This window comes from Amorphus sp. 3PC139-8, assembly GCF_040750475.1.
In the GTDB taxonomy this organism is placed as follows: Bacteria; Pseudomonadota; Alphaproteobacteria; order Rhizobiales; family Amorphaceae; genus Amorphus.
Genome location: NZ_JABJVY010000010.1, coordinates 57,672 through 113,848, shown reverse-complemented (window position 1 = coordinate 113,848; position 56,177 = coordinate 57,672). Strand labels below are relative to the sequence as shown.

At 63.2% G+C, this 56,177-nt stretch carries 55 protein-coding genes and 2 tRNA genes (2 of these 57 cut by a window edge); 26 read left to right on the top strand and 31 right to left on the bottom strand.

Going from position 1 to position 56,177, the window contains the following annotated elements; translation table 11 throughout:
• Both glnA and HNS03_RS11610 read right to left on the bottom strand, forming a co-directional pair.
• Positions 1-782, bottom strand: the 5' portion of a protein-coding gene (gene glnA / locus HNS03_RS11615; protein ID WP_367195456.1) for a type I glutamate--ammonia ligase. 628 nt of this gene lie to the left of the window's left edge; the window shows 782 of its 1,410 coding nt (coding positions 1-782); its start codon is at positions 780-782; its stop codon lies off the left edge, out of view.
• 73 nt (positions 783-855) lie between these two features.
• Positions 856-1,194 (bottom strand): P-II family nitrogen regulator, encoded by a 339-nt coding sequence (locus HNS03_RS11610; RefSeq protein ID WP_367195455.1) that lies wholly within the window; start codon positions 1,192-1,194, stop codon positions 856-858.
• A 485-nt stretch (positions 1,195-1,679) separates the two neighbouring features.
• Here HNS03_RS11610 and HNS03_RS11605 point away from each other — a divergent pair, with 485 nt between their 5' ends.
• The gene (locus HNS03_RS11605; protein WP_367195454.1) at positions 1,680-3,224 is read left to right on the top strand and encodes an NAD(P)H-hydrate dehydratase; all 1,545 of its coding nucleotides are present in this window, start codon (positions 1,680-1,682) and stop codon (positions 3,222-3,224) included.
• A 19-nt stretch (positions 3,225-3,243) separates the two neighbouring features.
• Here HNS03_RS11605 and HNS03_RS11600 read toward each other — a convergent pair whose 3' ends face one another.
• On the bottom strand, positions 3,244-4,845 hold the full coding sequence (locus HNS03_RS11600; RefSeq protein WP_367195453.1) for a hypothetical protein: 1,602 nt from the start codon (positions 4,843-4,845) through the stop codon (positions 3,244-3,246).
• 247 nt (positions 4,846-5,092) lie between these two features.
• Here HNS03_RS11600 and HNS03_RS11595 point away from each other — a divergent pair.
• The 6 genes from HNS03_RS11595 to HNS03_RS11570 all read left to right on the top strand — a co-directional run bounded on the left by HNS03_RS11595 (position 5,093) and on the right by HNS03_RS11570 (position 12,436).
• Positions 5,093-5,177, top strand: a tRNA-Leu gene (locus HNS03_RS11595).
• A gap of 131 nt (positions 5,178-5,308) precedes the next feature.
• Positions 5,309-6,694 (top strand): trigger factor, encoded by a 1,386-nt coding sequence (tig, locus tag HNS03_RS11590; RefSeq protein WP_367195451.1) that lies wholly within the window; start codon positions 5,309-5,311, stop codon positions 6,692-6,694.
• A 148-nt stretch (positions 6,695-6,842) separates the two neighbouring features.
• Positions 6,843-7,466, top strand: coding sequence for an ATP-dependent Clp protease proteolytic subunit (locus tag HNS03_RS11585; RefSeq protein ID WP_367195449.1), 624 nt, complete (start codon positions 6,843-6,845; stop codon positions 7,464-7,466).
• Between the two features lie 264 nt (positions 7,467-7,730).
• Complete coding sequence (gene clpX, locus HNS03_RS11580; protein ID WP_367195448.1) at positions 7,731-8,999, top strand: ATP-dependent Clp protease ATP-binding subunit ClpX; 1,269 nt, start codon at positions 7,731-7,733, stop codon at positions 8,997-8,999.
• Positions 9,000-9,440: 441 nt separating this feature from the next.
• Positions 9,441-11,876, top strand: coding sequence for an endopeptidase La (gene lon, locus HNS03_RS11575; RefSeq protein ID WP_367195446.1), 2,436 nt, complete (start codon positions 9,441-9,443; stop codon positions 11,874-11,876).
• Positions 11,877-12,160: 284 nt separating this feature from the next.
• Positions 12,161-12,436, top strand: coding sequence for an HU family DNA-binding protein (locus HNS03_RS11570; protein WP_367195445.1), 276 nt, complete (start codon positions 12,161-12,163; stop codon positions 12,434-12,436).
• Between the two features lie 277 nt (positions 12,437-12,713).
• On the opposite strand, the gene HNS03_RS11565 is transcribed toward HNS03_RS11570, so the two are convergent.
• Positions 12,714-14,714 (bottom strand): diguanylate cyclase, encoded by a 2,001-nt coding sequence (locus HNS03_RS11565; protein ID WP_367195443.1) that lies wholly within the window; start codon positions 14,712-14,714, stop codon positions 12,714-12,716.
• A 184-nt stretch (positions 14,715-14,898) separates the two neighbouring features.
• Here HNS03_RS11565 and HNS03_RS11560 point away from each other — a divergent pair, with 184 nt between their 5' ends.
• On the top strand, positions 14,899-16,155 hold the full coding sequence (locus HNS03_RS11560) for a cytochrome P450 (protein WP_367195441.1): 1,257 nt from the start codon (positions 14,899-14,901) through the stop codon (positions 16,153-16,155).
• Positions 16,156-16,225: 70 nt separating this feature from the next.
• Here HNS03_RS11560 and HNS03_RS11555 read toward each other — a convergent pair whose 3' ends face one another.
• The 11 genes from HNS03_RS11555 to HNS03_RS11505 are packed head-to-tail and all read right to left on the bottom strand — an operon-like array spanning position 16,226 to position 27,160.
• Positions 16,226-16,516: a Caa(3)-type oxidase subunit IV gene (locus HNS03_RS11555; RefSeq protein ID WP_367195440.1), complete on the bottom strand. Its 291-nt coding sequence runs from the start codon at positions 16,514-16,516 to the stop codon at positions 16,226-16,228.
• On the bottom strand, positions 16,513-17,154 hold the full coding sequence (locus HNS03_RS11550) for a cytochrome c oxidase subunit 3 (RefSeq protein ID WP_367195438.1): 642 nt from the start codon (positions 17,152-17,154) through the stop codon (positions 16,513-16,515). Before HNS03_RS11550 ends, HNS03_RS11555 begins: the two co-directional genes overlap by 4 nt.
• Positions 17,147-18,799, bottom strand: a complete 1,653-nt coding sequence (locus HNS03_RS11545) for a cbb3-type cytochrome c oxidase subunit I (protein WP_367195437.1) — start codon at positions 18,797-18,799, stop codon at positions 17,147-17,149. Before HNS03_RS11545 ends, HNS03_RS11550 begins: the two co-directional genes overlap by 8 nt.
• Positions 18,796-19,737, bottom strand: coding sequence for a cytochrome c oxidase subunit II (gene coxB / locus HNS03_RS11540; RefSeq protein WP_367195435.1), 942 nt, complete (start codon positions 19,735-19,737; stop codon positions 18,796-18,798). The genes HNS03_RS11545 and coxB overlap by 4 nt, the downstream gene beginning before the upstream one ends.
• Positions 19,734-20,114 carry a hypothetical protein gene (locus HNS03_RS11535; RefSeq protein WP_367195434.1) on the bottom strand — a complete coding sequence of 127 codons (381 nt, stop codon included), beginning with the start codon at positions 20,112-20,114 and terminating at the stop codon, positions 19,734-19,736. Before HNS03_RS11535 ends, coxB begins: the two co-directional genes overlap by 4 nt.
• A complete protein-coding gene (locus HNS03_RS11530) occupies positions 20,107-21,165 on the bottom strand; it encodes a hypothetical protein (RefSeq protein ID WP_367195433.1) in 1,059 nt (352 codons plus the stop codon). Before HNS03_RS11530 ends, HNS03_RS11535 begins: the two co-directional genes overlap by 8 nt.
• Complete coding sequence (locus tag HNS03_RS11525; RefSeq protein WP_367195431.1) at positions 21,162-21,701, bottom strand: cytochrome c; 540 nt, start codon at positions 21,699-21,701, stop codon at positions 21,162-21,164. The genes HNS03_RS11530 and HNS03_RS11525 overlap by 4 nt, the downstream gene beginning before the upstream one ends.
• The gene (locus HNS03_RS11520; RefSeq protein ID WP_367195430.1) at positions 21,698-22,225 is read right to left on the bottom strand and encodes a DUF3341 domain-containing protein; all 528 of its coding nucleotides are present in this window, start codon (positions 22,223-22,225) and stop codon (positions 21,698-21,700) included. Before HNS03_RS11520 ends, HNS03_RS11525 begins: the two co-directional genes overlap by 4 nt.
• Positions 22,222-23,586 carry an NrfD/PsrC family molybdoenzyme membrane anchor subunit gene (gene nrfD / locus HNS03_RS11515; protein WP_367195429.1) on the bottom strand — a complete coding sequence of 455 codons (1,365 nt, stop codon included), beginning with the start codon at positions 23,584-23,586 and terminating at the stop codon, positions 22,222-22,224. Before nrfD ends, HNS03_RS11520 begins: the two co-directional genes overlap by 4 nt.
• Positions 23,583-26,507 carry a 4Fe-4S dicluster domain-containing protein gene (locus tag HNS03_RS11510; RefSeq protein ID WP_367195427.1) on the bottom strand — a complete coding sequence of 975 codons (2,925 nt, stop codon included), beginning with the start codon at positions 26,505-26,507 and terminating at the stop codon, positions 23,583-23,585. The genes nrfD and HNS03_RS11510 overlap by 4 nt, the downstream gene beginning before the upstream one ends.
• Entirely contained in the window at positions 26,504-27,160 is a 657-nt protein-coding gene (locus HNS03_RS11505) for a cytochrome c3 family protein (RefSeq protein ID WP_367195426.1), read from the bottom strand. Before HNS03_RS11505 ends, HNS03_RS11510 begins: the two co-directional genes overlap by 4 nt.
• Before the next feature lie 428 nt (positions 27,161-27,588).
• Between HNS03_RS11505 and HNS03_RS11500 the strand changes: the two genes are divergently transcribed.
• From HNS03_RS11500 to HNS03_RS11485, 4 genes are all read left to right on the top strand, one after another.
• Positions 27,589-27,888, top strand: a complete 300-nt coding sequence (locus tag HNS03_RS11500; protein WP_367195424.1) for a DUF2934 domain-containing protein — start codon at positions 27,589-27,591, stop codon at positions 27,886-27,888.
• 26 nt (positions 27,889-27,914) lie between these two features.
• Entirely contained in the window at positions 27,915-28,841 is a 927-nt protein-coding gene (locus tag HNS03_RS11495) for a complex I NDUFA9 subunit family protein (RefSeq protein ID WP_367195423.1), read from the top strand.
• Positions 28,842-29,057: 216 nt separating this feature from the next.
• Positions 29,058-29,291, top strand: a complete 234-nt coding sequence (locus HNS03_RS11490) for a hypothetical protein (RefSeq protein ID WP_367195421.1) — start codon at positions 29,058-29,060, stop codon at positions 29,289-29,291.
• A gap of 32 nt (positions 29,292-29,323) precedes the next feature.
• Complete coding sequence (locus HNS03_RS11485; RefSeq protein WP_367195420.1) at positions 29,324-30,040, top strand: Crp/Fnr family transcriptional regulator; 717 nt, start codon at positions 29,324-29,326, stop codon at positions 30,038-30,040.
• Between the two features lie 152 nt (positions 30,041-30,192).
• Here HNS03_RS11485 and HNS03_RS11480 read toward each other — a convergent pair whose 3' ends face one another.
• The 5 genes from HNS03_RS11480 to HNS03_RS11460 form a co-directional block, all read right to left on the bottom strand.
• Positions 30,193-30,360 (bottom strand): hypothetical protein, encoded by a 168-nt coding sequence (locus tag HNS03_RS11480; RefSeq protein WP_367195418.1) that lies wholly within the window; start codon positions 30,358-30,360, stop codon positions 30,193-30,195.
• A gap of 183 nt (positions 30,361-30,543) precedes the next feature.
• On the bottom strand, positions 30,544-31,392 hold the full coding sequence (locus HNS03_RS11475; RefSeq protein ID WP_367195416.1) for an SDR family oxidoreductase: 849 nt from the start codon (positions 31,390-31,392) through the stop codon (positions 30,544-30,546).
• 75 nt (positions 31,393-31,467) lie between these two features.
• The gene (locus HNS03_RS11470; RefSeq protein ID WP_367195415.1) at positions 31,468-31,656 is read right to left on the bottom strand and encodes a DUF3008 family protein; all 189 of its coding nucleotides are present in this window, start codon (positions 31,654-31,656) and stop codon (positions 31,468-31,470) included.
• A 98-nt stretch (positions 31,657-31,754) separates the two neighbouring features.
• A complete protein-coding gene (locus HNS03_RS11465; protein WP_367195413.1) occupies positions 31,755-32,090 on the bottom strand; it encodes a hypothetical protein in 336 nt (111 codons plus the stop codon).
• Positions 32,091-32,254: 164 nt separating this feature from the next.
• Positions 32,255-33,859, bottom strand: a complete 1,605-nt coding sequence (locus tag HNS03_RS11460) for a sodium:solute symporter (RefSeq protein ID WP_367195412.1) — start codon at positions 33,857-33,859, stop codon at positions 32,255-32,257.
• Between the two features lie 239 nt (positions 33,860-34,098).
• Here HNS03_RS11460 and HNS03_RS11455 point away from each other — a divergent pair, with 239 nt between their 5' ends.
• Positions 34,099-34,704 carry a flavodoxin family protein gene (locus tag HNS03_RS11455; protein WP_367195411.1) on the top strand — a complete coding sequence of 202 codons (606 nt, stop codon included), beginning with the start codon at positions 34,099-34,101 and terminating at the stop codon, positions 34,702-34,704.
• Between the two features lie 77 nt (positions 34,705-34,781).
• On the opposite strand, the gene HNS03_RS11450 is transcribed toward HNS03_RS11455, so the two are convergent.
• The 10 genes from HNS03_RS11450 to HNS03_RS11405 form a co-directional block, all read right to left on the bottom strand.
• Positions 34,782-35,210 carry a CBS domain-containing protein gene (locus HNS03_RS11450; protein ID WP_367195410.1) on the bottom strand — a complete coding sequence of 143 codons (429 nt, stop codon included), beginning with the start codon at positions 35,208-35,210 and terminating at the stop codon, positions 34,782-34,784.
• A gap of 105 nt (positions 35,211-35,315) precedes the next feature.
• The gene (locus HNS03_RS11445) at positions 35,316-36,647 is read right to left on the bottom strand and encodes an erythromycin esterase family protein (protein ID WP_367195408.1); all 1,332 of its coding nucleotides are present in this window, start codon (positions 36,645-36,647) and stop codon (positions 35,316-35,318) included.
• Between the two features lie 109 nt (positions 36,648-36,756).
• On the bottom strand, positions 36,757-37,530 hold the full coding sequence (locus HNS03_RS11440; RefSeq protein WP_367195407.1) for an SDR family NAD(P)-dependent oxidoreductase: 774 nt from the start codon (positions 37,528-37,530) through the stop codon (positions 36,757-36,759).
• Positions 37,527-38,714: a zinc-dependent alcohol dehydrogenase gene (locus HNS03_RS11435; protein ID WP_367195405.1), complete on the bottom strand. Its 1,188-nt coding sequence runs from the start codon at positions 38,712-38,714 to the stop codon at positions 37,527-37,529. Before HNS03_RS11435 ends, HNS03_RS11440 begins: the two co-directional genes overlap by 4 nt.
• 12 nt (positions 38,715-38,726) lie before the next feature.
• The gene (locus tag HNS03_RS11430) at positions 38,727-39,404 is read right to left on the bottom strand and encodes an SRPBCC family protein (RefSeq protein WP_367195403.1); all 678 of its coding nucleotides are present in this window, start codon (positions 39,402-39,404) and stop codon (positions 38,727-38,729) included.
• A gap of 319 nt (positions 39,405-39,723) precedes the next feature.
• Positions 39,724-40,155 carry a hypothetical protein gene (locus HNS03_RS11425; RefSeq protein ID WP_367195401.1) on the bottom strand — a complete coding sequence of 144 codons (432 nt, stop codon included), beginning with the start codon at positions 40,153-40,155 and terminating at the stop codon, positions 39,724-39,726.
• A 52-nt stretch (positions 40,156-40,207) separates the two neighbouring features.
• On the bottom strand, positions 40,208-41,824 hold the full coding sequence (locus tag HNS03_RS11420; RefSeq protein WP_367195400.1) for a PQQ-dependent sugar dehydrogenase: 1,617 nt from the start codon (positions 41,822-41,824) through the stop codon (positions 40,208-40,210).
• 103 nt (positions 41,825-41,927) lie between these two features.
• Positions 41,928-42,383, bottom strand: a complete 456-nt coding sequence (locus HNS03_RS11415) for a DUF2231 domain-containing protein (protein ID WP_367195398.1) — start codon at positions 42,381-42,383, stop codon at positions 41,928-41,930.
• A 445-nt stretch (positions 42,384-42,828) separates the two neighbouring features.
• Entirely contained in the window at positions 42,829-43,389 is a 561-nt protein-coding gene (locus HNS03_RS11410; RefSeq protein WP_367195397.1) for a sigma-70 family RNA polymerase sigma factor, read from the bottom strand.
• Positions 43,390-43,934: 545 nt separating this feature from the next.
• Positions 43,935-44,024, bottom strand: a tRNA-Ser gene (locus HNS03_RS11405).
• A 223-nt stretch (positions 44,025-44,247) separates the two neighbouring features.
• Here HNS03_RS11405 and HNS03_RS11400 point away from each other — a divergent pair.
• The 13 genes from HNS03_RS11400 (at position 44,248) to HNS03_RS11340 (ending at position 55,925) form a co-directional block, all read left to right on the top strand.
• Positions 44,248-44,646 (top strand): hypothetical protein, encoded by a 399-nt coding sequence (locus HNS03_RS11400; RefSeq protein ID WP_367195396.1) that lies wholly within the window; start codon positions 44,248-44,250, stop codon positions 44,644-44,646.
• Between the two features lie 312 nt (positions 44,647-44,958).
• Positions 44,959-46,236, top strand: coding sequence for a septal ring lytic transglycosylase RlpA family protein (locus HNS03_RS11395; protein ID WP_367195395.1), 1,278 nt, complete (start codon positions 44,959-44,961; stop codon positions 46,234-46,236).
• Positions 46,237-46,253: 17 nt separating this feature from the next.
• A complete protein-coding gene (tmk, locus tag HNS03_RS11390; RefSeq protein ID WP_367195394.1) occupies positions 46,254-46,994 on the top strand; it encodes a dTMP kinase in 741 nt (246 codons plus the stop codon).
• A 6-nt stretch (positions 46,995-47,000) separates the two neighbouring features.
• Complete coding sequence (locus tag HNS03_RS11385; protein WP_367195392.1) at positions 47,001-48,101, top strand: DNA polymerase III subunit delta'; 1,101 nt, start codon at positions 47,001-47,003, stop codon at positions 48,099-48,101.
• A 33-nt stretch (positions 48,102-48,134) separates the two neighbouring features.
• On the top strand, positions 48,135-49,703 hold the full coding sequence (gene metG / locus HNS03_RS11380) for a methionine--tRNA ligase (RefSeq protein ID WP_367195391.1): 1,569 nt from the start codon (positions 48,135-48,137) through the stop codon (positions 49,701-49,703).
• Between the two features lie 73 nt (positions 49,704-49,776).
• Positions 49,777-50,568 carry a TatD family hydrolase gene (locus HNS03_RS11375; protein WP_367195390.1) on the top strand — a complete coding sequence of 264 codons (792 nt, stop codon included), beginning with the start codon at positions 49,777-49,779 and terminating at the stop codon, positions 50,566-50,568.
• The gene (locus tag HNS03_RS11370; RefSeq protein WP_367195389.1) at positions 50,565-51,374 is read left to right on the top strand and encodes an MBL fold metallo-hydrolase; all 810 of its coding nucleotides are present in this window, start codon (positions 50,565-50,567) and stop codon (positions 51,372-51,374) included. The genes HNS03_RS11375 and HNS03_RS11370 overlap by 4 nt, the downstream gene beginning before the upstream one ends.
• A gap of 519 nt (positions 51,375-51,893) precedes the next feature.
• Positions 51,894-52,277 carry a GFA family protein gene (locus HNS03_RS11365; RefSeq protein ID WP_367195388.1) on the top strand — a complete coding sequence of 128 codons (384 nt, stop codon included), beginning with the start codon at positions 51,894-51,896 and terminating at the stop codon, positions 52,275-52,277.
• A 120-nt stretch (positions 52,278-52,397) separates the two neighbouring features.
• A complete protein-coding gene (locus tag HNS03_RS11360) occupies positions 52,398-52,832 on the top strand; it encodes a PACE efflux transporter (RefSeq protein ID WP_367195386.1) in 435 nt (144 codons plus the stop codon).
• Positions 52,833-52,911: 79 nt separating this feature from the next.
• The gene (locus HNS03_RS11355; RefSeq protein ID WP_367195385.1) at positions 52,912-53,715 is read left to right on the top strand and encodes a cyclase family protein; all 804 of its coding nucleotides are present in this window, start codon (positions 52,912-52,914) and stop codon (positions 53,713-53,715) included.
• Complete coding sequence (locus HNS03_RS11350) at positions 53,715-54,026, top strand: SelT/SelW/SelH family protein (RefSeq protein ID WP_367195384.1); 312 nt, start codon at positions 53,715-53,717, stop codon at positions 54,024-54,026. Before HNS03_RS11355 ends, HNS03_RS11350 begins: the two co-directional genes overlap by 1 nt.
• Positions 54,023-54,859, top strand: a complete 837-nt coding sequence (gene mazG, locus HNS03_RS11345; RefSeq protein WP_367195383.1) for a nucleoside triphosphate pyrophosphohydrolase — start codon at positions 54,023-54,025, stop codon at positions 54,857-54,859. Before HNS03_RS11350 ends, mazG begins: the two co-directional genes overlap by 4 nt.
• A gap of 37 nt (positions 54,860-54,896) precedes the next feature.
• A complete protein-coding gene (locus tag HNS03_RS11340; protein WP_367195382.1) occupies positions 54,897-55,925 on the top strand; it encodes an asparaginase in 1,029 nt (342 codons plus the stop codon).
• A gap of 89 nt (positions 55,926-56,014) precedes the next feature.
• On the opposite strand, the gene HNS03_RS11335 is transcribed toward HNS03_RS11340, so the two are convergent.
• A protein-coding gene (locus HNS03_RS11335; RefSeq protein WP_367195381.1) for a cell wall hydrolase crosses the window boundary here: on the bottom strand, positions 56,015-56,177 show its final stretch. The gene runs 1,022 nt beyond the window's last position; the window shows 163 of its 1,185 coding nt (coding positions 1,023-1,185); the start codon falls outside the window, past its right edge; the stop codon is at positions 56,015-56,017.

Below are 56,177 nucleotides of genomic sequence, written 5' to 3'. Positions count from 1 at the left end.
ACCGGCTTCGGCATGAAGGTCGCGGTCTTGCCGTAGGCGTTGGCGACCTGATGCACCACGTACTTGTAGATCTGCATGTGGTCGGCGACGAGCGTCATCGGCGCGAACTTCAGGCCGAGCTCGTGCTGGGCGGCGGCCACCTCGTGGTGGTGCTTTTCGACGGAGACGCCCATTTCGGCCATCACCGACAGCATCTCGGAGCGCATGTCCTGGGCGCTATCGATCGGCGGAACCGGGAAGTAGCCGCCCTTGGTGCGCGGACGGTGACCGAGGTTGCCGGTCTCGTACTCGGTGCCCATGTTGGACGGCAGCTCGATGGAATCGATCTGGAAGCCTGTGTCGTAGGGCTCGGTGACGAAGCGGACGTCGTCGAACACGAAGAACTCGGCTTCCGGGCCGAAGAACACGCTGTCGCCAACGCCGGTGGTCTTCACGTAGGCTTCGGCTTTCTTCGCGGTCGTGCGCGGATCGCGGTTGTAGGCCTCGCCGGTGACGGGATCGAGGATGTCGCAGAAGATCGACATGGTCGTCTGCGCGAAGAACGGGTCGATATGCGCGGTCTCCGGGTCGGGCATCAGCGTCATGTCGGACTCGTTGATCGCCTTCCAGCCAGCGATCGACGAACCGTCGAACATCACGCCGTCGGCGAACATGTCTTCGTCGACCACGGCGATGTCCATCGTGACGTGCTGCAGCTTGCCGCGCGGGTCGGAGAAGCGCAAGTCAAGGAACTTAACGTCTTTGTCCTTGATCGTCTGCAAGACGTCTTGGGCTGTGCTCATGAAATCATCCTCAGATTTTTTGGATTGTTACCTGGGTGGTGGAACACGGAGGAGGAGGCGGACTCGAGGGGGCTCAGATCGCGTCGAGGCCGGTCTCGCCGGTGCGGATGCGGATCGCATCCTCGACGTTGGATACGAAAATCTTGCCGTCGCCGATGCGTCCCGTTTGGGCCGCATTGCGGATCGAATCCACAGCCTTCTCGACTAGTTCGTCGGCAAGCACGATCTCTACTTTGACCTTCGGCAGGAAGTCGACCACGTACTCCGCCCCGCGATAGAGCTCGGTATGGCCTTTCTGGCGTCCGAAGCCCTTGGCTTCGGTGACGGTGATTCCCTGCAGGCCAACCTCTTGGAGCGCCTCTTTTACCTCATCGAGCTTGAACGGCTTGATGATCGCTTCGATCTTCTTCATCGCCTCTCTTTCCGCGGCTCCAACTGAAATCGGCCGTTGCCGATCCCCAGACGCTATAGCATGGGCCGTGCCACCTTGGCGCAACCCTGACGATACTCGACAATTCGCCGCAAACGCTTCGAAACACGCCGCGAGCGCGCCAGATCATGGCACATCCGCGTGACAATCGCGCGCTTCTCCTTCGGGCGTCCGGCCACCGTCGCACAGCCGGCGATGGCCCGATATTCCGAGGCAAACCGAGCGATGCAGCGATTTGTCCATTTATTATGCATTCTGATTAAAAGTTGGTCGATTGCAGTGCAAAGCCTTTGTGCGACCGCGATCGCTTCCCGAGCGGATCTCTCCATCCGAGCCTGGGAAGACCTTCCGATTCGGTCATGAGGGGGCTCGCGGCCGTGTTTCGCATCGGGGTCGATGCGAGTGGCCGAAATCGGCATAGAATGGAGATGAGAACCGCCTGAAAGCATGAGGCGGGACAGAATTGGATGTGGGCCGTGATGCTGGAGCTGTTAACCCCGGAGGAGATGGGCCGGGCGGACCGTTATGCGATCGAGGCAGGGACGCCGGGCCAAGCCCTGATGGAGCGGGCTGGACGGGGCGTCGCCGACGCCGTCATCCGCCGTCATCCTCCAGGGGCCCGCGTGGCGGTGATGGCGGGGCCGGGCAACAATGGGGGCGATGGCTTCGTCGCGGCGCGCCTTCTGGCCGCGCACGGCTACCTCGTCCGGCTGGGCCTGTTGGGCGATCCGGAGAAGCTCTCCGGCGATGCCGCCTGGGCTGCGAGCACGTGGGAGGGCGAAATCGAGCCGGCGGGGACGGGGATCGTCGCTGGTGCCGACGTTGTGGTGGATGCTTTGTTCGGCGCGGGTCTGGCGCGTGCGATCGAGGGGCGTGCGGCAGACTTGGTTCGGGCGATCAATGCGTGCGGCGCGGATGTGGTGGCGGTGGATCTGCCGAGCGGGGTTTCGGGTCGCTCCGGACGGGTGCTCGGCTGGGCCGTTAGGGCCGGTGCGACGGTCACCTTTTTTCGCAAGAAGCCCGGACATCTCCTGTTTCCCGGGCGCGGCCTGTGCGGATCCGTGGAGCTGGTCGATATCGGCATTCCGGATGCCGCTCTTGGTAAAATCGCGCCGACGGCATTTTACAATGCCCCGGAGCTATGGCGTGCGGCTTGGCACGCCCCGCGCGTGGACGGACACAAATACGCTCGCGGCCATGCGGTCGTCGTGTCCGGTCCGATGGCTCAGACGGGAGCCGCGCGCCTTGCGGCGGGCGCGGCCCTCAGAGCCGGATCGGGCCTAGTTACGGTCGCCTCGCCGCCCAATGCGCTTATGGTCAATGCGGCGCACCTGACCGCCGTGATGGTCCGCGCTATCGATGGGGCGGAGGGGCTCGCGGCACTGCTGTCCGATCGGCGACTGAATGCGGTTCTGATTGGGCCCGGCGCCGGAGTGGGCGAGGGGACGGCCGCGTCCGTCGAGGTGATTCTCGGAGGTGAAGATCGTTCGCCCGGCGCGCACAGGGCCGTCTGCCTCGATGCCGACGCGCTGACAAGCTTCGCCGATCGGCCCGAGCGGCTGTTTCAGGCGGTGCAGGAGTGGCCGGATCGCCCAGTTGTTCTGACGCCCCATGAGGGGGAGTTCGCCCGGATCTTTCCCGACCTGGCTGCGAACGACGAGGCCGTGGACGATGCCGCGCCCTCAAAGCTCGACCGTGCCCGCATGGCCGCCGCGCGCAGCGGGGCGGTAATCCTGCTCAAAGGCGCCGATACCGTGGTTGTGGCACCCGATGGACGCGCCGCAATCGCAGACAATGCGCCGGCATGGCTTGCGACCGCAGGCTCCGGCGACGTGCTCGCCGGCATCGTGACGGGCTTGCTTGCCCAATCGCTTCCGGCGTTCGAAGCTGCCTCAATGGCGGTCTGGTTGCACGGCGAGGCCGGTCGGCACGCAGGCGCCGCCCTGATTGCGGAAGACCTGGCGCCCGCTCTGAAGTCGGTCATTGCCGGACTGGTCGGGCAAGACGCGTAGCGCGCAGCGCTGCCGTCGATCAGCAGCCCGGCACGGCGATCCCCGGCTCCAGGCGAAAAATCGGCCGATCTTCGCGGGCGTGCAAGGTACCCGCGGCGGAGAGGCGACCGTCCCCGACGATCCGGTCGACGAGCCGTTGCATGGCGTCGCTGTCGACGACGAAGAATTGCGGTCGGCCGGCTTCCGAGACGGCATTGATCAGGGTCGACTGCTCGCATTCGCCGGTGAAAATGACCTTGGCTGCGTATTTCTGGCGATAGTAGCGCAGAGTGCCGCTGGTCATATCCGCCCAGACGATCGCCTCCGGGGCGAGCACCTCTGCCGGAGCTTCGACCCGATAGCTGTGGCGTGGCAGCATCAAGACCTGGCCGGCGGCGAGCACCGCGACAACGGTGACCACGGCCCCCGCAGCCCGCAGACGCAGGCCTTCCACCCCGGTGGTCTCCGCAACCACGAAGACGCACAGTCCCACGCAGAAGGCAGAGGTCGGGATCAGGTAGGGCGTGGCGGCGATTTCGTGGGTGCCGAAAAAGACGATCGAAATGCCGTAGGCCGCCGCGCCACCTAGGAATGCCGCCCAGCATCGACGGCGACTTTGTGGCGAGGGGGCGAAAACAGCCGCCACGAGCACCAGGAGAAGCGCGGCAAGGGCGCCCCAAGTCACCGGCGTCGCAGGGGTGTCGAAGAAATAGAACCGCAAATTGCGGAGGAACAGCGCAGTTTCGAACCGGGCAGGCGCGGAATCCGCCACCCCGTAGGTCGATTCAAAAATGCCGCCCGCGTTGATTTTGTTTGCCGTCAGCAAGGGAAGCAGGCCGATCGCGAACACGACCACGCCGGACAGGAGAAAAGGGAGTTGGCGCGCGAGCCGCTTTGGCGACAGGCTTCCGATCGCGATCACGATAAAGACGGCCATCCCGATCACGACGAAGGCATTGGCGATTCGCAGATTCATCAAGAAAGCGGCGAGCAGGCCGAGCAGGGCGCCCGTCCACCAGCTTGGGCGGTCGGGGCGATGCGTTCCGTAGAGAAGAAGAGCAGTCGCCAGGGTGATGAAGCCCAAGGTCGGCGCAAATGATGCGCTCACCATCAAGGTACTGTTCGCCAACGGCATGGCAACGACCACGAGACCGCCGATGACAGCGGCGGTCGACACGAATGCCGGCAGGCTCCGGACCGCAAAGATCCCGAAAACCGCCAGGACCACCGCCAACGAGAGCAGGGCGAGCGCTTCGACCTCGCGATCTTCGGGCAGCAGCGACAGCAGGAAGCCGGTTCCCGGCGGATACTGAAGGATGACGCTATCCGAGCCCTCCTCATAATGATGGCAGTGTGGCGCAATCATTTCCCCGAACTGATCCGGCGTCAGCCCGGCGGCACGCGCTGTCTTGATGAGAAACAGCACCTCCTCGTCCTGAGCTCGGGTATCAAGACCATTGACGAAGCCCTTGTCGCGAAAGAGCTCTTGCTGCCGGGCGTATCCGTAAGGGTCGCAGCCGAACGGATAGTCCGGGATCGAGGGCTTTGCGAGCAGGACGTAGATAATGCCAACCGAGACAAGAATGGTCGCGATGGCAACCGTGGACGCAAGTCGGCTGAACGGTCGGCTCGGTGTCACCATTGCGCGCTTTCTCTCGGGGCTTGACCACGCTCTTGAAGCCCACGTTCGGCTACCAAGGCAAGCCTCGATGTGCGCACGAAGATGTGGACGGCTGCGGATCGCAGCCCTGCGCAGACCGCAGGTCGATTCTCCCCGACAGCGCGCCCGCAATTCCGAAAAGAAAAGATCACAAACCCTGTCGCCATGGCGCTGAATTTGTGCAAAAAGCGGTGCCCAACCGGCGTGAGTTGGCCGAAATTGGCGCCGCGCGGGCGTGGTGGAATTGGTAGACACGCTGGATTTAGGTTCCAGTGGCGCAAGCCGTGGGGGTTCAAATCCCTCCGCCCGCACCAGGCAGCGTTTCGACGGCAGCCCTTGCAAACGCGATCGGGCATCTCTTATCTCACCGGCACCGTTTGCAGCCGCAGACGTGGCGGACGCCGTTCAACCCGAATTTTCACGACTGGTAGCGAAGAAGAACAGTATGCAGGTCACCGAGACGCTTTCCGACGGTCTGAAGCGCGAGCTCGAGGTCGTCGTTCCGGCCACCACGCTCGACGAGCGCCTCGATCGTTACTTGTCGGAGATGAAGGACTCCGTGAAGTTGAACGGTTTCCGCCCGGGCAAGGTACCGCTGACCCATCTGAAAAAGATGTACGGCAAGCGGGCGATGGGCGATATCATCGGCGAGGTCCTGAACGAGTCGGTGCAGCAGGCAATCAACGATCGCGATGAGCGCCCGGCGACCCAGCCGGACGTGGACTTGCTCGAGGGCGTCACGATGGATGGCGTCGTGGAAGGCAACGCCGATCTCGCCTTTAAGGTCTCCTATGAGATCCTGCCGGCGATCGAGCTCAGCGGCTTCGACAAGATTGAGATCGAGAAGCCGGTGGCCGAGGTCGCCGACGAGAAGATCGACGAAGAGCTGGCGCATCTGGCCGAACACAATCGCCTCTACGACACCAAGGACGGCCCGGCGGAAGAGGGCGACAAGGTCAAGCTTTCGTTCGTCGGGAAGATCGACGGCGAGGCATTCGAAGGCGGCGCGGCGGAAGATGTCGAAGTCGTGATCGGCGACGGCCGCTTCATTCCGGGCTTCGAGGAGCAGCTCACCGGAGTGGCGGCGGGCACGGAGAAGGTGATCGAGCTGAGCTTCCCGGAGGACTATCCGGCCGAGCAGCTTGCCGGCAAAGCCGCGACCTTCGACGTCACCGTCGCGGAGGTGACGGCGCCTCAGGAGACGGTCATCGACGATGCGTTCGCAGAGCGCCTCGGGCTGGAATCCCTGGAGAAGCTGCGCGAAGCGCTGAAGAGCCAGATGGAATCCGCCTACAACCAGGCAAGCCGCGAGAAAGCCAAGCGTGCTTTGCTCGACGCCCTCGACGAGGCCTACAAGTTCGAGGTCCCGGAGAAGCTGGTGACCGCCGAGTTCGATGCGATCTGGCAGCAGGAGATGGCCGAGCGCGAACGGTCCGGCCGCTCGTTCGAGGACGACGACACGACCGAGGAAACGGTGCGCAACGACTATCAGGGCATCGCGGACCGCCGGGTGCGGCTCGGCCTGCTCCTGTCGCGGATCGGCGAGAACGCCGAGGTTCAGGTCAATGACGAGGAGCTGCAGCGCGCCCTGATCGAGCGGGTCCGCCAGTTCCCGGGCCAGGAGCAGCAGGCCTACGAGTACTTCACCAAAACGCCTGAGGCGATGGCATCGCTGCGGGCGCCCCTATATGAGGACAAGGTGGTCGACTATCTGTTCGAGCTCGTCACCCTGAAGGAGAAGCCGGTGAGCGCGGATGAGCTGCTCGCCGATCCGGAGGGCGGCGATCACGATCATGACCACGATCACGAGCACCACCACCACGATCACTGATCGGGCGGCGGACAGAAGCGGGATGAGGTTGCGCGGGCATCGGTTGTTCGCCCGCATCCCGCATTCTGCTGACTGATCCAGACGACGGACGCGGGCGTTCGGCCCGCGTCTTGAGGACCCCAAACGAGCGCCTCCAGCGGGACCGGGTATGAAAGATCCGATTGACACCTACATGAGCACTCTCGTGCCGATGGTCGTCGAGCAGACGAACCGGGGCGAGCGGGCCTACGACATTTTCTCGCGCCTCCTGAAGGAGCGCATCATCTTCATCACCGGTCCGATCGAGGACACTGTCGCCTCGCTGGCCTGTGCGCAGCTCTTGTTCCTGGAGTCGGAGAATCCGAACAAAGAGATCGCGATGTACATCAATTCGCCGGGCGGCATCGTGACCTCCGGCCTCGCGATTTACGACACCATGCAGTTCATTCGCCCGTCGATCTCGACGCTGTGCATCGGCCAATCGGCGTCCATGGGCTCGCTGTTGCTCGCCGCCGGCGACAAGGATCTGCGCTTCTCGCTGCCGAATGCCCGTATCATGGTGCATCAGCCGTCCGGCGGTTTCCGCGGCACCGCGGCCGATATCGAGCTGCATGCCAAGGAGATCCTTGCGCTGAAGCGTCGGCTGAACGAAATCTATGTGAAGCACACCGGGCGAGCCCTCGACGAGATCGAAGAGGCGCTTGAGCGCGACAATTTCATGACCCCGGATCGGGCCAAGGAGTTCGGTCTGATCGATCAGGTGATCTCTAGCCGCACCGCGCTTGAAGGCTAGTTTTCTGGGGAGCTTTCAAGCTCCTTGGGAGGCAAAAGCAAATCTGCAAGGGGCAAGGGACGTGGTTTTTCGCCGCGTTCCTTAAGGAAATGGAAGCCCGATGCAGGCTTGATTTGCCAATAGGCACCGTGATTGCATAGCTGAGTCGGGCCAGCGAACGAATCTCGGAGTTGAACTCCGGGCCCTGATGCTGTGCGATGGCAAGAGGGGGGACATGCACCGTCGCTTCGTGTGGCGGTCAGCAGATACGAAGAGGTTGATTGGATGAGCAAGGTCAGCGGCGGCGGCGACAGCAAGAACACCCTCTACTGCTCGTTCTGCGGGAAGAGCCAGCATGAGGTGCGCAAGCTGATCGCGGGGCCCACCGTGTTCATCTGCGACGAGTGTGTCGAGCTGTGCATGGATATCATTCGCGAGGAGAACAAATCCTCGCTGGTGAAGTCGCGCGACGGGATTCCCACCCCGGCCGAAATTCAGAAGGTGCTCGACGACTATGTGATCGGCCAGCCGAGCGCCAAGAAGGTGCTGTCGGTCGCCGTCCACAATCACTACAAGCGGCTGAACCACGCCTCGAAAAACAACGATGTCGAACTGTCAAAGTCGAACATCCTGCTGATCGGTCCGACCGGTTGCGGCAAGACGCTGCTCGCCCAGACGCTTGCGCGCATCCTCGACGTGCCGTTCACCATGGCGGATGCGACCACGCTGACGGAAGCCGGCTATGTTGGCGAGGACGTCGAGAACATCATCCTGAAGCTCCTGCAGGCTGCGGACTACAATGTCGAGCGTGCCCAGCGCGGCATCGTCTACATCGACGAGGTCGACAAGATCAGCCGCAAGTCCGACAACCCGTCGATCACGCGCGACGTGTCGGGCGAGGGCGTGCAGCAGGCGCTTCTGAAAATTATGGAAGGCACGGTCGCAAGCGTTCCGCCCCAGGGGGGACGCAAGCATCCGCAGCAGGAGTTTCTTCAGGTCGATACGACCAACATCCTGTTCATCTGCGGCGGCGCGTTCTCGGGTCTGGAGAAGATCATTTCCGATCGCGGCCGGACCACGTCCATCGGCTTCTCCGCCCAGGTGATGGCGCCGGAGGACCGTAAGACCGGCGAGCTGTTCCATGCCGTGGAGCCGGAAGACCTCCTGAAGTTCGGTTTGATTCCGGAGTTTGTCGGCCGTCTTCCGGTGATTGCGACCCTGGAGGACCTGGACGAGGCAGCCCTCGTGCAGATCCTGCGTGAACCGAAGAATGCGCTGTCCAAGCAGTACTCTCGGCTGTTCGAGATGGAAGGCGTCGAGCTCACCTTCCACGAGGACGCGCTGGCGGCAATTGCCCGGCGGGCGATCGAGCGCAAGACCGGTGCGCGTGGTCTGCGCTCCATCATGGAGGAGATCCTGCTCGACACCATGTACGAACTTCCGGGTCTGGAAGGCGTGCGTGAGGTGGTGATCTCCCAGGAAGTGGTCGAGGGCAAGGCGCGTCCGCTCTACATCTACGCGGACCGCGCAGGGACCTCGCTAACGTCGGCCTGACCGGAATTTTCCAGCGATGGACGGATATCGGGCGCCGGGCGGGTCACCTCCCGGCGCTTCGTTTTTTCCGGCTGGACGCAGGTGAGGAGATATCCTCGCCATCAGCGACTTGAAACGCCGTATATAGCGGTCCACCTATTGAGAAACGTTTGCGGTCGTGGGGGGTCAGGTGCACGCCAGTTTTGGGTGCTTCCCTGGCCCGGCCGGATGCGGAGAAGGCGTCAATCCACAAGGATGCCGCATCCGCTCAAAACGCCGCAGCTCCGGTGGCCCGACTCGTGCATTATCAGCACATGGCGAGTTCGGCTCCGGGATCGACCTGCGATCAGGATCTCCCTCTGATCCCAGTTCTCGGTCGTTGGACGAAAGTCAGAGCACCGCTTCGGCGAGGGGTCCGAACCCACGCCTTTGCCTGGGGTGCTCTCGGGAAAGGACGGACGAATGAGCAGTTTGGAAAACCAGGACACACGGCAAGGGGATGCGGGACAGGTTTATCCCGTGTTGCCTCTGCGCGACATCGTCGTGTTTCCGCACATGATCGTGCCCTTGTTCGTGGGGCGCGAAAAGTCGATCCGCGCGCTGGAAGAGGTGATGCGGGCCGACAATCAGATCCTGCTCGCCACCCAGAAAGAGGCCGGTGACGACGATCCGGCACCGAGTGCGATCTATGAGGTCGGTACGCTCGCCACCGTCTTGCAGCTTCTGAAGCTGCCCGATGGCACTGTGAAGGTGCTCGTCGAAGGCAATGCGCGCGCCAACATCACACGCTTCACCGATCGTGAAGGCTTCTTCGAGGCTGAGGCGGACCTGATCGAGGAGACCGTTCCCGACGAGGTTGAAGCCCAGGCGCTCGCCCGCTCCGTCGTGAGCGAGTTCGAGAGCTATGTGAAGCTCAACAAAAAGGTTTCGCCGGAGGTCATTGGCGCAGTCTCTCAGATCGAGGACTATGCCAAGCTCGCCGACACGGTGGCCTCGCATCTCGCCGTGAAGATCCCGGAGAAGCAGGAGATCCTCGCGATCGCCTCCGTCTCCGAGCGTCTGGAGAAGGTGCTGGGCCTGATGGAGAGCGAGATCTCCGTGCTCCAGGTCGAAAAGCGCATCCGCTCGCGCGTCAAGCGCCAGATGGAGAAGACCCAGCGCGAGTACTATCTGAACGAGCAGATGCGGGCGATCCAGAAGGAGCTGGGCGACGGCGAGGACGGCAAGGACGAGCTGGCCGAGCTCGACGAGCGCATCAAGAAGACCAAGCTCTCCAAGGAGGCCCGCGACAAGGCCAATGGCGAGCTGAAGAAGCTGCGTCAGATGAGCCCGATGTCGGCGGAAGCGACCGTCATCCGCAACTATCTCGACTGGCTCCTGGGCCTGCCGTGGAAGAAGCGGTCACGGGTGAAGCACGATCTCTCGCATGCCGAGCATGTGCTGGAGACCGATCACTACGGGCTTGAGAAGGTCAAGGAACGGATCGTCGAGTATCTCGCCGTCCAGAGCCGGGCGAACAAGCTGAAGGGTCCGATTCTGTGCCTCGTCGGCCCGCCCGGCGTCGGGAAGACCTCGCTCGGCAAGTCGATCGCGAAGGCGACCGGACGTGAGTTCGTGCGCATGTCTCTCGGCGGCGTTCGCGACGAGTCCGAGATCCGCGGTCACCGGCGCACCTATATCGGCTCGATGCCCGGCAAGGTCATCCAGTCGATGAAGAAGGCCAAGAAGTCCAACCCGCTCTTCCTGCTCGACGAGATCGACAAGATGGGCATGGACTTCCGCGGCGATCCGTCGTCGGCGCTGCTGGAGGTGCTCGATCCGGAACAGAACTCCACGTTCATGGACCACTATCTGGAGGTGGAGTACGATCTGTCGGACGTGATGTTCATCACCACGGCCAACACCCTCAACATCCCCGGACCGCTGCTCGACCGGATGGAGATCATCCGGATCGCCGGCTACACCGAGGACGAGAAGGTGGAAATCGCCAAGCGGCATTTGCTGCCGAAGGCGGTGAGCGAGCACGGCCTGAAGGACGGTGAGTTCACGGTCGACGATGACGCGATGCGCACGGTCATTCGCCGTTATACGCGGGAGGCCGGCGTCCGTAATCTCGAGCGCGAACTGGCCACGCTGGCCCGTAAGGCGGTCAAGGAACTCGTCATCTCCAAGGGCGAAACCAAGACCGTGGCGATCACCGACGCGAACCTGGATGATTATCTGGGCGTGCCGCGCTATCGCTACGGCGAGGCGGAGCTGGAGGACGCCGTCGGTGTAGCCACCGGACTGGCCTGGACCGAGGTCGGCGGCGAGCTTCTGACCATCGAAGGCGTCATGATGCCCGGCAAGGGCAAGATGACGGTCACGGGCAACCTGCGCGACGTGATGAAGGAATCGATCTCCGCGGCGGCGTCCTACGTCCGCTCCCGGTCGGTCGACTTCGGCATCGAGCCGCCGCTGTTCGACAAGAAGGACATCCACGTCCACGTGCCGGAAGGGGCAACCCCGAAGGACGGACCGTCGGCGGGCATCGCCATGGCGACGGCCGTGGTCTCGGTGATGACCGGCATCCCGATCCGTCGCGATGTCGCCATGACCGGCGAGATCACGCTGCGTGGCCGGGTGCTGCCGATCGGCGGGTTGAAGGAGAAGCTTCTGGCGGCGCTCCGGGGTGGCATCAAGACGGTGCTGATTCCGGAAGAGAACGCCAAGGATCTGGCCGACATTCCGGACTCGGTGAAGAACCGGCTGGACGTCGTTCCGGTCTCCCGCATGGACGAGGTGCTTTCCCGGGCTCTGGTCCGCACGCCGGAGCCGATCGAGTGGGACGAGAAAGCCCACGCCAACGATCCGGTGGCCGTCAGCGACGACGACAGCGCAGCCATGCGCGCCCACTGAACAAGGTTGAGCTCGGGTCGAAAGACCCGAGCTTGCCGACCCTATCGTTTCGCCGCAGCCATCCTGGCGATTCGGTGAGACGCGGCGATTTGCCGACAGGTTGTGACGACAATGCCCCGCGGAGCTTCCTCCGCGGGGCTTTTTTGTCATAGGACGCCCTTAAACGTCGGATTTCCGGGAAAAATTCGGAAAAGGCGGTTGCGCTCAAGCGTGTTTCGCCGCACCAAGAGTGGACGGCTGGGCTGGCTTATCCTTTGTGGCTGTCATTTAAGAAAGGGAACCACATGAAGAAGAACGATCTGGTCGCCGCGGTGGCCGACAAAGCAGAGTTGACCAAGCCGGCAGCCCAGAAGGCCGTCGACGCCATGTTCGACACCATTTCTGAGGCCCTGAAGGGCGGCGACGAGGTTCGCATTGTCGGCTTCGGCGTGTTTGCCGTGACCCAGCGCGCCGCCTCCGAGGGCCGTGACCCGCGCACCGGCAAGACCATCAAGATTCCGGCGGCGAACGTGCCGAAGTTCCGCGCGGGCAAGCCGCTCAAGGAGCTGGTGAACAGCTAATCCCGGCGAGTCGTTTCCGCCGATCAGGTGGTCTCGTACCCGATCGATCGGAAATGGCTCCAAAATCCGCCCGTCGATCTGTTCCGAACAGGGCTATTCAGGCGGATATAAGCGTCTTTTGAACGATGATTTCGGGTCGCTAAGGCCCGAAATCATGCATGTCTTGCCATTGCGCATGCAAGCACCCCCCGGCCGTCGGGGCGGCCCGGCTGGCCCAGTCGGTCGCCGGAGCCAGACTCTCCAAGTGGGTGTTCCGAACCATCCAAGGTCTTTTGCCTCAGGAATGGGCGTGGCGTCCGTCGCCACCGTGCTGGCTTTCGCTTCCAAACACATGGACCCGGTTGCGGCCGTTTCGTTTGGCCGCATAGAGCGCCTGGTCGGCAAGAGCCACCAGCCCGGCCTTGTCTGCTCCTGGATGATCGGCGGCGCGTACCAGACCCGCGCTGAAGGTGTGGAAAATCATGCCCGTCCCGTAGGACGTCCGCTTCATTTCAAACTGCTCCCGCGTACGTTCCAGTACAGAGCGCGCGGTGCTTTCCGTATGGGCGGAAAACAGCAGGACGAATTCCTCCCCGCCAAAACGTGCGATGGTGTCCTCGGCCCGCACCCCGGCGACCAGAATTCCGGCCAGATGGACCAATACGGCGTCACCTGCGGCGTGACTGTGGGTGTCGTTGATGTGTTTGAATCGGTCGATATCGATCGCGGCAAGCCAGAGATTGCCCGGCCAATTTCCACTGGCGGCCAATCGGTCGACCCGCCGGCCGAATCCCCTTCTGTTCAACAGTCCCGTCAGCGCATCTCGCGCCGCGGCCTCCTCGGCTGCCACCCGCGCCGTTTCTTGCCCGCGCAGCCACTGTGCGAGCGAGATGCTCAGGAGCAGGCTCTCCAGCACGGTCGCGGCGAAGGCAAGCTGGACAAAGTCCGTATGCGTGGCCGTAGTGTAGGGAAAGTTCAGCATGCTGCCGAAGGTGGAAAGCAGGGCGCCGATCGCAACGCTTACCCAGCCGAACACCATCCATTTGGCATAGGAGACACCGTCGCGGATCCACGCGATCCAACTGAGTGTCATGATGTAGAGCGTGGCCCCGTTGACGGCGACGAAACTCAGCGGGGCCTCCACGGACATCGGGAGGACCACGAGCGAGCCGACCGAAAGCGCCAGGCAGAAGAGCGCTACGCCGATGAGGATCCGATTGTGGAGGGGATGATTAGCCGCCATCTCGAGGTGGCGCCTGGCAAACTCGAATGCCGCGGCGGCGACTAGAAAAAGCGACCAATGAAAGCCGAGCTCGGCGATCCATGGTCGATCGGGATAGAGAACCAGATAACCGACGCCGGAAAATAGGGCGTAGGTCGCGACCAGACCGTACATATAGACGGCATAGGCGACCATACGGAGCTGGCGCATGATCGTGCCGTAGAGCGTCCAGAACACCGCCGTCATCAGAAGACACGCGATCCAGAACACGTAGAACGCCGTGTTCACGATGATGTGGCGCTCGAAAGTGGACGCGCTCCACAGGTGCAGACTGATGTGAAGTGGGATGATGTAATCGTTGCGAAAACTCACCACCACGTCGCGGCTGGCGCTGGCGGGAACGCTGATTTCGGCGGCGGGGCCCGCATAGGGTAGGGCCCGGTCGGCGAATGGGTCGTTGGCCCGAAAGACGGTTCGAGTGTCCTCACCATCCGGGGCAATGACGTTGACGGCGAATGTCGAGAGATTCGCAATATCGTGGCTGATGACGAGCGACTGGTCGTGGTTCGTGTCGTTCACTAGCCGGAAGGCAATTCGAAAAGTGTCTGCCGTGATCCCCTGGTTGCGCGTCGATGCGGTGAGGGGCTGCCAGGTCGGCGTCTCCAGAGCGGCGTCGAGGGTGAGGTCGGGCTCACTGGATCGCGAATAGGCGGCAAAGCCGAACAGGGTCGTCCCGCTAGAAAGCCGGCTGAGTTCGATCGGAGGAATATCCTGCCATTGCAACACGCCAGCTTGGACGACGCCGACGGCCAAAAGCACCAACAGCCAGGCAAGGGCGAGCCGGGCGCCAAATTGGGGTAAAATCCGCATGATTGGGGGGACCGCCACTCCTCCAAGACATGTGTGTGTGCTTAGCACGAAATCCTCGCCGGGAATGGTGGGCGCTGGCGAACTGCAGAATCCAGGGGGAGGGACGGCCACAACCGACGCTTCACATGACTCCACATGGCTCCGTTCCTTAGCGAGGCCGGTTCTGGAGCATCGTCTTCCCAGGCAAACAAATCGTCGGTGCGTCACGGGATGGACGCCGACCCGATGGTGTTCAGGAGAAATCGGCGAATAAGTCGGAACGATCGCGCGCCTGCACGGGTTTGAGCCTTATGGCTTTAAACCGGCGCGCATCGGCAATCAGGGGAAACAAGACGACAAGGACTCTGCTGCCTGCAGGGACGCAGGTGTTTCTCCGTCGGGCGCGGTTGCGATGACTGCGATCCCGCATACAAGTGAGTTCGATCTCACCGCTTCCGTCTTGCGCGAAGGCTATCTTGCGCTTCCCCGAAGGCGCCAGGAGCTCGGCTCCGACGTGTTTCGTAGCCGGCTTCTGCTTTACCCGGTGATCGTCATGGCGGGAGAAAAGGCGGCGCGCGTCTTCTACGAGCCCGGCGCGTTCAGTCGCCAAGGCGCCATGCCGCAGTCGGTGGTGAAGCTGTTGCAGGATCACGGCAGCGTCCAGACGCTCGACGATGCGGCGCACCGGGTCCGCAAGCAGATGTTCTTGCGGATGATGACACCGACGGCGCTGGAGGATTTGGCGATCTGCTTTTCCAGGCGCTGGGCCGAGCGGTCGATCCAATGGGAAGCGCGCGAGCGCATCGTGCTGTTCGACGAGGTCCGCCCGATTCTCTGTGCGACGGCCTGCGATTGGAGTGGGATCCCCAGCGAGCGATATGCGCTCGAGCCCTTGAGCGACGAGCTGTCGGCCATGATCGAATATGTGGGCACGCTCGGCTGGCAGCATTGGCAGGCGCGTCGCGGCCGGCGCCGGGCCGAGCGCTGGGCGGCTGACCTCGTCGCTGATGTGCGTGTCGGAGAGGTCGATCCGCCGGCGGAGAGCGCGCTGTCGATCATTGCGCATCACCAGGACGCGGACGGACGCTCCCTTACGTCTGAGGTCGCCGCAGTCGAGCTCCTGAACGTTCTGCGCCCGATTGTAGCCGTCGCACGCTATGTTGTGTTCGCTGCCCATGCCCTGCATGTCTCCGGATCGGGAACAAACATCAATTCTTCCGATTCCGTGCTGGAAGCGTTCGCTCATGAAGTGCGGCGCGCCTATCCCTTTTTCCCCGCGATTGGCGGGCGTGCCCGGCACGATGTGGACTGGAACGACAACCGGATCGTAGCGGGAAGTTGGGTGCTGTTCGATCTGCATGGCACCAACCACGATCCCGCGATCTGGCCGGATCCGGATGTGTTTCGCCTCGAACGCTTTCTGGATTGGGATGACGACCCGTACCGCCTGGTCCCGCAAGGTGGTGGCTATGTCGAAACCAACCATCGATGCCCGGGAGAGCGGGTGACGATGGTGCTGATCAAGACGGCGGTGCGTGAACTCGTTGCTACCGACTACACCGTACCGCACCAGGATCTCTCGATCGATCTCGGCGAGATGCCCGCGCTCCCGAAGTCGGGCTTCGTGGTGACCGGTGTGCGGCGGCGCAAGGCGGTCACCGACGCGTAAGCGTCAGGCTTTGCGCGTTTGCCGACCCGGCCGATGACCGGCGCGCCGGCAAACGTTTTGGCGCCGATGGTCAGCTCGGCAGCCAGTTGCGCGTGACGTAGTCGGCGAAGGTCAGCGTGAACAGGATCACGAGCCAGAGTGACCCGGCCGCAGCCGTGAGCCATAAGGTCCGCGCGCTTGCCCCGAGCCCCATAAAGCCGAACGTGATCCCAAGGCCGATCAGCAGCGCGCATACGAGGTTGGCGGCGAGGTTGAAGCCCCCCAATGGCACGAACGAAACGCCAATCATGGCGGCGAACAGAACGGCGAGGCCAACGAAGATCAGCGCGCCTTTCAGCGGCGTGGGAGCGGTCACCTTCATGTGCGACCTCCGAGATAAAGCAGCACGAAGAAGATCACCCAGATGATGTCCACGAAGTGCCAATAAAGGCTGGTGACCTCCATTCGTGCCTGCCAGCCGGGCGGAGGGGCCGCGCGGGGGATGGTGATCGCCAAGACCCCAGCGAGCCCGACGGCGATGGTCAGATGGACGAAGTGCAGCCCGGTCATCACGAAATAGAGGAAGAAGAAGTGGCGGGCCGCTTCCGGGTGCGGTTTATCCCATTCGAACGCGAAGGTCGGGACAAGATGCTTGTGGGCGTCCTCGACATATTCGTAGCCTTTCAGCATCAGGAAGGCGGTGCCGATCGCCACGCACAGGAGCAAGAGGGCGCGCACTGGGCGCGGGTTGCCAACCTGCGCGGCTCTGAGCGCAAGCGTCATGACGAAGGAGCTTGTCAGGAGCAGGCCGGTGTTGACTGAACCGAGCAGCAGGTTGGTTTCTTGGCGGGCAAGACGGAAACCCTCCGCCTCGTTGAACACGCCAACGGCATAGGCAAGGAACAGCCCGCCGAAGAACAGGACTTCGGTCGCCAGGAAGATCCACATGCCGAAGGTGTCGGCATATTCGCGCTGGCCGGCGCTCTCGAACTGCTCCTCGATCCCGGTGTAGTCAGCCATCGTCGCCTCCGATTGTCGAAGACGGGGTGCCGTAAGGCGCCGAGACCACGCGCGGGCGGACATTGAAATTGCGCGTCGGAGGCGGCGACGTCGTTTCCCATTCCAATCCGATTGCGCCCCACGGGTTTGGGCCCGCGGCTCGACCGCAGAGAAACGACCAGCTCAGATAGATCAGCGGCATCAGATAGGCGAACGCCAGGACCACGGCACCGGCCGATGACAGCACGTGATAGATTTGAAACACCTCCGGGTACACATGGTAGCGTCGCGGCATTCCCATATATCCCATGATGAACTGTGGAAAGAACGTCAGATTGAAGCCGAAGAACATTAAGATCGCGGCCGTCCTGCCCCACTGTTCGTTGAACAGGCGTCCCGAAATCTTCGGCCACCAGTAGTGAATGCCGGCGAAGAGCGCGCTCACCATGCCGCCGACCATAATGTAGTGGAAATGCGCCACCACGAAGTAGGTGTCGGTAACGTGCACGTCGATCGGCAGCGAGGCCAGGAACAAGCCGGTGAGCCCGCCGAGCGTGAACAGCCCGACGAAGCCGGCGGCGTAGAGGAAAGGCGTGTCGATGCGGATGGTGCCGCCGTAAAGCGTGCCCAGCCAGTTGAACACCTTGATCGCTGACGGGATCGCGACAAGGAAACTTAAGAGCGAGAACACGATGCTCGCATACATCGACTGGCCGGCCACGAACATGTGGTGGCCCCAGACGAAGAACCCGATCACGGCGATTCCGACGAGGGAAAACGCCATCGCCCGATAGCCGAACACCGGCTGGCGCGCGGCGGTCGCGATCACCTCGCTGACGATGCCCATTCCGGGCAGAATCATGATGTAGACGGCCGGGTGCGAATAGAACCAGAACAGGTGCTGGAACAACAGCGGATCGCCGCCAACACGCGGATCGAACACCCCGACGCCGAACAGCCGTTCGGCTGCGATCAGCACGAGCGTCACCGCAAGAACGGGCGTCGCCAGCAGCATGATGATGCTGGTGGCGTAGAGCGACCAGACGAACAGTGGCAGCCGGAACCAGGTCTGTCCCGGAGCCCGCATGGTGTGGATCGTGACGACGAAGTTGAGGGCGGTCGCGATCGTGGAGAAGCCGGAGATGAAGACGGCGACGACGGCCAGGATCACATGGCTGTCGGAATAGATGGACGAGAGCGGCGCATAGAAGGTCCAGCCGGTGTCCACGCCGCCGACGATCAAGGCGAACAGGGCGACCAGGCCGGAGACGGAAAACAGATACCAGGAGAACAGATTGAGGCGCGGGAAGGCGAGGTCCGGCGCGCCGAGCTGCAAGGGCAGGACGAAATTGCCAAGTGTCGAGGGCACGGCCGGCACCAAGAAGAACCACACCATGATGATGCCGTGCAGCGTGAACATCTTGTTGTAGCCCTCGTCGGTCAGGAGGTCGCCGGCCGGCGTGACCAGCTCCAGACGCACGAGGGCAGCGCCGACGGCGCCGATAAAGAAGAAGAACACCAGCGTGCCCATGTAGAGAAGGGCGATCCGCTTGTGATCGAGGGTCGTCAGCCACGACCAGACGCTGCGCCCGTCGGCGAGATAGTTCTGGGTGCCGTCTTCGCGAAAGTGCAGCGGCTCCTGCTTGGCGTAGGTGAGCTCGGTCATGGCCGCTCTCCCGCGGATGCGTCGCTGCGCGACTGGATGTAGGCGATGAGCTTGTAGAGGTCGTCCTCATCGATCCCGGAAAAGTCCGGCATGACCGGGTCGAAGCCGGCCACCACCTGGGACTTGGGCCGCAGGATGGAGTCCCGCACATAGCGCTCGTTGGCGATGACGACCTCACCGTTCCGGAGCCCGACCGTGCGGCCGAACAGGCCGTCCAGGCTGGGGGCGCGGACGGTGCCGTGGGGCTCGTGGCATCCCGAGCAACCGAGCGAGCGGTAGAGCTCTGCGCCCTGGCTGACAAAGGAGGCTTGGGTTGGACGGGCTTCCAGCCACTCGGCATAGTCGGCCTCGGAGAGGACAACGACTTCCCCCGTCATCCGCGAATGGCCGGCCCCGCAGAATTCCGCGCACAAGAGCCGGAAACGGCCGGTGCGGGTCGCCTCGAACCAGACCAGCGTCTTTTGGCCGGGCACGGCGTCCTTCTTGATGCGAAACGCCGGCACATAGAAGGAATGGATGACGTCCTGGGAGGTCAGCGAGATGCGGATCGGTTCGCCTATAGGCACGTGCAGGGCGTTGATCTCGCGCTGGCCTGTCTCGTGCTGGACCTTCCACATCCATTGCTTGCCGACCACGTCGACATCGAGACCAGTCGGGGGCGGGTAGAACAGCCGGAAATCCTGCGCCGCGGCCCAAGTAAACAGCGTCATGAAGATCAGAAGCGGTAGCAGGATCCAGGTGAGCTCAAGGCGAAGGCTGCTCGCCGGCCGTTTGGGCCGCTCGAACCGGTTGCCCTCCCGATACTTCACGATCAGGTAGACGAGCGCGACCGAGACGCCGATCAGGACGGTGCCGCAGATCGCGAGCAACACGAAGAAGATCAGGTCGGTGTTGCCGGCAACGGTGGAGGCTTCGCCGGGAAAGAGCGAGAAGGTCACGGCAGCGGCCCTCCCGGCTGGTCCTGGGGCTTGGGCGTCGGATCGAGCCGGTAGCCATCGGCGACCAGGGAGGTCATGGCCGCGTCGATGGATGCAGAGGCCGGTTCGGCCGCCTTGCCTTCCAATACGGCCCGCTGCTTTGCGAGCGCGTCTTCAAGGTCAGCACTCGGATCGGTCTGCAGCACCGGATCGCCTTCGGCGACGAGGCTCTGGCAGAAGGCGGCGAAGCTTTCGATCGCCGGAATGTTGGAGGCGTAAAGCCGCATCAGCACAACGCTGACTCCGAGGGCGACGACGAGCATGCCTATGATTGCGAGCAGGACCCGAACGATCCAGACGACATGGACGCCTTCCGGCTCATAGCGTTGGTCAGCCATGGCGCCCTCTCCAGACGAACGAGAAGGTTGCCAGGAACAGGGCCGCAAGCCCGGCAAAGGTGAGGACTGCGACCACGGGCGCATCAGCATCAACCTCGAAAGCCGGCCCGACGAGCCAGACCGAGCGAAGCGCAAGCCCGGCCAGCACCAGGGCGGCCACGGCGGCAAGCACACGGCCGCCGGCACGTACCGTGGGACTGAGGAGCGCGAAGAACGGGATCGCCAGGGCAGCCAGCACGATCGCAACGAAGACCACGATCCAGCCGTCTCGGATGCGGTCCAGATACCAACTCACCAGCTCCGGAATGTTGCCGGCCCAGATGATCAGAAACTGCATGAACGCGAGGTAGGCGGAGCCGGCGATACCAACGAGCAGCAGCTTTGCGAGGTCGCTGACTGCGCCCGGCGCGTTGGCGTGGTTCGGTAAGGTGAGGATGAGCGAGGCGGCGATCGCCGACGTGAAGGCGTACGCGAGAAAAATTGCGCCATAACTTGTCGACTGCCACTCCGGATCGATCGACATGCCCCAGTCCATCGCGGCCAGGCTCCCGGTCACGACGAGCAGGATGAGTGCGACGGCCGCAACCGGCCGGCTCGCCCCGGTGGTGGGGGGACGAACCACCGCGAACACGGCCAGCGCGGCCCAGACCACGCCATAGACAACGGCGCGCAGCAGGAAGAAATCGACGCGCAACCAGCCGCGTTGGAAGGTGAGCTCCGCCGCGTGCGGTCCGGCCCAGGGATAAAGAAGCGGCAGCGAGGCCGCGAGCGGCAGGAACAGGACCATGACCAGCGGCAAAGTCGCGACGAGGGCGACCAGCGGACCGTATGCCAGCTCGCCCCAGCGCCCACCCGTGAGGGCATGGGTGTAGAGTACCAGCATGGCGCCGAGCGGCAGGCCGAGAAGGAACAGAAAACCGGCGAGAGTGGTCGCCATGGCAGCCTGCGGGGCCATCAGATAGGCCGCGACGACGGCGCCGGCTCCGGCAATTGCGGCCAGCGTGGCGCAGGCAGGGCGAACGGAGCGCTCGAAGGCAAGCCGGGTGGTCATCCGCCGGGCTCCTTCGCTTCAGGAACAACGGTCGCGGTGGCCGACATTTGCCTGGCGCGCTGAAGGGCGCGGACATAGGCGACGATCGACCAACGGTCGCGCACCGCAATGCGGTTGCCATAGGGGAACATCACGCCATAGCCATCGGAAATGACGTTGAAGATGTGCCGGTCGGAGACGCTGCGCAGTCGCGCCGTGTGGTAGCTCGGCGGAGCAGGAAAACCGCGCTGAACGATCATACCATCGGCATCGCCAGCCAGTCCGTGACAGGGGGCGCAAAAGATCTCGTAGCGCTCCTGCCCGCGCGACAGCAGGGCTTGGGTGACTTCGGGCGGATGCCGTTTCGCGCGCTCGCGCTCCAGTGCGCCACGGGCGACGGTTCCGGCCGGCGGCTGGCGGGCGGCCTGGGCCTGAGGGAAGCCGGGCGCGTCCTCGTAGGTCTCGTATTTCGGCTGGTCCGACATGTCGTCGCAACCGACGAGAATCCCAGCGAGGGCGCAGGTGAGTACCAGCATAAGGGGTGGACCCCGGCTCATTCCCACACCTCGCTGACGCTGGTTGCCCCGAAGCTCAAAAGCGCATCGCGGCCGCCGGGGTAGGAGCCATCGAGGGAACGCACCAGGAGCGCCAACTCATCCTGGGTGGTGCGCTCGAACCGAGGCACCTCGAACAGCGGGTGGTGATAGCGCGGCAGCCCGTTCGCGCGGAACATGGCGATGGCAGCGGCGAGCACCGCGGCGAGCACGCCGATCTCGAAGGTCGGGATGAGAAAGGCCGGCCAGGAAAGGCTCGGCCGCCCGCCGCTGTCGAACGGATAGGCGACCAAGAACGAATAGGCCTGCAGCGCGAAAATGAAACCCGCGCCGCAGAGCCCGCCCACGAGCGTCACAAGGTTCAGCCGGTTCCGGCCGGCGCCGATGCGTTCGGCGATCTCCTCGTCGCCGAACGGCAGAAAAGCGTCGACGATTTCGAGCTTGTCGGACGGTAGGCGGTCGAGCGCGGATTTCAGCGCGGTTTCGTCGGCAAAGTTCAGCAGATAGCGCGGCCGGGGCTCGGTCATTGCACCCTCCCGCGCAAAAGCTTGCGCATTTCATGCATGGAGACGATCGGAACCAGGCGGACCAGCACCAGGAAGAGAAGCAGGAAGAAGCCGAGCGAGCCGATCGTCAGCGCCCAATCCCAGACGGTGGGCATGTAGTCGGCCCGGCCCGACGGCATGTGCCCATGGGAGAGCGTGAAGACGATGATGCCGTAGCGCTCCAGCCACATGCCGATGTTGATCAGGATCGCGATCACCACCAGCGGCAGGATCCGGCGCCGTGCGGCCGGAAACCACAGCGCCTGCGGGATGACGACGTTGCAGGCGATCAGCGACCAGAACACCCACCAGTAGTCGCCGGTCGCCTTGTAGACGACGATCGACAGGTGCATGTCCTCGGCCGAATACCAGCCGATGAAGGACTCCATCGCGTAGGAGTAGCCGAGCACCAGCGCGCCGAAGAGCATCATCTTGCCCATGAGGTCGAAGTGGCGCTCGGTGATGTAGGCGTGGAGGTTGAAGGCGGAGCGGATGATCGCGGCGAGCACGACGACCATCGCGAAGCCGGAATACATCGCGCCGACGACGAAGTAGGGCGGGTAGATCGGCTCGTTCCAGCCCGGCGCGACACTGGCCGCGAAGTCGAGTCCGACCACGCTGTGCACAGAGACGACCAGCGGCGTCGCAAGGGCGGCGATCAGGATGTAGGCGCGCTCGTAGCGGCGCCAGTGGCCTGCGGACCCACGCCAGCCGAGCGCGAGTATTCCGTAGAACACCTGCTGGCGGCGCAGCCGTGCCCGGTCGCGCAGGGTCGCGAAGTCGGGCACCGCCCCGATATACCAGAAGGTCAGCGACACGATCAGGTAGACCGCGATCGCGAAGAAGTCCCAGACCAGGGGGCTGTTGAAATTGGGCGGCAGGCCCATGGTGGTCGGGTAGGGCACCAGCCAGGCAAACAGCCACGGCCGCCCGAGATGCAGGATCGGAAACAGGCCGGCGATCAAGGCGGCAAACAGCGTCATGGCTTCAGCAAAGCGATTGATCGACGAGCGCCAATCCTGCCGGGTGAGATAGAGCATCGAGGAGATCAGCGTGCCGGCGTTGCCGATGCCGATCCACCAGACATAGTTGGTGAGCGCCAGGCCCCAGACGACGCTGGTGTTGACGCCCCAGATCCCCACGCCCGCGATAAAGAGGTGCAGGATCGCGTAGGCGAACACCATCGTGAGCGCCAGCGAGGCGAGCGCCCAGATCAACCAGGCCCGGCTCGTGGGCCGTTCCAGGACGACATCGCTGACGTCGCGCGACAGGCCGCGGTCGGCGACCACCGGCGCCGATCCCGGCTCTGCGGCATGCAGCGAGCTGTCGGCCGCCGTCGTCATCCGGATTCCTCCGACCCGTCGTGTCCGTCGGAGGCGAGATCCGGGGCGGCGTTCACGACCCGCTTGAGATAGGTCGTGCGCGGCCGGGTCCCGAGATGGCCGAACAGGGCATATTCGTGCGGCTCTTCCCGCAACTGGCTGACGGCGGAGCCGGGGTCGTTCTTGTCGCCGAAGGTGATCGCCTGGGTCGGGCAGACGGCCTGGCAGGCAGTCTTGATCTCGCCGTCGGCGAGGGCGCGGCCGTCGACTTTCGCGTCGCGCCGGGCGGCGGAGATTCGCTGGACGCAGTAGGTGCATTTCTCCATGACGCCGCGGCCGCGCACCGTCACGTCGGGATTCTTCAACGCTTGCAGGAGCGAGGGCTCCGTGGGCGTCTGCTCGGCCTCCTGGATCGGGTCGCCGGCATAGTCGAAGAAGTTGAAGCGCCGCACCTTGTAGGGGCAGTTCGACTGGCAAAAGCGCGTACCGATGCAGCGATTGTAGACTTGGTCGTTCAGCCCCTCGTGATCGTGTACCGAGGCTTCGACCGGACAGACAGGCTCGCACGGCGCCTTTTCGCACTGCATGCATGGCACCGGCTGAAAGCGCGTCTCGGGCGTTTCGTCCGGCGTCTGGTGAACGTCGACTCGGAGCCAGTGCATGTCGCGGTTGCGGGCGATCTCCTCGGGGCCGACCACTGGCACGTTGTTTTCCGCCTGGCAGGCCGCAACGCAGGCGCCGCAGCCGATACAAGCGCTTTGGTCGATCACCATCGCCCAGGCGTAGCCCTCGTCATCGAGGCGCTCGGGATAGAGGCTTTCCGGCGGCTCCTCCCGCTCCTTCGGGCCAAGTGCGCGATAGTCCGCCAGCGAGACGATCTCCGAGGTGCGGGCATCCGGCGTGTCGAAGTCGTGCTGTGTGCGCAGCAGCGGACGATGGTCGCCGGTCTTGCTGATCTTAGCTCCGGTCAGGCGCCACGTGTCGGTGTCGGGCCGCAGGGAAAAGGCCGAAACGCCCTGCGCATTCTGCACCTGCCCGGCGATCTCGCGGCCGAAGCCGAGATGGAGGCTTGCCGCGCCGACCGCTTGTCCCGGCTGAACCGTCGCCGGAAGCTCGATCGTCGCGCCATTGGTCTTCACCCGAACCATGTCGCCGTCGGAAACATCGAGCGCAGCGCCATCGTGGGGGGATAGGAACATGGCGTTCTGCCAGACCAGTCGGGTGACCGGGCGCGGCAGCTCTTGCAGCCAGGCGTTGGCGGCGCGGCGCCCGTCCCAGAGGAACGGGTCTGGCGACAGCGCGATCTCCAGCCCATCCGTCTTAGGTGGCATGGACGCGTCGGACGAAGCCGGCGGGGCCGGCGCCAGTTCGGGCGCGATCGGAGTGAAGCCGGTGCCCGGCACCAGGCCATCGTGCAGGACCTTTCGCCACCGCTCCTGGAACGACCCGCCGTCGGCACCTTCCTGCTCGAAGCGGTTTTGCCAGGTGCGCCGAACCAGATCGTGCGGTGCGGTGACCGCGTCGCCGGCCATCAGGGCGACGAGTTCGTGCACCGAGCGGCCGCCCTTGAGGGGCCGCGTCAGCGGTTGGCAGATGGCAACGGTGCCGTCGGCAGCTTGGACGTCGCTCCAATCCTCCAGAAAGTGCCGGGCCGCGATCTGCCAGTCGCAGGCCTTTGCTGTCGCATCCAGGTAGAGGCCATGATGGACGGTGACATCGACCGCCTCCAGGGCCGCGCGCATACGTTCGGGATCGGGAGCACTGTAGATCGGGTCGCAGTCGAGAATGACGAGGCTGTCGATCCGCCCTGCGAAGGCGTCGTCCTGAAGCTGAGCGAGCCCCGGAAGGGTATCGAGGCCAGGATCCACCGGTGGCAGGTACGAGATCGTCGTGCCCGCATTGCCGAGGGCGACGTTAATCCGGTTGACAACGTCATGGATCTCCGCCGGCAGGCCGCGGCCAGCGACCACCGCGCCGCGCCCGCGATGGCCATCGAGATCGGCGGCCACCTGGTCGAGAAAGCGGTCGGCGGGGTCGGAGTCCATGCCCGCCTCTGGTCCGATGCCGAAGCGGGCGGCAAGCGCGTGGGCGAAGCGGTCGATCCCGCTAGGCGGGAGCGCCAGCCGATGGTCGCAGGAGGCACCAGTGGTCGTCGTTTCGCTCTCCACCGCGTAGGCGCGGTTGAAGTCGCCGGCTCCGCCTCGTGCCCGCCGTCGCGCCGCGAAATCCCGTGCGTGCCGAACCCCTGTGGTGGGCTCGGCAAACAGGTTGGCATCCAGGAACAGGACGATCTCGGCGCGATCGAGATGCGGGAAGGGAAGGGCCGGCTCTCCGAAGCTCCGGGCAGCCCCGGCCCGGGTGGCGGCGTCGGATATCGGCTCGTGGCGATAGATCGCCGCTTCGGGCATGGTTTCGCTCAGGCTGTCGAGCTGGCCGGCGAGCGTGAGCGAGCGCACCGCGCCCGTGAGGATCGCGAGGCCTTGGCCCGATTGCTCACGATGGGCGCGCACGCGGGTGCGAAACGAGGCAACGAAATCGCCCCAGGAGGTGAGGTCGCCGTCCCGATGGACCGCCTCGGTTCGAAGCGGATCGTAAAGGTCGAGGACATCGGCCTGGGAGGCCGCGTCGGTCGCCCCCAGGCTCATCGGGTGATCGGGATTGCCCTCGATCTTGGTGGGCCTGCCGTCGTGGCTTTCCACCAGCACCCCGCATCCGGTCGTGGGCGAGACGCTCGCGTAGAACAACGGCGTTCCCGGCACCATTCCTTCCGGCATGTCGACATAGGGCACGATCTCCTCGCGCGGCGGAACGCAACCGGCGAGGCTGGAAAAGGCCGCCGTCGCGCCCATCAGCTTCAGCGCGGTGCGCCGCGAGGGTCCCTTTGCGCCGCTCTGGCGCGCGCGGGAAAGACGGTCGACGAGGGTGTGCTTGTCTGCGCTCATCGGTGGCACGTCGAACAGTCTGTGAGGGTTTCGGTCTGGATGCCGTTTGCCTTCATCAGGTAGTGGCCAAGCTCAGCGCGCGACTTCTTCGTGCTCCAGCCCATGGCAAACACGGCGGACTTGGGACGCAGTCGTTTCGCCGGGTCGCGGTGGCAGTCGACGCAGAAGCTCATGGTCAGCGGCTCGGCCTTGCGGGTGAGCGGCATCTGGTCGACCCGGCCGTGGCAGGCTTCGCAAGGCACGCCCTTGGCCACGTGCACGGAGTGGTCGAAGTAGGCGTAGTCCGGCAGCGAATTGACCCGCTGCCATCGGATCGGGGCGCCGGTAGCCCAGCTCTCGCGCACCGGCTCAAGCACGTCGGCATCGGTCCAGAGCTGAGAATGGCAGGTCATGCAGACTTCGGTTTCCGGAACGCCCGCGAACGCGGAGGTTTCCACCGAGGCGTGGCAATAGCGGCAGTCGAGACCGAGGCCGCCGACATGATGCTTGTGGCTGAAGGGAACGGGTTGGTCGCGCACCAGGCCAACGGCCGTCGCGTAGGGTGAGCGCATCAGCAGGAACGTTACTCCCAAGGCCACCACGACGGCGATCGCGACACCCCAGATCGTCAGGCGCGCGAGGCCGTCGGCCTTGGGTGAGAAGATCTGCGGCATGCCCTCATTCCGCTCTGCATCGCTGCAGTGAAGGAACTCGCCAGATCACGTCGGTTTCGGCAGGAGGCCGAGAAAAACGAACGGAGTCAGTAGCCTATTGCAGAGTGTTTGCAGAAAGCGGCTTTCATCCGCCTCACCCGCTCCAGCGGTTCCCATTGGGCCGAACGACTATTCGTTGAAATTGTTCCATTCGGTGGGGCTATCGTCCTTGATGGGCCTTCAAGTCGAGCCGGACCCAAGAGGCGCTTTCACGCGATCAAGAGGTGCCGCGCTGGGAAGAAAAGTCACCAAGCGCAAATCGGTGGCAAGGCGGGTGGAACAAACGTCTCCGCGAATTGGTTGGGGGGCGGACCGCCAGACGCGAGCCGACAAAAGTCGTGACGCCGGTCGGAACCACATCAGCGCCCTTGTTGGGAAAGGCGAACACCATGGCCGACACCGATCAGAACATTCGAGAGAAGGCCTATCATCTGTGGCTCGACGAAGGCCGGCCCGAGGGACGCGCCGAGGTCCATTGGGAGAAGGCGCGCGAACTTGCCGCGATCGAGGAGGCGCAGGACACGGCGACCATGCCCCCGGAAGACGCGCTGGAGCGGGGAGCGGAGCCAACCCAGGCGTTTCAGAATTACGGCGAAGCCCCGGGACTGGCTGACCAGGGCAGCGAAGAAACGGGCCCTTCCTTGGGGGCGGCGCGCCGGACCCTCGCTCGAGGGCCTCGGGACGGGTAGGCGCTGCGCCCGCGCCGGAGGCTTCCATGCCCGGATCTCCGGCCGATGAGCCCGTGGCGACGATCTTCGGGGCCACCGGATTTCTCGGCCGGCGGATCGTTTCGCGAGCACTTGAGCGCGGGTGGCATATCCGCGCCGTGTCACGTCACCCCGATCAGATCCGGACCGTACTCGGCACGGACGACCGGATCACACCGCTCGTAGGCGACGTGCTCGATGTTGCGAGCGTGGAGGCCGCCCTGAAAGGTGCGCGGGCGGCGGTCAATGCGGTCAGCCTCTATGTGGAGAAAGGCGCCTACACGTTCGATGCTGTCCATGTGAAAGGGGCGGCGAACGTCGCCCAGTGCGCGTGGCGGCTGGGCGTTGCGCGTCTGGTTCACATCTCCGGAATCGGGGCAGATCCGGACTCGCGCTCAGCCTATATCTTGGCCCGCGGCCGAGGTGATGAGGCGGTTCGCTCCGCGCATCCCGATGCCGTCGTTCTGCGATCGGCCGTGATGTTCGGGAGTGACGATTCCCTGACGACCACAGTGGCCGGGCTGGTTCGCAAGTTTCCCGTGTTTCCACTGTTCGGGTCCGGCTCGACGGCCCTTCAGCCGGTCTGGGTCGGCGATACCGCCGAGAGCGTCGCGCGTCTCTTGGACCTGCGCGTTGCGGCAGAGGTGCCGTTGGAGGTCGCGGGCCCGGAGGTCATGACCTACCGGCAGCTTGTCGAAACGATCGCTGAGGCCGAAGGCGTTTCCGTCCATACGATACCGGTTCCGTTCTCGCTCTGGCAGGCGCTCGCCAGGATGGGAGGCGTGATCCCGGAAATTCCGATCACTCGGTACCAGATTGAACTGATGCAACGCCCAAACGTGGCGGAGGGGAGGGGTTCGAGACTCCACGATCTCGACATCGAGGCCACGAGCTTGATGGGTTTCCTGCGCAATCGTTCCCACGTAAGGCGTTGATTTATCGCAAAATTCTCGCCAAAAAGTCGGAAGCAAGTAAAGTTCACTTTTTAAATTTACCGAATATCCCGATTGGATATTCGGTATTTTAGGAGGAAAATATCGATAAAAGTCTGCAATATAATCTTTAATTCGACAATATTGATCGGAATTATCCCGGATAAATAAATCGATCCGGGATCCGGGAACGGTAGTGTCGCAAAGCGGATGGGAAATGTGTCGCGATATTTCTTTCATACGGAAAATGGCGGATCCTTCACGGATACCGAAGGAGTCGAGCTGCCTTCTCTGATGGTGGCCCGCAATGAAGCAATTGCTGCAGCCTCAGAAATGCTTTCAGATCTGAGTGGAGCGCTCGCCGAAGGCGGCAACTGGCGAATGGATGTTCAGGACGAAGCCGGTAGCCTCTGCATGAGCATTGTCATCTTCATCGATGGGGATCGCTTATGATTATTCTCAAATATTGATAAGGAGACATTTACATGAATGAAGATATTAATCCAATGTTACGCAAATTGGACGCCCTCCAGGCATTGTCTGATGGCGATCAATTTGCTCTAAAATCTATTTATTCACGAACGATCGACTATGAAGCTCACATTGATATTGCTCGCGAAGGAGATCGCGTTGGCGAATGCGGCCTTCTTATGAGCGGTATTGCGTGTCGTTACTCCATGACGACGGAAGGAAAGCGGCAGATTACCGGTTTCGTGGTGCCCGGCGATATCTTCGACGTTCAAAGCTTTCTGCTCGATGTCATGGACCATTCCATCGCCAGCATGTCAGCCTGTACCGTGGCCGTTATTCCCCACACCGCCCTGGTGGCGCTCACTGAAAACTCCGGCCGGCTTGCGCTCGCCGTATGGCGAGAGTCGCTCGTGGAAGCGGCAACATTCCGCGAATGGGTGGTCAATGTTGGCCGGCGCTCGGCGTATCAGCGCATCGCCCACATTATGTGCGAGCTCTATTGCCGGCTCGAGACAGTGGGTCTCGTGGAAGGATCTACGATCCGCTGGCCGATCACGCAGAGCGACATCGGCGATGCGTGCGGCCTGTCCATCGTACATGTGAACCGCTCGCTGCAGGCTTTGCGCGGAAACGACCTGATCGTTCTGCAAAACGGCATTCTCACCATCAAAGACTGGGACGGGCTCGCAGAAGCGGGCGAGTTCGATGGCACCTTTCTCCATCGGCAATGAAAGGTCTCCCGAGCCGCAGTCCGAGGCAGAGCCTTTCGCCGCTTCGGTTCCTCGCCGGCCTCGACCATGCTCCCGATACGATCATCGATCGACTTCTGCCGAAGTGGAGAAATCGGTATCGGCGCAGCCCTATTCGAAGTTCATGACAGCCTCTAGGACGGCGGGTCCAGGTCGCTTTCCCCCTTTTCGGCAATGCGCGAAAGCAGTTCGCCGAGCGTTCCGAGGATCAGATGGCAGGTACTGCATTCGACAACGGCATCATGATCACTTTCGCCGACAAGCAGAACCTGGCTGGAGCCACAATGCGGGCAATCAACCATGGAGTCGTCCATTTGGGCGCGGAGTTACGGAAAATGTGATCGAGATTTTTCTCGAGGCCCAAGCGGAGCGCTATTGCATATGTTAAAATTGAATAAGTTCCTCTCGGAACAGTTCATTCAGTGAGGCGACCGAGCGATCAGCCTCTATCGATTTGTTTTGCGGGGATGCAGGCCGTTGCGCGTTTAGGAGCCGACGAGCGTTCCCCCGTTGGGGTGAAGGATCTGCCCGGACATATAGGAGCCATCGTCGGACGCTAGGAATACGTAGCTGGGGGCAACCTCGTTGGGTTGGCCGACACGTGCCATCGGCGTGCCCTCGCCATGCTTTGCGGTGTGCTTGGCGTCGAATGAAGCGGGAATGAGGGGCGTCCAGATTGGCCCAGGCGCAACGCCGTTTACCCGTATGCCTCGTTCGACGAGTTGCATCGACATGGTGCGCGTGAAGGAGGCGATGGCGCCCTTCGTTGCGGAATAGTCCAACAGGGTCGGATGGCCTTGGTAGGCCGTAACCGACGTGGTGTTGACGATCGCACTTCCCGATTTCAGGTGCGGCAGAACCGCTTTCGTCATGTAGAAATAAGAGAACACGTTCGTCCGGAAAGTGCGCTCCAATTGTTCTGGCGACAGCTCGACGAGATCAGCGACCTCATGCTGCTCGGCGGCATTGTTGATCAGGATATCGATCCGATCGAATTCCGAAAGTGTCTGGTTGACCACCTCGTGGCAATGCTGGACGTCGCCCAGATCGCCGGCAATCGCGAAACCGTTGCGGCCTTCTGAATAAATGGCTTCGAGGGTTGCCTCGGCGTCGTCGTGCTCATCGAGATAAGCGATCGCGACATGCGCACCTTCGCGCGCGAAGGCATGCGCGACAGCGCGGCCGATGCCGCTATCACCGCCCGTGATGATCGCGACCTTCCCTTCCAAGCGTTCGGAGCCCGGATGGCGCGGTGCGGTTTCCGGCTCCGGACGCATGTCGCCTTCCAGCCCGGGCTGGCGATCCTGGCTCTGGGCGGGCTTGTTGTCGAGCATGGCTGGTCTCCATCGGTAGCTCTGTTTCGGCCGAAACCACCTGGGCTCGACATTGTTCCGGCCATTCGCATCGACCTACGATTTGGCGTTGTGGGCGGGCTTTCCCTGACGCTCGGTCGAGGCCATGTCCTCCAACTCGCTCTCGCTCATGGAGTCGTACATGGACTTCGCGGCACCGTTCAGGTTGCCGACCTTTTCCTCGCCGCGCTTTGCGGCCAATGCGGCACCCGCCGCCTTCTGCTGGGATTTGGATTTCGCGGGCATGAGCGTGCCTCCGTTCGTTGACGATCTGCGCTGCCAAACAACGGGCCCGGCTGCTTTGTTCCCGAGCGCTTGTCGCGAAAACCGGCCAATATCGTCGGTCAGATCGCTTCGATTTGGACGACCAGGGCGACGATCAGAACCACTGCCGCAACCGTGAGCAGGAAAAGCAGGATCGGCCCGATGCCGCTTGGAGCGGAGGATGCGAGATCGCCTCGGCTGCGTTCCTCTGTGACCGCAGGGGCTTGAGGGCTCTGCGGGGCGGATTCCATCTGGCGCACCTGCGAAACTCGCTCAGGCGAGGGAGGACTCCCCGAGGCCTCGTCATCGGTACCCAATGGCGCTGCGCACGGATCCTCATAGGGGACTTTGTCGCCAGTCGCACCGGCGTCGATGTCCTTGCGCAACCTATCCGTGGTGTTGGCCCGATCCGACATCGTCGCCTCCTGATCCGGGACGGAATGAAGCGGAGCGACTCGGCGCACGAATTTGGCTCGATTGCGCCAGATCCATCCCTGATTGGGCCGAACCCGCAAAGCGCTGCTTTGTTCCCGCGCCTGCTTGGACGTTCACGGCTTTCGTCGCATACGAGGCCCGGCACTCACCAGAACAGGGCGATCGGCACGGCGCACAGGACCAGAAGCACGCCGGCAAGCACCTTGTAGTCACCAAGGATGGGGCGGCGGACCTGGGCAAAATCGGCGGCGAAGTCATCGCGGTTCCAGACCACTTGGTCGACGGTCTGGTCGCCGGGGCGGGGCGCCGTCAGGCTGAGCCCGACGTGCAGCAGGATCGCTGCGATCATGATGAAAGACGACATCACCGTGTAGTGGATGTCGGGGAGGCCGGCGGCGGTCCACCAATCGAAAACCTCCTTGGAGAGGAACATCGGAATGCCGACGATGATGCCGGCAAAGATTGTCCAGAACGCGCCGCGGTCGTTGCCGCCGCGCCAGAACAGGCCCGCCAGATAGACCACCACGATCGCCGGTACGACATAGGAGAGCGAGGACTGGAAGTAGCTGAACAGGCTCTCGAATCCGGCAATCAGAGGCGCGTAGATCGCTCCAACCACCATCGCCACGCCGGTGACGACCTTGCCGATGGCAACCAGTGCCTTTTCCGAGAGGTTCGGACGCAACGGCTTGACGAAGTCGAGCGTGAACAAGGTCCCGGCGGAGTTCAGCGCGGAGTCCAGGCTCGACATGATGGCGGCGATCAGGGCGGCGAGGATCAGGCCTTGCACGCCGACCGGCATCAGCTCAAAGGCGAGCTTGGGAAAGGCAAGGTCCGGTGTGGAGAGGTCGGGATAGAGCGCAAAGGCGATCAGACCCGGGCTCACCATCAAGAACAGGTTTGGCAGCTTCAAAAAGCCGGCAAACACCGAGCCGCGCCGTCCTTCGCGCAGATCCCTGGCCCCGAGTGTCCGCTGCACGACGAACTGGTTGAGTGTCCAGTAGTAAAAGCCGAGCAAGATCACGCCCCAAAGCCCCGTCCAGGGCAGGAAATCGTTGTCCGCGGGCAAGATGAGCTGCCTCTTCTCCGGAGAGAGGCTTTCCATCAGCGCGGTCCAGCCGCCGACTTCCGCAAGTCCGAAGCCGAAGATCAGGGCAGAGCCCGCCATCAGCACGATTGCCTGGACGGTGTCGGTGACCACCACTGCGGACAGCCCACCCAAGATCGTATAGAGGCCGGCGACCAGCGCCAAAGCCGCGCTGGCCTGCCAGAGGCTGAGAGGCTCGATTGCGTTGGAGATCACCAGTCCGCCGGCATAGAGGGCGCCGGCGGTGTCGATGAACATGATCGCGATGAGCGTAAAGGCGGAAAACGCGCGGCGCGAACGAACCCCGTAGCGATGCTCGAGATATTCCGGGACGGTGGAGACTTTCGCGCGCAGATAGGAGGGCAGAATGAAGATGGCGAAGAAGACCAGAACCAGCGCGGCCGTCCATTCATAGTTGAAGATCGCGATGCCGTTTTCATAGGCGCCGCCCATAAGGCCAACGAAGCTGGAACCCGACATGTTGGACGCGTAAAGAGAAAAGCCGATCAAGTACCAAGGCAGTGCGCGTCCGGCCAAAAAGTATCCATCGGCGCCGGATTTCACGCGGCGAGACACATAGACGCCGTGGGCGATAATGGCGGCGAAGTAGATCACCACAATCGCATAGTCGACCCAATGAAATGAGAATTGAGCGTTCTCCATTTCTGGCGGCCCTCCTTTTTTGTGAGGACCGAAACACGTTTGGTTGCGAAATTGTTCCTGAACAGACGGCAAAAGTGGCGGCAATAGCGCCGAGCTTTGTCCAGCTCAATCCGCTCCGCAAATGGGTGGAACATTCAGGGGCACTGCGGGTTCGGACTGTGACGACCTCACCATCCCGCAGCGGCGTTCTCGCTGGCTTTGATTGAGGGCGAAACCTGACCCGAACGGTGGACACCGACATGCTCAACGCGCTTGCATTGAATTGTACGCTCAAGACCACAGACGAGCCCTCGTCTACCGAGCGGCTGTTGAGGCAGGTGCTTGGGGCGCTTGCCGCTTTCGATGTCGAAGCCGAGCTGCTGCGGATGACCGGCTACGACATCAAGCCGGGCGTTACCTCTGATGAGGGGCCGGGGGACGATTGGCCGGCAATTCGCGAGAAGGTCTTGGCGAGCGATATCTTGCTTCTCGGGACGCCGATCTGGATGGGCCAGCCCTCAAGCGTCTGCAAACGTGTGCTGGAGCGGATGGATGCGTTTTTGGGGGAGACCGACGACCAGGGGCGAATGGCGTCCTATGGACGTGTTGCGGCGGTCGTCGTGGTGGGCAACGAGGACGGGGCGCATCACGTTTCGGCGGAACTCTATCAGGCTTTGAGTGATGTCGGCTTCACCATTCCGGCCAACGCCGTGAGCTATTGGGTCGGAGAGGCGATGCACGGCACCGACTACAAGGATCTCGACGAGACTCCGCAGGTCGTCGGTCGTGCCACCGATATGCTGGCCCGCAACACCGCCCATCTGGCGCGTCTGCTCAAGGCCAATCCCTATCCTGGCGAGCGTTGAAGCGATGTCGCGGGCGAAGTGAATCGGGCGGCCGCCTCGTGGCGACCGCCTTTGTTTCAGGTGTCTATGTCGAAACATCAGTCAGCGTACGAGCTCTCCTGGTCTCGCAGCTTGCCTAGGCTGTCGCCAGCGGCAGACGGGTCGCCCTCGCTGGCGCCATCCGCGAGTGAGACGATGCCCACCAGCCGTTTGTCGCTGTTGACCACGGGCATGCGCCGCACCTTGGTGTTGGCCATGTTTCTCATGACCTGATCGACGTCATCTTCCTCGAAGCAGTATTTGACGTCCTTTGTCATGACATCGCCGACGCTGCAGTCCGCTCCACGGCCTTCGGCCACAACGCGAGCCATGATGTCTCGGTCCGTGATGCTGCCAACGAGGCGGTCCTGTTCGCCAACAGGCAGATAGCCGAGATCCTCGGCGACCATTCGCTGGGAAATCGCCCGTGCAGTGTCGTTGGGGTCGGCGACCGCCGTGCCGCGTGTCATGATTTCGGAAATACGCATTCTCATTCCTCCTTTCCGGCAATTGGGATGCTCCCGAACTGTCGAAGATCGTGAATGTTCCGATCGCCTGGAGGACCAAATGGGCAGAGGCGCCTTACAGTTCCTTCAAAGCCCGAACGGATAGGTGTCCGGTTCGCCCCTGTCGCTATGGGTCGCAAGAGGGGAGATCGCGCTGGTCTTGTCGAACCACAGGTAGAAGTCGAACTGGCGGGCTAGCGCCGACTCCACATAGTGGCTCCAACGCTCGGTTTCCGGGCGGTAGATGACGCCGATAAAGCGTTCGAGCCTCCGCTCCGACAAGGGCGCGCGTCGGTCCGCATCCGCATGGCGGAAGTCCGCGAGAAAGCTCGGGATGCCGGTTGCCTGCGCAATAGCCTCGTAGGAGGAGGGCAGGGCAGGCCGAACCTGCTTGATCTCCATATCGTCGCCCCAGTCGGTGGCGGCGGCGACCGCACCGCGATCGGTCCCGAAGCCGACGAGTAGGGCCGCATCGCCCCAGCGTTCGCGACAGAGTTGGCCGAGATTATATTCGCCGCGCTCCGACATGCCGGTCTCGCGGGCGTCGCCGATGTGGGAGTTGTGGGCCCAGACGATGGCTTTCCCGCCAAGCTGTTCCTCGCCCACGAGCGCTTCGAGCGTCTCGAACATGTGCCGGTCCCGCAAATTCCACGATTGCGCCGAACCGTAATACATGGCGCGATAGTAGACCTCTGCGTCGCGCACCAGACGTGCATTCTGCGCGGCGTCGAAGAAGGCCTCGCCGTCCTGCGCACAATAGTCGAGGCGTTTGGCGAGCAGCGATTGCAGCATGCCCACGACCGCCTCCTCGCAGGGCGCAAAACCGCGTTCCAGCGCGGCGCGGCCATAGTCGACATGGGCTCCCGCCCAGGGCCGCAGGCATGCATAGCGCTCGCGGGCCACATTCGCCGTCGCGGGATCGACTGCGTCCAGATAATCGATGACCGCGCGGATCGACGTGTCGAGGCTGTAAAGGTCGAGCCCGAAGAAGCCGGCCGGCGCGCGGGGTGCAGCCTCGTTTCTGTCCCTGAGCCAGCGGATGAACTGGTCGACCTCGACATTGCGCCACATCCAGACCGGAAATCGTTGGAACGGTGCCTCTTCGTCCGGACGATGCGGCTTCCAGCGCACGTAGCGATCGATCGCGGCGGCATCCGGCCAGTCCGCCTCGACCGCGACGATCCAAAATCCGTGCCGTTCGATCAGCCGCTTGGTGATGGCCGCCCGTGCCCGGTAGAACTCGGAGGTTCCGTGGCTCGCTTCGCCAAGGAGCACAACTTTGGCATCCGCCAGTCGATCTGCGAAAAAGGCGAAGTCGGGCGCATCAAGCGGCGGCAATGGCTCCGCGAGGTTGCTGAGGGCTGCGACAGCCGACCGCTCGTCCACGGAAAGGTACTCGTCAGGAGACCGTGATCTCATCGTCGCCCGTCCGCTTGGTCAGAGCCATCGCGTTTCCCGCAACAGCCGGTCTGATGCGGCCTGCTACAGCAGGTTACCTCAGTTTTCCCGCCGATTGGACCGACAACTCTTATTGCGGCTCCGCCATGCGCCGGTGCATTTCCGCAAGGACGCTATCGGGGATGATCCCGGCGAACGTGGTCTGCACCTTGTTCATGAAGCCGACTGTCACGCCGCTGACGCCTTCTTCCATGGCCTCGTAGCCTTGCCTGGCCACCTTCGCGGGATCGTCCTTGTCATCACTGGATCCGATCTTGGTATCTTGCATTCCGGCCCGATTGAAGAATTCCGTCTCGGTCGGGCCCGGCATCAGGCACGTGACGGTGACACCACGCTCTTTCAACTCGTTGCGCAGCGCCCAGCTGAAGCTGTCGAGGAAAGCCTTGGTCCCGTTGTAGACAGCCTGGAAGCTCCCCGGCATGAAGCCGGCAACCGAGCCCGTGATCAGGATCTTGCCGGACCCGCGCGCACGCATCTGCCGCCCGACATCGTGGATCAGCGCGATCGTGCTGACCACGTTGAGGTCGATCACATCCACGGCCTTGTCCAGGTCCTCATCGAGGAAAGCATCGCCCAATCCGCGTCCGGCATTGGCAAGGAGCGCATCGACGGGGCGATCGGCGATCGCCTCGCACAGCGCGGCTGTCCCTTCCCGCGTCCCGAGATCCGCCATGAGGGTTTCGACCGCCACGGTCTCATCCCGCAGCGCCTCGGCCGCCTGCTCGATCTCGGGTTCGTCGGCGCAGATCAGAAGATCATAGCCGTCATGCGCGCAGCATTTCGCAAGTTCGAAGCCAATCCCGGTGGAAGCGCCCGTGACGACCGCAAACGGATTTGCGTTCATTGTGCCTCCTCTGCCCAAGGGTTCAAAACGACCTTGGTCCATTCGTTCGCGTTTTCCTTGAAGTTCTTGTAGCCGGTCGCCGCCTTTTCGAGGGGCAACCGGTGGCTGATCAGGAACGTCGTGTCCAACTCGCCGTCCACGATCATCTGCAGCAGCTTATCGCTGTAGCGCTGGACGTGGGTTTGACCGGTCCTGACGGTCAGGCCCTTTTCCATCAGGGCGCCGAGGGGAAATTTGTCGGCAAAGCCGCCGTAAACGCCCGGCATGGAAACGCGGCCTCCTTTTCTGCAGGCATAGATCGCCTGGCGCAGGGCATGGGCGCGGTCGGCGCCGAAGCCGACCTTCTGCTTGACGGTGTCGAGCACGCTGTCGGGCGCAAAGCCGTGCGCCTCCATGCCGACCGCATCGATGACGGCGTCCGGGCCGATACCCCCGGTCATCTCCATCAGAGCTTCGGCTACGTTCGTCTGGCTGTAGTCAACGACCTCCGCGCCCAGTTCGCGGGCCAGTCTGAGCCGGTTTGGCAAGTTGTCGATGCCGATCACCCGGTCGGCGCCCATTTTGAGGGCGCATTGGATCGCGAACAGGCCGACCGGTCCGCATCCCCAAACGGCGATGGTGTCGCCCTCTTCGATCTCCGCGTTTTCCGCCGCCATCCAGCCGGTCGGCAGGATATCGGAGAGGAACAGGACCTTTTCATCCTCGATGCCGTCCGGAACCTCGACCGGACCGACGTTGGAGAAGGGGACCCGGACATATTGCGCCTGGCCGCCGGGGTAGCCTCCGGTCAACTGCGAATAGCCGAACAGCCCGGCGACGCCGTGGCCGAACAGGAACTCCGTCATGTCCTGCTTTTCGGACGGATTGGAGTTGTCGCAAGCGGAGTACTGCTGCTTCTCGCAGAAATAGCAGTGTCCGCACGCAATCACGAACGGGACCACCACGCGTTGACCGTTCTTGAGGGGGCTCTGCGAACCGGTTTCCACCACCTCGCCCATGAACTCGTGGCCGAGGATGTCTCCCGGCAACACCGCAGGGATCACGCCGTCATAGAGATGCAGATCGGAGCCGCAGATGGCGGTCGAAGTGATCTTGATGATCGCGTCGTGGGGGTTGAAAATCTCAGGATCGGGGACAGTCTCGACCCGGACGTCCTGGGACCCATGCCAGGTGAGCGCACGCATTGTTGCGACTCCTCAGTTGGAGTGGGGAATGCCGGCGGTCGCGATCTCGCCGGTTTCCATCAGCATCTTGAAGCGTTTCAGTTCGCGGCGGGCCTGGATGCTGGGCTCGCGCTGGAAAATCTTTGCGGCGAGCCTGCCGATCTCTCCCGACGGCGGGACATAGGCGATGGTCGCGGAGACGACGGTGCCTCGGCCGGCCGGAGCATCCTTAAAGGTAACGCGACCTTCCGTTTCGATGTCGGACCCGGCCACGGAGCGCCAGGCAATGAGCTCATCGGGCCGCTCCTGCACGATCTCCGTCACGATCTCCACATCGCGGCCAAAGGGAGCTTTGACGGTCCACGCATATCGCGTCTCGCCGACCTGCCGGACCTCTTCGATATTTTCCATGAATTTCGGGAGGTTTTCGAAGTCTCGCCAGAAGGCGAACAGATCGGCCCGTGGGCGCTTGATGGTCACGCTGCGGCCGACGGCGGCAAAGGCTCCGAAGCGGCTGCGCCGAGCCGTGCGTCCCGGTGCGGAATCGGCCGGATGCCGCGGTTCTCTCGGTTTCGAGAGTGCTGCGCCCAAAGCCACCCCGACCAGCGCGATCGCGCCAAGACCGAGTACGGGCGCAAGGCCGTGCTCCCGGGCCGGAGGTCGTTTCTCCCGATCCCAATCCTCTCGCGCGAGGTTATGCCACGAAGGCATGGGAACTCGGTCGGACCATTCCGGAAATCGATTGGTTCGAACCTGCCAATGCATGACGCGGTTCCTCCTATTGAGATCGCAAACAGCCGTCGATTGATGCTCGGCTTCGGAGCGAGCGACCCGATCGTCAAAGGTCACTGCCGACGGCCCGAAACAGTAAAGTGCGGGCAATCGGTCCGTGGATGCAGCGATCCGGTTCCCCGTTGCTGCTCCAAATAGATTGGACCGGCCAATTGTTCCTTGGCTGCGAACCGCTCTGGGGAAAAAGCTTCGGGTGGGCGGCACGGCCGACGTCACCCTCACTTCTCCTGGCTTTGCTCTAATCGTCCCGGGCGCGGTAGTCGGCCACGGTCAGCTGCAGGCCATCGAGCAGCAGATAGACGAATGCGCTGGCCGCGCCGGCCAGAAGCCAGCCCAGTGGACCGTTTATGAGGAGGCCGCAAAGATAGGCCGTGCTCATGCCGCAGCCGATGGAAATGAAGCTCAAAAGCCGCCCAAGCAGGCGCGTCTTCTGGGAGTCGTTGGTCGCGGGCCCTTCCAGAAAGGTCAGCGCCGCGACTTCCGCCAATACGAAGGCAGAGGCCGCTCCGAACGAGCCGGCCAGGACCTCCACGAGGTCCGGCGGGGAGAGCGTGTTCAAAAGCGCGTAGGAGCCGGTGATCATCACCGAGAAGCCGTAGGGAGATGAATTCTCCTCCACGCTCAGGCGCATATTCCGGATCAGCTTGTAGACCGCGGGCCGATCCCGCACGGGCCGGGAACGCGGACGGCCCGCGTTCCGATTTCTCCTCATGTGGGTCCGCTCACCGCTCATTCGCCTGGCCGTCGCTCGCGCCGGTCTCGCTCGGTAGGACGGCCGGGGCGATGTCGGTCTGCGACGGGCGTGTTCCGCCGCCACTACCTTGCGAGGTCGTCACAGGCGCCTGACCGGTGAGAAGCTCGTCGGATGAGGGCCGGGCGCCCTGGCTCGCTTGGCTTGCGCCGCTATCTGGCGCAGGCGTCGCTGCGGCAGAGCTGTCCGTCCGGGCAGGGGAGGCCGCGCTGCTTGTCGCCGTATCGAAGCTAGAGGAAGTGTCGGCGGACACGCGATCGGTTCCGATCGGTGCATCCGTGACGGAGCCGTCGGCGGCGGCGACACGCCAGACGGTGTTGCCCGCGTCGTCGGCCACAAGAAGGGCTCCTGTGCCGTCAATTCCGACGCCGACCGGCCTGCCGTGGGCCTCGTCTCCGTCGATGAAGCCCGTGACGACGTCTTGAGCTTTTCCGGACGGAGCGCCCTCTTGGAAGGGAATATAGACAACCTTGTAACCGTTGAAGAAGGTGCGGTTCCAACTGCCATGCTCTCCGACGAAGGCGCCGCTGCGATAGTCGGCCGGAAGGGCGGACGCCATTGCGAAGGTCATGCCGAGCGGGGCGACGTGACTCGACAAAGCGTAGTCGGGTGCGATGGCCTGCTCCACCATGTCCGGGCGCTTCGGGCGAACGCGCGCGTCCACATGATTGCCGTAGTAGCTCCACGGCCAACCGTAGAAGCCCCCGTCCTTCACCGACGTCATATAGTCGGGAACGAGATTGGGCCCGAGTTCGTCGCGTTCGTTGACAACGGTCCACAGGGCCCCCGTTTCGGGATGGAACGTCAGGCCGTTCGGGTTGCGCAGGCCCGATGCGAAGACACGACTTGCCCCTGTCCGACGGTCGACCTGCCAGATGGCGGCGCGGCCCTTCTCTGCCTCCAGGCCATTTTCCATGATGTTGGAGTTGGATCCGACGGAGGCATAGAGGAAGCGCCCTTCCGGCCCAAGCGCGAGGTCCTTCGTCCAATGGTGATCGATCGGCCCGCCGGGCAACGGCGTCAGCACCGTGGGGTCGGCGGTGATCTCATTGGCGCCGAGTTCATACGGATAGGCCAGGATCGCGTCGGTGTTCGCCACATAGAGCGTTCCGTCGGCCCAGGCGACCCCGAACGGAGAGTTCAAGTCCGTAAGCAGATCGTGGCGCTCGTCGACCTCTCCGTCGCGATTGGTGTCGCGCAAGAGCGTGATCAGGTCGCTCGGCTTCTTTTCGCCGCCACCGCCGCCATGAGCGATCGACATGATCCAGCCCCGGATGATGTCCTTCGGACGCGAGACAGGCTCGCCGGACGGACCGCGAGCCTGGATCACGAGGACATCTCCATTGGGCAGGGTATGCAGCGCTCGCGGGTTCGCGAGATCCTGAGCATAGGCGGTCACCGACAAGCCGTCTGGCACGGTCGGGGTCTCGCCATCGGCCCAGCCGACCACCTCGGCGACCTTCATGTTGGCGACCAAGGGTGGATTGGGATCGGGTAGGACGGGGTCGGGGCCGATCTGCTGGGAGATGTCGAAATCCGAGGAATCGTTGCAACCGGCAAGCGTCGCGATCGCAACAAAGCCACCCATCAGGGCGAGCTGCCGTCTGCGGCCGGCGGAACCCGGCCGTGTGCGATCGCCTCTTGCCGAATATTTGGACGAACGGTCCGTTGAATCCATTTCCGGATTTGCCCTAAGCATGGTCGTCACCTCGTTTCGCCGTGCGACCGCGCGATGTGGTGTCGAATGCATCCGTGGCGATGATCACGACGACCGTCGCCACGGAGAGCGTGAGCCCCCATGGAACAACGGCCGTCCAGCCGTCGCCGGCGTGGATAAGGCTGTTGAGAAACGCCAGCACGAGAACGATCAGGCCGCCGATCACGGTGGGCCATATCGACCGGCGCGGGCCCGCCGTCTCCCCAAAAAGAAGATCGAGGAGCCCTGCCACGATGGCCAGGACGCCGGTGATCAGCCCGGCAAACAGCAGCCAGGACGAGAAGTTCTGCCACATCAGATTGGCGGTCCGCCAATAGGCAAGATCGGTGAAGAGTGTGAGTGTGAAACACACGATGGGAAACTGAACGACACGCGCGGAAATCGGGTGGCGTCTGTGCACCGGCGCCGTGTCGTAGCGCACGGAGGTCATATCGAGCCTCGTTTCGCATTTGCGTTATCTGTCGAGAAGAAGCCGGAGGCGCTGCCGAGATCCGCAGGCCGTCGGCTTCCGGCGTCCGAACGATGGATCGCAGAGATTGTTCCATCTCCACATGGGCCGGGCCGGAAAACGATCCGCGCCGAAGCGGGCCAACCGTCGATGCTGCCAATTCGGTCGTGTTCTCGTCGTCCGTTACTCGACCGTATCTTTACCGGTGAAGCGGTTGATCGGCGTATTCGGTTCGCGGGCGGCCGTTTCGGAGAAGAGGGTTGCGAGCCCAGCGATCGGCGGCCGGGTCTGCGGCGGTTCGTGCCTCGAACAAGAGTCCGGTCGCCGCACGGCCGTGAAAGACCTTCGCCTTTGCCTCAGGCCATCCGCAAACGTGCTGGGAACGGCGCCTGATGCACGTCGACTTGAACTGACGACGCGGTCCCGATCAGTGCTCCTGCAGAAGCTCGGAGACCGTTTTCATTTCCAGGTTCGCCAACACTTGATGACGGGCACGGTTTAGACGACTCTTTACGGTGCCTACGGCGCATCCTCTGAATGAGGCGGCCTCCTCATACGAAAAGCCCTGGATCCCAATCAGGATGAGGATCTCTCGTTGTTCCGACGGGAGTTTGTCGATGCAATCGCGTACCTCGCATCCTTGCAGCGACCAATCCTGCGTGGAAGCTACGGAGGGAGAGGAGGATACGCAATCTTCCGCTCCCGGCTTCTCCCGGCCACGGATCTTTATTCCGCTATAGAATAGGTTCTTCATGATGGTGAAGAGCCAGGATTTCATATTTGTGCCGGGTTGGAATTTTTCTCGATTTGCAAGTGCCCTGAGAATCGTATCTTGCGTTAAATCATCGGGATCATGGTCATTGCGGCACAAGGCGCGGGCAAAGGCGCGAAGGGCGGGAACTAGGGCAATGAGATCTTGAGCAAAGGGCGTTGTACGTGGATATGGCTTGTTGGAAACGACTTGATTTTCCAGGTAAGGGGTGGGCATGGCAGCGTTCCTGAGTGCCGGTCGTAACACCCCAGCCACATAGGAGAATGCACCGGATCGCTCTTGGTTCCTGGCGATTACTTGAAAAATCGCCCGTTGATTTTTGGTTGATTCTGTAATTGTTTGCTAAAAATTATCCTATGTTAATGTCCGGAAGCCGTGCCTCTGGTCGAATACATAGTCTTCGTCCGTGATAGAATGCCTTGACCGCATCATAAGTCATTGATTTCGCGGAGATACATTCCGTCTACGGGTTTTCTGCGAAGGCGAAGCGCTCGACGAGCGGCATTGCTTCGACGCAGGCCCGGTTCGGACGCCTTCAATTCGCAGGATCGCCGGCATCGTAGCTCCCAACGAAGGCCGCTTCTGACGGACCCGATGTTGGGCGATTTCTCACCGGACACTTGCCGGAATGTCCCGCTTTTCTCCAACGGCCGCGTCAAACGACAGGCTACGTGAAAGCGAAATAGCTGAGAGGATCGAACGAAGTTCGAACTCGGAGCCATGCGCGCAGGGTTGGTGTGGCGGCTGCGCGCAAATAAAGATGGCGGAGGAGGTGGGATTCGAACCCACGAGACGGTTGCCCGCCTGCCGGTTTTCAAGACCGGTGCCTTCAACCACTCGGCCACTCCTCCCGGTGCATTTCCTGTAGCGGGCCACGAACCGATTCAGCAAGGCGCGATCCACGCTTTCGTTTGTTTTGAGCGGTTTCGGCCATCGATCATCCTGGACCACCCGTCTCAATAGAGAGCCGAACGGCACCGTCGGCGGCCCATCCAGGGGCAGCTCACCGAAAAGCGATCCAGATGAGCGGGGCACGCGTAGACCGGGCAGACATCTTGCTTCAGGAGGTCCGCCATGCCGATCGTCCGGTCAGTCGTCACAGCTTTGGCTGGGCTCGCCGTGCTTGCGCCCGCTGCTACCCTTGCACAGGGCGCCGCGCTGTCGGGCTCCGAAATCCGCGCGACCATTGCCGGTAAACGCGTCTATCTCGCCACGCCGTTCGGTGGCGAATTCCCGCTCTATTACCGCGCCGACGGTACGGTCGACGGTTCCGGGAAAGCACTCGGCCTCGGCAAGGCCATGCGACCGACCGACACGGGCACCTGGTGGGTGCGCGACAATCAACTCTGCCAGAAATGGACGACTTGGTACGATGGGCGCCAATTCTGCTTCAGCCTGCGCGAGGGCGAGGGTGCTCGCTTGTACTGGACCCGCGATGACGGGTTGAGCGGGCGGGCCCGAGTGGGCAAGTAGTGCCTTCTCGGCGAAGCGGAAATCGGTTGGCCGTCCGCGGAAACGCGCAAAAGGTCGCCTCTAGGGGGAGCTTCCGCGATTCCTTAAAAGGCGGGGCGGCTCGAAGGCGCCTTCGAAGGGCGTTTCGCGTCCGGAACAGTGAATTTTCAGGGCCGCGTTTAGACCTTCTTATCTCTGGGTGCGCTGCAAACGGCCGCTCGTCACAATGCCGCCCCATTCTCCCGTGATCGAAGCAGTTGACGGAAGCGATCATCGGTTCCGTTCGTCGGGCTATGGCGCCGATGGTCACGATCCTGAAGGGGCGGGGCGCGCATGACGGTCATCCGGAACAAGGAATTGGGCGCCGCGGCGCCGGCCGTCGACGCCAGACAGATAAAGCGGAAGGTCGCATTGCCCTCCAACACCCTTTTTCGTTTCGGTGTGGTCATCGCCGGATGCGTGGCACTCGCCGCGTGCAACTCGACCTCCGGCGACCGCGCCGAGATCGACCCGAAATATGGCGTGCCGCCAAGCCCGCGCGTAATCGGCTCCGGAAAGCCGATTCCGAAGGGCGGCGGCCGCGAGATGGTCGGCAAACCGTACAAGGTCGCTGGCCGTTGGTATAAGCCAAAGCTCGACCCGAACTACGAGGCCGTCGGGACAGCGTCCTGGTATGGCGCGGCGTTTCACGGCCGGATGACGGCAAACGGCGAAGTGTTCGACGCCAACAGCTTCTCCGCAGCGCACACCACCATGCCGCTGCCGTCCTATGCCCGCGTGACGAACCTCAAAAATGGCCGCTCCATCATCGTTCGCGTGAACGACCGGGGGCCGTTTCACGGCAGCCGGGTGATCGACGTGTCTCATCGCACGGCCGATGTTCTCGACTTCCGCAACGATGGCGTCGCGAAAGTCAAAGTCGAATATGTCGGGCCGGCTCGGCTCGACGGCCACGACCAGGACTATCTGCTGGCAAGCTACCGTGGTCCGTCTTCCGGCAAGCCGCCGGCGACGCGGCCGAAGCCGGAGGCGCCGGAACGCTCTATCCTGCTGGCCTCGAAGAGCAAGCCGCAGAAAAATACCAGCGAACGCGTAACGCCCAACCGGTCGCGCGATACGGCGAACTCCGCGACCAGCGCGCTGCTGGCCTACGTGGAAGATAACCCGCGTCCGCGTCATCCGATTCCGTCGCGTGACGGGCCGCCGCCGGTGGCGACATCGTCCAAGCCTTCCAAGCGGACGGCGGAAAAGGCTCCAGAACCTGCTTCCCGGGATGAGGCGTTGCCCGGCGTTGCCGCGTCCGAATCCTCCGCTTCTGCGCCAGCTCCGACCGCGACACCGACCGCACCGGAGCCGGAACGCAAGCCGGATAACGACCCGATGGCCCAGCTCGTCGAAATCGCATCCAACGAAGACGCTGCGTCGCCTGCTGCTACGCAGCCGGAGGCGGCGCCGGTTCAGCTTGCATCTGCCGATTCCGATCCCGACCCGATCGGTTCGCGGATCATGGCTGCCTATGCCACCATGGGGACCGGCGCGGGCGGCCTGGACGCTGGCGCGATCGCCATGGCGGCGTCCAAGAGCGGGTCCGGTTCCGCCGCAACCGAATGACGGCTGCGGGGTCGCCCGTGGTGAACGCAACCGAAACGCTTCAAGTTCCGGATAAGAGCCAGGCCGGGCCGGCCGGCGCATCGGATGCGGCAGTATCCGAAGGCGTGGCCCGGAATGCGCGAGGCCGGTTCATTTCCTTCGAAGGCGGGGAGGGGACCGGGAAGACCACCCAGGTCCGTGCCCTTGCGCATCGTCTCGGAGAATTGGGTCTCCCGATCCTGAAGACGCGGGAGCCTGGCGGCACACGCGGGGCGGAAATGATCCGCCAGGTGCTGCTGTCGGGCGCTGCGCGAGAGTTCGGCGCGGATGCCGAAGCGATCTTGTTTTCCGCTGCCCGCATTGATCATGTGGACCGCACGATCCGTCCGGCGCTTGCCAAGGGCGTCTGGGTGCTGTGCGACCGGTTTGCCGACTCAAGCCGTGTCTATCAGGGGCTTTCCGGGGTCGAAACACCGATATTGTCCGCCATGGAGCGGATCGCGTTGGACGGTGTGAAACCCGACCTGACGATCGTGCTCGATCTGGATCCGGCCATTGCTCGGGCGCGGGCTGCAGCCCGCCGGGGGGAGATGCCGGCGGATCGGTTCGAAGGCGAGGGATGGGACGCAGACGCCGCGCGTCGCCGCGCCTTTCGCAGGCTTGCGGTTTCCGATCCACGCCGATGCGTGGTCGTGGATGCCAGCGGCCCGTCGCCGGAGATCGCCGAAACCGTGTGGCGCACGGTCGTCGAGCGGCTGTGCCCGATGGCGGCGCGGTAGGTTGCCATGGCCCGCGCGGCAAAGCGGACCGAAGAGCCGCCGAAGGAACCCGACCAGATCGGCGACTGGCCGCTCCCGAAGCTTCAGACACGTCTGATCGGCCACGAGACGGCGGAGGCGGAGCTTTTGGAGAGCTACCGCGCCGGCCGGCTGCATCATGCGCTGCTCCTGACCGGTCCGGAAGGGATCGGTAAGGCGACGCTCGCCTTCCGCTTCGCCCGCTTCGTGTTGGCGCACCCCGATCGCCAGTCGCCTGAAGTGGCCGCGGCACAGGATCTCTCCGTTCCGGCCGACCATGCGGCCGCACGCCAAATCGCGATCGGCGCACATCCGGGCCTTCTGCATTTGAGGCGGCCTTATGACGAGAAGGGCAAGCGCTTTCGCGGTGAGATCACCGTCGACGAAGTCCGCCGGCTGGTTCCCTATTTCGGGTCGACATCGGCCCATGGCGGCTTTCGGGTGGTCGTCGTCGATGTGGCCGACGATCTCAACACCAACGCCGCCAATGCGCTTTTGAAAGCGCTGGAAGAACCGCCGTCGCAAGCGCTGTTCCTGCTGATCTGCCATGTTCCGGGACGGCTTTTGCCGACGATCCGCTCGCGCTGCCGGCGTCTCGACCTGCGGCCATTGCCGGAAGAGGCGCTCCGGCGCGGGCTTCACGAGCTCGGTGCGGATGCCTCCCATGAAAGCGATGCCGTCTCGCTTGCGGCCTCGCTCGCCGACGGCAGCATCCGCCGCGCGCTGACCTTGCTGGAAGCCGGCGGGGTCGGTCTATATGGCGCCGTGGCGGAGATCCTTGATCGGCTGCCGGCGTTCGACGTCGCGGCCGTGCACCGCCTGTCGGACAGGGTGGCTCCCGCCGGATCGGATGAAGCCTACGAGCTCCTGATCGATCTGGTGTTCGATTGGCTGTCGAAGAAGATGCGGCGCGAAGCGGTAGCGGGCGCGCCTGCGGCAACGCTTGCCGGGTGGGCCGAGGTATGGGAAAAGACGGCCCACGCGGTCGGCCTCGCCGACGCGTTCAACCTCGACCGTAAGCAGGTTGTGCTCGACCTCTTTCACGATATCGCACAGGTCGACCGGACGGCACGGGCGCACGCGTCCTGAACCACCCGGTCGGTACCGTGCTTGCCGGATGCCATGACCGATCGTCCCGCGTACTACATCACGACTGCGATCTCGTACCCGAACGGTGCGCCCCATATCGGCCACGCCTACGAGGTGATCGCCACCGACGCGCTCGCCCGCTTCAAGCGGCTCGACGGGTACGACGTCTATTTCCTGACCGGAACCGACGAGCACGGCCAGAAGATGCAGCAGACGGCGGCGCGCGAAGGATTGACCGCGCGCGAATTCGCCGATCGCCAGGCGCCGCGCTTTGCCGCCATGGCGGCCGAGCTCAACTGCTCCAACGACGACTTCATCCGCACCACCGAGCCGCGCCATGCGGCCGCGAGCCGAGCGATCTGGGAGCGGATGGCGGCCGCCGGCGACATCTACAAGGACACCTATTCCGGCTGGTACTCGGTGCGCGACGAAGCCTACTACCAGGAGGCGGAAACCACCGTCGGCGAGGATGGCGTGCGTCGCGGCCCGCAGGGAACGCCGGTCGAATGGGTGGAGGAGGAGAGCTATTTCTTCCGGCTCTCGGCCTACCAGGAGCCGCTTCTCAACCACTACCGCGACAATCCGAGTTTCATCGGCCCGGACGAGCGGCGCAATGAGGTGGTCCGCTTCGTCGAGGGCGGCCTCAAGGACCTCTCGATCTCGCGTACCACCTTCGACTGGGGCGTCAAGGTGCCGGGCGACGAGCGCCACGTCATGTATGTCTGGGTCGATGCGCTGACCAACTATCTCACCGGCGTCGGTTTTCCCGACACGGACAGCGACAGCTACAAGCGCTACTGGCCGGCCGACCTGCATGTGATTGGCAAGGACATCGTGCGCTTTCATGCCGTCTATTGGCCGGCCTTCCTGATGTCGGCGGGCCTGCCGTTGCCCAAGCGCGTATTCGGCCACGGCTTCCTGTTCAACCGCGGCGAGAAAATGTCGAAGTCGGTCGGCAACGTGATCGACCCGTTCGCACTTGCCGAGACCTACGGCGTTGACCAGCTCCGCTATTTCTTCCTGCGGGAGGTGCCGTTCGGTCAGGACGGAAACTACTCCCACGAGGCGATCGTCAACCGCTCCAACGCGGATCTGGCGAACGATCTCGGCAACCTGGCGCAGCGTTCGCTGTCGATGATCGCCAAGCACTGCGAGGGCAGGGTGCCCGCGCCCGGTGCGTTCTCGGACGCCGACAAGGAGATCCTGGCGGCCGCGGACGGCCTGTTGGAGACCTGCCGCGCGGCGCTGGAGACGCAGGCACTGCACACCATGCTGGCGGCGGTGTTCCAGGTGGTGTCGGAGGCCAACCGCTATTTCGCCGCGAGCGAGCCCTGGGCCTTGCGCAAGAGCGATCCGGAGCGGATGCAGACCGTTCTCTACGTGACGGCCGACATCCTGCGCCAAGTTGGTATTCTGATGCAGACGGTAACGCCGGCGGGCGCGGACCGGCTGCTGGCGATCCTTGGGTTGGACGATCCCGACCAGCGCAGCTTCGCAACGCTGGGAGACGCTGGACGGCTTGCGCCGGGAGCGCCGCTGCCGCGACCGGAACCCGTGTTTCCCCGGTTCGTTGAGCCGGAAACCGAAGACACGAAGACCTAGAACGGGATGCGGGCGGGAAACCGGTTTTTCGCCCACATCCCGAGGTAACTAGAAGGACAAGGCAGACAAGCTCATGCTCGTCGACAGCCACTGCCATCTCGATTTCCCGGATTTCGCCGAAGAGCGCGACGCCATCGTCGAGCGGGCGCGTGAAGCCGGGGTCGCCACGATGGTGACCATCTGCACCCGCGTCCACGCGTTCGATCAGGTGCTGGCGGTCGCCAACGCCTATCCGGACGTTTTCTGCTCGGTCGGAACCCATCCCCACAATGCCGGCAACGAGACCGACGTGACGACGGAGAAGCTGGTCGAACTCGCCCAGCATCCGAAGGTGGTCGCGATCGGAGAAGCGGGGCTGGACTACTATTATGACTATGCTCCGCGCGAGGATCAGGCGGAGGGTTTCCGCCGGCATATCCGGGCGGCCCGCGAGACCGGTTTGCCGCTGGTGATCCATGCGCGGGATGCCGATGAGGATGTCGCGGAGATCCTGAGGACAGCACATGACGAGGAGGGGGCCTTTCCGGCGATCCTCCATTGCTTCTCGTCCGGCCGCGACCTCGCCATGGCCGGCATCGAGCTGGGCCTCTACGTTTCCTTTTCCGGCATTCTGACTTTCAAGAACGCTTCCGAAATCCGCGAGGTCGCGCGCGACGTGCCCGAGGATCGTCTCCTGGTGGAAACCGATGCGCCCTATCTCGCGCCTGTTCCGCATCGCGGTCGGCGCAACGAACCGGCCTATGTCGCCGAAACCGCCAAGGTGTTGGCGGAGGTGAGGAGCGTGACGCCGGAAGCGATCGCGGCCACGACCACCGAGAATTTCTGTCGGCTGTTCTCCAAGGTGCCGCGCCCGGAGAGCCAATGAGCGCGCTGACGTTCACGATCCTGGGTTGCGGCTCGTCCGGGGGGGTGCCGCGGATCGGCGGAGACTGGGGCGCCTGCGACCCTAAGAACCCCAAGAATCGACGGCGGCGGTGTGCGCTCCTGGTCGAGCGGCGCTCCGAGCAGGGCGTCACGACCATCGTGATCGACACCGGACCGGATCTGCGCGAGCAGATCAACGATGCCGGCGTGGAACGGCTCGATGCGGTGCTCTACACTCATCCCCACGCCGACCACATCCACGGCATCGACGATTTGCGCGGGCTCGCGCTCAAGGAGCGCAAGCGGATCGACGTCTATCTGGATCACGCCACCTCGGCGCGCGCCCACAAGGCGTTCGATTATTGTTTCGTGACACCCGAAGGATCCGGCTATCCGCCGATCCTCAACGAACACCGGCTTCATCCCGGTGCCCCGGTGACGATCCGAGGCGCCGGCGGCCCGGTCACGGCACTGCCTTTTCTGCAGCATCACGGCGAGATCGACTCGCTCGGCTTCCGCTTTGGCGACATTGCCTATTCCAGCGATGCGAACGATCTGCCGGACGCAAGCGTCGAACTGCTCCACGGCCTGGATCTTTGGATCATCGACGCGCTTCGCTATGCCGAGCACAACAGTCATTTCTCCGTGGAGGAAGCGCTTGGCTGGATCGACCGGTTGCGCCCGAAGCGCGCCATCCTGACTAATCTGCATCTCGATCTCGATTACGAGACGCTGAAGGCCGAGCTCCCGGAGCATATCGTCCCAGCCTACGACATGATGCGCATCGAGGTGCCGATTTCGGAGTGAAAACTCGCGTATGCGAGCATCGGAGCGTCCAGGACTTAGCGTCGTTCCAAATCTCCATCTTCGCCAACGGCAACGATCATGGCTATCGCGGATCTATCCCAACCACTGGCCATGAAGGTCTGACACGCCTGGATGCCGTCTGGGCTACAAGAATGCTCAAGGGAGTGGCGTCAAGTCGCTCGCCCGGCTTGATAATTTCCGCACGGATCAACCAGCATGTCGAGGATTTGGATTGCGCGCCGACGACCCGCGCCGCTCTCGGATCTGACCTAATCCAAAAACCAGCTTCTTAAATTATGTTCCATAATGCATCTTATGCGACTTTAAACGAAACGCCGCGCACAGCCAGAAATCAGCGTCTCTGACGCAACGCACCGTTACCGACCCTGGATAAGATTGCTTTTGCGGCCCCTCCCGGCCCGAGCGCTCCCCTAAGTTCTGAGGCCTGGGTTTTGCGTCGCTGGCGTCGGTCGACTGGGCTGCTATGAAGGCCTTGAGGAACGCAGATGGAGGCTGATCGTGATCACGGGTCGATGTGAATGCGGAAAGGTTCGCTTCGAAGCGGACGTCGTCGCGGAAACGGTAACGGTTTGCCACTGTTCGCAGTGTCGGCGTATCAGCGGTCACTTATGGGCCAGCACGCGGGCCCGGGAAGACCAGATCCGCTTCACGGAGCGCGAAGGCCTGGAATGGTACGCGTCGTCGGATTTCGCCGAGCGCGGTTTTTGCCGGGTTTGTGGCTCCAGCCTCTTTTACCGCATGCACGACAGGCCCGATATCGCCATCGCAGCGGGTTGTCTGGATGATACCTCGGGTCTCTTTGTCGAGAAGCACATCTTCGTCAAGGACAAGGGTGCCTACTACGAAATCCCCGAGGGTGAACCGCAGATCGTGGGCTTCTGATTGTCACTCTTGACGCTGTTTTGGTCGGTCGTTCGGTGCTTGGCCTTTTCGGCCCGCCATGCGACGACCGGCTATCGTTACCGGGCTTGCCGGTGACCGTGATTCTGACCGGCAATTGTCATGCGTTCGACCCTGGACCGACTTCGACACGTCATCTGCTTTGAGCTGATCGGCCTTGCCTTGGTGACGCCGCTCGGAACTTACGTGTTCGCAATGCACGCGTTCGACATCGGGTTCGTCGCGCTCGTCAGCTCGCTGGTCGCGACCGCCTGGAACTATCTTTACAACGTGGGATTCGATCGCCTGCTTTGGCGCCTGCGCGGGAGCACGCGCAAGTCGGTTGGACTTCGTGTGATGCATGCGCTTTTGTTCGAAGCCGGTCTGATCGTGATCCTTGTGCCGCTGTTTGCCTGGTATCTTGAGATCGGCCTTTGGCGCGCGCTGGTGATGGATCTCGGCTTTGCCGGCTTCTATGTCGTCTACGCGTTCATTTTCAACTGGGCCTATGATTGGGTGTTTCCGATCGATTACGAAGCGCTCGAAGCGAATCGTTAAAAGCGTTTGTATGGAATGGCTTCGTTTCAACACCTGAAGCGCGCCGTCAGGTGTGAGCGTGCGTTTTTGAGGAGAGCCAATGGCCGTTATCGATACCAGCGCCATGCGGATCATCGATCTGGAGTTTCCGCGCACGGAGGGAATGCCGGAATTTCCGACCCACAAGCCGGGCTATGCGTTCACGCTCTATCAGCGCCATGAGGACACCCGCGGCACCAGTGGGATCAGGAGCGGCGCATTCGGCCAGCTCCATGGCACGGAGCATGCCGGCACCCATATCGATGCCCTGAGCCATCAGGCCGAGTGCCTGACGCTTCATGGCGGTCTACCGGTCACTCCGGAGCTGCAGACGCCGACGGGCTTTACCTCGCTTGCGGCGGAAGACCTGCAGCCGATTTTCGCGGACGGGATTCTTCTGGATGTCGCGGCGCTCAAGGGCGTCGAGGTATTGGAGCCCTACTATCCCGTGACCGCAGACGATCTTGCGGCCTGCTGTGAGCGGCAGAACGTGACGATCGCGGAAAACTCGGTGGTTCTGGTCTATTTGGGCCAGGGTCGCTACTGGCACGACGAGGACCGCTATCTCGCCGCACCAGGTATGGATCGCTCGGCCTCGGAGTGGCTTGCGGAACGCAAGGTACAGGCGGTCGGGGCCGACAACATTTGCTGGGATGTCCCCGGACTTTGGGACGACACGTTGGGGTGCACCCTGCCCGGCCATATCGTGCTTCTGGTCCGCGCTGGTATTCTGATCATCGAAAATCTCGATTTGGCCGAACTTGCCGCCTCCGGTCATTCGCAATTTCTGTTCGTTTCGGTGCCCCTAAAGCTGGTTGGTGCGACCGGCTCTCCCATCCGCCCGCTTGCCCTGGTTCCGCGCTGATGAGCGAAAAGCCGGCCATCACAATCGTTTACTGTCGTCAGTGCAACTGGATGCTGCGCTCCGCGTGGATGGCGCAGGAGCTGCTGTCGACCTTTTCGGAGGAGCTTGGAGCGGTGACGCTGGTGCCTGCGACCGGCGGCGCGTTCCGGATCGAGATCGACGGAGACCTCGTTTGGGAACGAGTGCGCGACGGCGGCTTTCCGGATATCAAGACGCTGAAGCAGCTCGTGCGCGACCGGGTGGACCCGGAGCGCGATCTGGGCCATGTCGACAGAACCCGCCCCCCTCCCGACGCGAAGGACCGGTCATGACCCCATCGCGCGATATCGACACGCTGCTTTCGATCATGGCGCGGCTGCGCGATCCCGAAACGGGATGTCCCTGGGACGTGAAGCAGTCGTTCGAGACGATCGTGCCCTACACCATCGAAGAAGCCTACGAGGTTGCCGATGCGGTCGAGCGCGGCGACATTGAGGATCTGCGCGACGAGCTCGGGGACCTGCTCCTTCAGGTCGTCTTCCATGCCCGGATGGCCGAAGAAGCCGAGGCGTTCGACTTCGGCGGTGTGGTGGAAGCGATCACCGAGAAGCTTGTGCGTCGCCATCCCCACGTGTTCGGTGATGCGCGTGACCTGCCACCGGAGCGGGTCAAGGCACTCTGGGACGAGATCAAGGCGGAGGAAAAGCGCCTCAAGGCCGAACGCCACGGCGGCGAGATCGCCGATGGGTCCAAGGGACGGCTGGACGACGTTCCGCTCGCCCTACCCGCGCTGACGCGGGCGGAAAAGCTACAGAAGAAGGCCGCCAAGGTCGGTTTCGATTGGGGCGAGCCGGGGCCGGTGATTGCCAAGATTCGCGAGGAGATTGGCGAATTGGAAGCGGCCCTGGAGGCCGGAACGCCGCAGGATCCGGCGGTGGCAGAAGAAGTCGGCGATCTGCTGTTTGCCGTTGCCAACCTCGCCCGTCATCTGGACGTCGATCCGGAAGATGCCCTGCGGGGGACCAACGAAAAATTTCGCCGCCGTTTCGGCCATATCGAGACGGAACTCGCGGCCGCGGGCCGGCCGATGGAAGGCGCCTCGCTTGAAGAGATGGAAGCGCTTTGGCAGGCCGCGAAGGCGATCGAGCGCACCGCTTCCGACTGACCGGCGCCCCCTGAAAAGCTGACGAAAAGACCGCACCATGAGCAATCCCGTTCTTGTCGAAGTCACCCGCGGCCCGCGTGTCGAAAGCCAGCATCGCGGTATCGTCGCCATCGTCGACGCCTCGGGCTCGACCCGGCTTTCGCTCGGCGATATCGCAGCGCCGGTATTTCCGCGCTCCGCCGTGAAGATCTTTCAGGCGCTTCCGTTGGTGGAGAGCGGCGCTGCGGACGCCGCCGGGTTGACCGACGCCGAACTCGCCCTGGTCTGCTCCTCCCACAATGGCGAAGAGATCCACGTCGCCGGTGCGCGTTCGATCCTGGCGAAGGCGGGGTTGGACGAGGAGGCCCTGGAGTGCGGGCCGCAATGGCCGGCGCTCGGGCCGGATCAGGATCGCCTTAGGCGGGCCGACCGCCAGCCGGGTGCGATCTACAACAATTGCTCGGGCAAGCACGCCGGCTTTCTTTGCGCAGTTGCGCATATGGGGCTTCCGGTTGCGCACTATGTCGACCGCGATCACCCGCTTCAGGAGCAGATCCACGCCATTCTGGCGGACATCACGGGCGCGCCGCTGGACGTAGATGTCTGTGGCATCGACGGTTGTTCGATCCCGACCTGGGCGATCCCGGTGGAACGGCTCGCAGGCGCTTTCGCGAAGGTCGCGAGCGGTCAGGGTCTCAGCCCTGCGCGCGCAACTGCGCTAACGCGGCTGCGCAAATCCTGTGCGGCACATCCGTTCGAGACAGCCGGCACGGATCGCTTCTGCACCAAGGTGATGGAGCGCTTTGGAGAGGCGGCTTACGTTAAAACCGGCGCGGAAGGAGTCTACTGCGCCGCCCTGCCCGACTTAGGTCTTGGCGTGGCGATCAAGATCGATGACGGCGCAACGCGTGGCTCGGAAGCGGTGATGGCGGCCGTGCTGCAGATGCTTGTGGCCGAAAGCGACGAGGACCGCAGCTTTCTCGACCAATGGGCGCGCCAGGCCGTAGAAACCCGACGCGGCGTGGTTGCGGGAACGGTCAAGCCGTCCGAGACGCTCGCGACCGCCTTGTCGGCATTGGGGCGGTAACGCTCCGCCCTCAACGGGTTAGGTTCAAGCCCGATTTGCTGCGCCCAATTTCGGGACAGAAGCCGATTGCCGCTTGTCCTGACGTCTCGCTACGTCCAGTCGCCGCCGAACGTCAGATAGAAGACATGGTGGCCGATCCGCTCCAAGCGCTTCATATGCGGCGCCCATTTCGGGCTGACATAGGTCGCGTGATAGTGGGTCGAGGCCCCGATCGACGGCAGCCACATGGTCTGCTTGGTGTAGCCGTTGGCG

Bases quoted from the DNA above. Each gene is read 5' to 3' on its own strand.
- HNS03_RS11610 (WP_367195455.1), bottom strand. From the start codon at position 1,194: ATGAAGAAGATCGAAGCGATCATCAAGCCGTTCAAGCTCGATGAGGTA.
- HNS03_RS11605 (WP_367195454.1), top strand. From the start codon at position 1,680: ATGTGGGCCGTGATGCTGGAGCTGTTAACCCCGGAGGAGATGGGCCGG.
- HNS03_RS11600 (WP_367195453.1), bottom strand. From the start codon at position 4,845: ATGGTGACACCGAGCCGACCGTTCAGCCGACTTGCGTCCACGGTTGCC.
- tig (WP_367195451.1), top strand. From the start codon at position 5,309: ATGCAGGTCACCGAGACGCTTTCCGACGGTCTGAAGCGCGAGCTCGAG.
- HNS03_RS11585 (WP_367195449.1), top strand. From the start codon at position 6,843: ATGAAAGATCCGATTGACACCTACATGAGCACTCTCGTGCCGATGGTC.
- clpX (WP_367195448.1), top strand. From the start codon at position 7,731: ATGAGCAAGGTCAGCGGCGGCGGCGACAGCAAGAACACCCTCTACTGC.
- lon (WP_367195446.1), top strand. From the start codon at position 9,441: ATGAGCAGTTTGGAAAACCAGGACACACGGCAAGGGGATGCGGGACAG.
- HNS03_RS11570 (WP_367195445.1), top strand. From the start codon at position 12,161: ATGAAGAAGAACGATCTGGTCGCCGCGGTGGCCGACAAAGCAGAGTTG.
- HNS03_RS11560 (WP_367195441.1), top strand. From the start codon at position 14,899: ATGACTGCGATCCCGCATACAAGTGAGTTCGATCTCACCGCTTCCGTC.
- HNS03_RS11555 (WP_367195440.1), bottom strand. From the start codon at position 16,516: ATGAAGGTGACCGCTCCCACGCCGCTGAAAGGCGCGCTGATCTTCGTT.
- HNS03_RS11550 (WP_367195438.1), bottom strand. From the start codon at position 17,154: ATGGCTGACTACACCGGGATCGAGGAGCAGTTCGAGAGCGCCGGCCAG.
- HNS03_RS11545 (WP_367195437.1), bottom strand. From the start codon at position 18,799: ATGACCGAGCTCACCTACGCCAAGCAGGAGCCGCTGCACTTTCGCGAA.
- HNS03_RS11535 (WP_367195434.1), bottom strand. From the start codon at position 20,114: ATGGCTGACCAACGCTATGAGCCGGAAGGCGTCCATGTCGTCTGGATC.
- HNS03_RS11530 (WP_367195433.1), bottom strand. From the start codon at position 21,165: ATGACCACCCGGCTTGCCTTCGAGCGCTCCGTTCGCCCTGCCTGCGCC.
- HNS03_RS11525 (WP_367195431.1), bottom strand. From the start codon at position 21,701: ATGAGCCGGGGTCCACCCCTTATGCTGGTACTCACCTGCGCCCTCGCT.
- HNS03_RS11520 (WP_367195430.1), bottom strand. From the start codon at position 22,225: ATGACCGAGCCCCGGCCGCGCTATCTGCTGAACTTTGCCGACGAAACC.
- nrfD (WP_367195429.1), bottom strand. From the start codon at position 23,586: ATGACGACGGCGGCCGACAGCTCGCTGCATGCCGCAGAGCCGGGATCG.
- HNS03_RS11510 (WP_367195427.1), bottom strand. From the start codon at position 26,507: ATGAGCGCAGACAAGCACACCCTCGTCGACCGTCTTTCCCGCGCGCGC.
- HNS03_RS11505 (WP_367195426.1), bottom strand. From the start codon at position 27,160: ATGCCGCAGATCTTCTCACCCAAGGCCGACGGCCTCGCGCGCCTGACG.
- HNS03_RS11500 (WP_367195424.1), top strand. From the start codon at position 27,589: ATGGCCGACACCGATCAGAACATTCGAGAGAAGGCCTATCATCTGTGG.
- HNS03_RS11495 (WP_367195423.1), top strand. From the start codon at position 27,915: ATGCCCGGATCTCCGGCCGATGAGCCCGTGGCGACGATCTTCGGGGCC.
- HNS03_RS11485 (WP_367195420.1), top strand. From the start codon at position 29,324: ATGAATGAAGATATTAATCCAATGTTACGCAAATTGGACGCCCTCCAG.
- HNS03_RS11480 (WP_367195418.1), bottom strand. From the start codon at position 30,360: ATGGTTGATTGCCCGCATTGTGGCTCCAGCCAGGTTCTGCTTGTCGGC.
- HNS03_RS11475 (WP_367195416.1), bottom strand. From the start codon at position 31,392: ATGCTCGACAACAAGCCCGCCCAGAGCCAGGATCGCCAGCCCGGGCTG.
- HNS03_RS11470 (WP_367195415.1), bottom strand. From the start codon at position 31,656: ATGCCCGCGAAATCCAAATCCCAGCAGAAGGCGGCGGGTGCCGCATTG.
- HNS03_RS11465 (WP_367195413.1), bottom strand. From the start codon at position 32,090: ATGTCGGATCGGGCCAACACCACGGATAGGTTGCGCAAGGACATCGAC.
- HNS03_RS11460 (WP_367195412.1), bottom strand. From the start codon at position 33,859: ATGGAGAACGCTCAATTCTCATTTCATTGGGTCGACTATGCGATTGTG.
- HNS03_RS11455 (WP_367195411.1), top strand. From the start codon at position 34,099: ATGCTCAACGCGCTTGCATTGAATTGTACGCTCAAGACCACAGACGAG.
- HNS03_RS11450 (WP_367195410.1), bottom strand. From the start codon at position 35,210: ATGCGTATTTCCGAAATCATGACACGCGGCACGGCGGTCGCCGACCCC.
- HNS03_RS11445 (WP_367195408.1), bottom strand. From the start codon at position 36,647: ATGAGATCACGGTCTCCTGACGAGTACCTTTCCGTGGACGAGCGGTCG.
- HNS03_RS11440 (WP_367195407.1), bottom strand. From the start codon at position 37,530: ATGAACGCAAATCCGTTTGCGGTCGTCACGGGCGCTTCCACCGGGATT.
- HNS03_RS11435 (WP_367195405.1), bottom strand. From the start codon at position 38,714: ATGCGTGCGCTCACCTGGCATGGGTCCCAGGACGTCCGGGTCGAGACT.
- HNS03_RS11430 (WP_367195403.1), bottom strand. From the start codon at position 39,404: ATGCCTTCGTGGCATAACCTCGCGCGAGAGGATTGGGATCGGGAGAAA.
- HNS03_RS11420 (WP_367195400.1), bottom strand. From the start codon at position 41,824: ATGGGTGGCTTTGTTGCGATCGCGACGCTTGCCGGTTGCAACGATTCC.
- HNS03_RS11415 (WP_367195398.1), bottom strand. From the start codon at position 42,383: ATGACCTCCGTGCGCTACGACACGGCGCCGGTGCACAGACGCCACCCG.
- HNS03_RS11410 (WP_367195397.1), bottom strand. From the start codon at position 43,389: ATGCCCACCCCTTACCTGGAAAATCAAGTCGTTTCCAACAAGCCATAT.
- HNS03_RS11400 (WP_367195396.1), top strand. From the start codon at position 44,248: ATGCCGATCGTCCGGTCAGTCGTCACAGCTTTGGCTGGGCTCGCCGTG.
- HNS03_RS11395 (WP_367195395.1), top strand. From the start codon at position 44,959: ATGACGGTCATCCGGAACAAGGAATTGGGCGCCGCGGCGCCGGCCGTC.
- HNS03_RS11385 (WP_367195392.1), top strand. From the start codon at position 47,001: ATGGCCCGCGCGGCAAAGCGGACCGAAGAGCCGCCGAAGGAACCCGAC.
- metG (WP_367195391.1), top strand. From the start codon at position 48,135: ATGACCGATCGTCCCGCGTACTACATCACGACTGCGATCTCGTACCCG.
- HNS03_RS11375 (WP_367195390.1), top strand. From the start codon at position 49,777: ATGCTCGTCGACAGCCACTGCCATCTCGATTTCCCGGATTTCGCCGAA.
- HNS03_RS11370 (WP_367195389.1), top strand. From the start codon at position 50,565: ATGAGCGCGCTGACGTTCACGATCCTGGGTTGCGGCTCGTCCGGGGGG.
- HNS03_RS11360 (WP_367195386.1), top strand. From the start codon at position 52,398: ATGCGTTCGACCCTGGACCGACTTCGACACGTCATCTGCTTTGAGCTG.
- HNS03_RS11355 (WP_367195385.1), top strand. From the start codon at position 52,912: ATGGCCGTTATCGATACCAGCGCCATGCGGATCATCGATCTGGAGTTT.
- HNS03_RS11350 (WP_367195384.1), top strand. From the start codon at position 53,715: ATGAGCGAAAAGCCGGCCATCACAATCGTTTACTGTCGTCAGTGCAAC.
- mazG (WP_367195383.1), top strand. From the start codon at position 54,023: ATGACCCCATCGCGCGATATCGACACGCTGCTTTCGATCATGGCGCGG.
- HNS03_RS11340 (WP_367195382.1), top strand. From the start codon at position 54,897: ATGAGCAATCCCGTTCTTGTCGAAGTCACCCGCGGCCCGCGTGTCGAA.